At 75.1% G+C, this 55,842-nt stretch carries 51 protein-coding genes (1 of these 51 only partly in view); 24 read left to right on the top strand and 27 right to left on the bottom strand.

Annotation, left to right across the window (positions count from 1 at the left end):
* Nucleotides 1-918, top strand: partial view of a sigma-70 family RNA polymerase sigma factor gene (locus tag ACZ3IL_RS25445; protein ID WP_467393779.1) — the 3' portion only. 663 nt of this gene lie to the left of the window's left edge; only the last 918 of its 1,581 coding nucleotides appear in the window; its start codon lies beyond the left edge, outside the window; it ends in the stop codon at nucleotides 916-918.
* 3 nt (nucleotides 919-921) lie between these two features.
* On the opposite strand, the gene ACZ3IL_RS25440 is transcribed toward ACZ3IL_RS25445, so the two are convergent.
* The 4 genes from ACZ3IL_RS25440 to ACZ3IL_RS25425 all read right to left on the bottom strand — a co-directional run bounded on the left by ACZ3IL_RS25440 (nucleotide 922) and on the right by ACZ3IL_RS25425 (nucleotide 4,861).
* Nucleotides 922-1,506, bottom strand: coding sequence for a CAP domain-containing protein (locus ACZ3IL_RS25440; protein ID WP_467393777.1), 585 nt, complete (start codon nucleotides 1,504-1,506; stop codon nucleotides 922-924).
* Between the two features lie 352 nt (nucleotides 1,507-1,858).
* The gene (locus tag ACZ3IL_RS25435) at nucleotides 1,859-2,731 is read right to left on the bottom strand and encodes a universal stress protein (protein ID WP_467393775.1); all 873 of its coding nucleotides are present in this window, start codon (nucleotides 2,729-2,731) and stop codon (nucleotides 1,859-1,861) included.
* Nucleotides 2,732-2,881: 150 nt separating this feature from the next.
* A complete protein-coding gene (locus tag ACZ3IL_RS25430) occupies nucleotides 2,882-4,240 on the bottom strand; it encodes an acyl-CoA dehydrogenase family protein (protein WP_467393773.1) in 1,359 nt (452 codons plus the stop codon).
* Nucleotides 4,241-4,405: 165 nt separating this feature from the next.
* Complete coding sequence (locus tag ACZ3IL_RS25425) at nucleotides 4,406-4,861, bottom strand: RrF2 family transcriptional regulator (protein ID WP_467393771.1); 456 nt, start codon at nucleotides 4,859-4,861, stop codon at nucleotides 4,406-4,408.
* Nucleotides 4,862-5,086: 225 nt separating this feature from the next.
* Between ACZ3IL_RS25425 and ACZ3IL_RS25420 the strand changes: the two genes are divergently transcribed.
* Together ACZ3IL_RS25420 and ACZ3IL_RS25415 are read left to right on the top strand one after the other, a co-directional pair.
* On the top strand, nucleotides 5,087-5,332 hold the full coding sequence (locus ACZ3IL_RS25420) for a DUF5133 domain-containing protein (RefSeq protein WP_467393769.1): 246 nt from the start codon (nucleotides 5,087-5,089) through the stop codon (nucleotides 5,330-5,332).
* 179 nt (nucleotides 5,333-5,511) lie between these two features.
* Complete coding sequence (locus ACZ3IL_RS25415) at nucleotides 5,512-7,899, top strand: ATP-binding cassette domain-containing protein (protein ID WP_467393767.1); 2,388 nt, start codon at nucleotides 5,512-5,514, stop codon at nucleotides 7,897-7,899.
* A gap of 222 nt (nucleotides 7,900-8,121) precedes the next feature.
* Here ACZ3IL_RS25415 and ACZ3IL_RS25410 read toward each other — a convergent pair whose 3' ends face one another.
* The gene (locus tag ACZ3IL_RS25410) at nucleotides 8,122-9,492 is read right to left on the bottom strand and encodes a D-alanyl-D-alanine carboxypeptidase family protein (protein ID WP_467393765.1); all 1,371 of its coding nucleotides are present in this window, start codon (nucleotides 9,490-9,492) and stop codon (nucleotides 8,122-8,124) included.
* A gap of 535 nt (nucleotides 9,493-10,027) precedes the next feature.
* On the opposite strand from ACZ3IL_RS25410, the gene ACZ3IL_RS25405 reads away from it, so the two are divergent.
* Complete coding sequence (locus tag ACZ3IL_RS25405) at nucleotides 10,028-11,242, top strand: cytochrome P450 family protein (RefSeq protein ID WP_467393966.1); 1,215 nt, start codon at nucleotides 10,028-10,030, stop codon at nucleotides 11,240-11,242.
* 153 nt (nucleotides 11,243-11,395) lie between these two features.
* On the opposite strand, the gene ACZ3IL_RS25400 is transcribed toward ACZ3IL_RS25405, so the two are convergent.
* The 5 genes from ACZ3IL_RS25400 to ACZ3IL_RS25380 all read right to left on the bottom strand — a co-directional run bounded on the left by ACZ3IL_RS25400 (nucleotide 11,396) and on the right by ACZ3IL_RS25380 (nucleotide 16,637).
* Nucleotides 11,396-11,641 carry a hypothetical protein gene (locus ACZ3IL_RS25400; RefSeq protein ID WP_467393763.1) on the bottom strand — a complete coding sequence of 82 codons (246 nt, stop codon included), beginning with the start codon at nucleotides 11,639-11,641 and terminating at the stop codon, nucleotides 11,396-11,398.
* A 62-nt stretch (nucleotides 11,642-11,703) separates the two neighbouring features.
* Nucleotides 11,704-12,180 (bottom strand): NUDIX domain-containing protein, encoded by a 477-nt coding sequence (locus ACZ3IL_RS25395; RefSeq protein WP_467393761.1) that lies wholly within the window; start codon nucleotides 12,178-12,180, stop codon nucleotides 11,704-11,706.
* A 247-nt stretch (nucleotides 12,181-12,427) separates the two neighbouring features.
* Nucleotides 12,428-13,669 (bottom strand): FAD-dependent oxidoreductase, encoded by a 1,242-nt coding sequence (locus ACZ3IL_RS25390; protein ID WP_467393759.1) that lies wholly within the window; start codon nucleotides 13,667-13,669, stop codon nucleotides 12,428-12,430.
* Nucleotides 13,666-15,180, bottom strand: a complete 1,515-nt coding sequence (locus tag ACZ3IL_RS25385) for an FAD-dependent oxidoreductase (RefSeq protein WP_467393757.1) — start codon at nucleotides 15,178-15,180, stop codon at nucleotides 13,666-13,668. Before ACZ3IL_RS25385 ends, ACZ3IL_RS25390 begins: the two co-directional genes overlap by 4 nt.
* On the bottom strand, nucleotides 15,177-16,637 hold the full coding sequence (locus ACZ3IL_RS25380) for an FGGY family carbohydrate kinase (protein ID WP_467393755.1): 1,461 nt from the start codon (nucleotides 16,635-16,637) through the stop codon (nucleotides 15,177-15,179). Before ACZ3IL_RS25380 ends, ACZ3IL_RS25385 begins: the two co-directional genes overlap by 4 nt.
* Before the next feature lie 304 nt (nucleotides 16,638-16,941).
* Between ACZ3IL_RS25380 and ACZ3IL_RS25375 the strand changes: the two genes are divergently transcribed.
* From ACZ3IL_RS25375 to ACZ3IL_RS25365, 3 genes are all read left to right on the top strand, one after another.
* Nucleotides 16,942-17,916, top strand: coding sequence for a hypothetical protein (locus tag ACZ3IL_RS25375; RefSeq protein ID WP_467393753.1), 975 nt, complete (start codon nucleotides 16,942-16,944; stop codon nucleotides 17,914-17,916).
* Between the two features lie 69 nt (nucleotides 17,917-17,985).
* Entirely contained in the window at nucleotides 17,986-19,518 is a 1,533-nt protein-coding gene (locus tag ACZ3IL_RS25370; RefSeq protein WP_467393751.1) for an amino acid permease, read from the top strand.
* 198 nt (nucleotides 19,519-19,716) lie between these two features.
* Nucleotides 19,717-20,262 (top strand): EF-hand domain-containing protein, encoded by a 546-nt coding sequence (locus ACZ3IL_RS25365; RefSeq protein ID WP_467393749.1) that lies wholly within the window; start codon nucleotides 19,717-19,719, stop codon nucleotides 20,260-20,262.
* 145 nt (nucleotides 20,263-20,407) lie between these two features.
* On the opposite strand, the gene ACZ3IL_RS25360 is transcribed toward ACZ3IL_RS25365, so the two are convergent.
* Nucleotides 20,408-21,244, bottom strand: coding sequence for an inositol monophosphatase family protein (locus ACZ3IL_RS25360; protein WP_467393747.1), 837 nt, complete (start codon nucleotides 21,242-21,244; stop codon nucleotides 20,408-20,410).
* Between the two features lie 226 nt (nucleotides 21,245-21,470).
* On the opposite strand from ACZ3IL_RS25360, the gene ACZ3IL_RS25355 reads away from it, so the two are divergent.
* Nucleotides 21,471-22,799: a DUF2252 domain-containing protein gene (locus ACZ3IL_RS25355; RefSeq protein ID WP_467393745.1), complete on the top strand. Its 1,329-nt coding sequence runs from the start codon at nucleotides 21,471-21,473 to the stop codon at nucleotides 22,797-22,799.
* Nucleotides 22,800-22,859: 60 nt separating this feature from the next.
* On the opposite strand, the gene ACZ3IL_RS25350 is transcribed toward ACZ3IL_RS25355, so the two are convergent.
* The 4 genes from ACZ3IL_RS25350 to ACZ3IL_RS25335 all read right to left on the bottom strand — a co-directional run bounded on the left by ACZ3IL_RS25350 (nucleotide 22,860) and on the right by ACZ3IL_RS25335 (nucleotide 27,955).
* A complete protein-coding gene (locus tag ACZ3IL_RS25350) occupies nucleotides 22,860-24,251 on the bottom strand; it encodes an FAD-dependent oxidoreductase (protein ID WP_467393743.1) in 1,392 nt (463 codons plus the stop codon).
* 120 nt (nucleotides 24,252-24,371) lie between these two features.
* Complete coding sequence (locus ACZ3IL_RS25345) at nucleotides 24,372-24,911, bottom strand: PadR family transcriptional regulator (RefSeq protein ID WP_467393741.1); 540 nt, start codon at nucleotides 24,909-24,911, stop codon at nucleotides 24,372-24,374.
* Nucleotides 24,912-24,952: 41 nt separating this feature from the next.
* A complete protein-coding gene (locus ACZ3IL_RS25340) occupies nucleotides 24,953-26,968 on the bottom strand; it encodes an NADPH-dependent 2,4-dienoyl-CoA reductase (protein ID WP_467393739.1) in 2,016 nt (671 codons plus the stop codon).
* A 261-nt stretch (nucleotides 26,969-27,229) separates the two neighbouring features.
* Nucleotides 27,230-27,955, bottom strand: a complete 726-nt coding sequence (locus ACZ3IL_RS25335; protein WP_467393737.1) for a DUF2625 family protein — start codon at nucleotides 27,953-27,955, stop codon at nucleotides 27,230-27,232.
* 653 nt (nucleotides 27,956-28,608) lie between these two features.
* Here ACZ3IL_RS25335 and ACZ3IL_RS25330 point away from each other — a divergent pair.
* The 4 genes from ACZ3IL_RS25330 (at nucleotide 28,609) to ACZ3IL_RS25315 (ending at nucleotide 31,855) form a co-directional block, all read left to right on the top strand.
* Nucleotides 28,609-28,947, top strand: a complete 339-nt coding sequence (locus ACZ3IL_RS25330; protein WP_467393735.1) for a hypothetical protein — start codon at nucleotides 28,609-28,611, stop codon at nucleotides 28,945-28,947.
* Between the two features lie 317 nt (nucleotides 28,948-29,264).
* Nucleotides 29,265-29,834 (top strand): EF-hand domain-containing protein, encoded by a 570-nt coding sequence (locus ACZ3IL_RS25325; protein WP_467393733.1) that lies wholly within the window; start codon nucleotides 29,265-29,267, stop codon nucleotides 29,832-29,834.
* Between the two features lie 329 nt (nucleotides 29,835-30,163).
* Nucleotides 30,164-30,391 (top strand): DUF5133 domain-containing protein, encoded by a 228-nt coding sequence (locus ACZ3IL_RS25320; protein ID WP_467393731.1) that lies wholly within the window; start codon nucleotides 30,164-30,166, stop codon nucleotides 30,389-30,391.
* 471 nt (nucleotides 30,392-30,862) lie between these two features.
* Nucleotides 30,863-31,855, top strand: coding sequence for an ABC-2 transporter permease (locus ACZ3IL_RS25315; RefSeq protein ID WP_467393964.1), 993 nt, complete (start codon nucleotides 30,863-30,865; stop codon nucleotides 31,853-31,855).
* Between the two features lie 208 nt (nucleotides 31,856-32,063).
* Here the strand turns inward: ACZ3IL_RS25315 and ACZ3IL_RS25310 are convergent, their stop codons facing one another.
* Nucleotides 32,064-32,624 (bottom strand): hypothetical protein, encoded by a 561-nt coding sequence (locus tag ACZ3IL_RS25310; RefSeq protein ID WP_467393729.1) that lies wholly within the window; start codon nucleotides 32,622-32,624, stop codon nucleotides 32,064-32,066.
* Between the two features lie 315 nt (nucleotides 32,625-32,939).
* Between ACZ3IL_RS25310 and ACZ3IL_RS25305 the strand changes: the two genes are divergently transcribed.
* The gene (locus ACZ3IL_RS25305) at nucleotides 32,940-33,386 is read left to right on the top strand and encodes an ATP-binding protein (protein ID WP_467393727.1); all 447 of its coding nucleotides are present in this window, start codon (nucleotides 32,940-32,942) and stop codon (nucleotides 33,384-33,386) included.
* An 80-nt stretch (nucleotides 33,387-33,466) separates the two neighbouring features.
* On the opposite strand, the gene ACZ3IL_RS25300 is transcribed toward ACZ3IL_RS25305, so the two are convergent.
* A complete protein-coding gene (locus ACZ3IL_RS25300; protein ID WP_467393725.1) occupies nucleotides 33,467-34,237 on the bottom strand; it encodes a response regulator in 771 nt (256 codons plus the stop codon).
* 105 nt (nucleotides 34,238-34,342) lie between these two features.
* Here ACZ3IL_RS25300 and ACZ3IL_RS25295 point away from each other — a divergent pair, with 105 nt between their 5' ends.
* Together ACZ3IL_RS25295 and ACZ3IL_RS25290 are read left to right on the top strand one after the other, a co-directional pair.
* Complete coding sequence (locus ACZ3IL_RS25295) at nucleotides 34,343-35,950, top strand: sensor histidine kinase (protein WP_467393723.1); 1,608 nt, start codon at nucleotides 34,343-34,345, stop codon at nucleotides 35,948-35,950.
* Between the two features lie 8 nt (nucleotides 35,951-35,958).
* On the top strand, nucleotides 35,959-37,152 hold the full coding sequence (locus ACZ3IL_RS25290; RefSeq protein WP_467393721.1) for a PP2C family protein-serine/threonine phosphatase: 1,194 nt from the start codon (nucleotides 35,959-35,961) through the stop codon (nucleotides 37,150-37,152).
* Nucleotides 37,153-37,166: 14 nt separating this feature from the next.
* Here the strand turns inward: ACZ3IL_RS25290 and ACZ3IL_RS25285 are convergent, their stop codons facing one another.
* A complete protein-coding gene (locus ACZ3IL_RS25285) occupies nucleotides 37,167-37,433 on the bottom strand; it encodes a hypothetical protein (protein WP_467393719.1) in 267 nt (88 codons plus the stop codon).
* Between the two features lie 193 nt (nucleotides 37,434-37,626).
* Here ACZ3IL_RS25285 and ACZ3IL_RS25280 point away from each other — a divergent pair, with 193 nt between their 5' ends.
* Nucleotides 37,627-37,974 carry an STAS domain-containing protein gene (locus tag ACZ3IL_RS25280; RefSeq protein WP_467393717.1) on the top strand — a complete coding sequence of 116 codons (348 nt, stop codon included), beginning with the start codon at nucleotides 37,627-37,629 and terminating at the stop codon, nucleotides 37,972-37,974.
* 95 nt (nucleotides 37,975-38,069) lie between these two features.
* Nucleotides 38,070-38,519: an ATP-binding protein gene (locus tag ACZ3IL_RS25275; protein WP_467393715.1), complete on the top strand. Its 450-nt coding sequence runs from the start codon at nucleotides 38,070-38,072 to the stop codon at nucleotides 38,517-38,519.
* A gap of 42 nt (nucleotides 38,520-38,561) precedes the next feature.
* On the opposite strand, the gene ACZ3IL_RS25270 is transcribed toward ACZ3IL_RS25275, so the two are convergent.
* From ACZ3IL_RS25270 to ACZ3IL_RS25230, 9 genes are all read right to left on the bottom strand, one after another.
* Nucleotides 38,562-38,987, bottom strand: coding sequence for an STAS domain-containing protein (locus ACZ3IL_RS25270; RefSeq protein WP_467393713.1), 426 nt, complete (start codon nucleotides 38,985-38,987; stop codon nucleotides 38,562-38,564).
* Nucleotides 38,984-40,066: a cobalamin B12-binding domain-containing protein gene (locus ACZ3IL_RS25265; protein WP_467393711.1), complete on the bottom strand. Its 1,083-nt coding sequence runs from the start codon at nucleotides 40,064-40,066 to the stop codon at nucleotides 38,984-38,986. Before ACZ3IL_RS25265 ends, ACZ3IL_RS25270 begins: the two co-directional genes overlap by 4 nt.
* Entirely contained in the window at nucleotides 40,063-41,727 is a 1,665-nt protein-coding gene (locus tag ACZ3IL_RS25260; protein WP_467393709.1) for a PP2C family protein-serine/threonine phosphatase, read from the bottom strand. The genes ACZ3IL_RS25265 and ACZ3IL_RS25260 overlap by 4 nt, the downstream gene beginning before the upstream one ends.
* 123 nt (nucleotides 41,728-41,850) lie before the next feature.
* The gene (locus ACZ3IL_RS25255) at nucleotides 41,851-43,476 is read right to left on the bottom strand and encodes a SpoIIE family protein phosphatase (RefSeq protein WP_467393962.1); all 1,626 of its coding nucleotides are present in this window, start codon (nucleotides 43,474-43,476) and stop codon (nucleotides 41,851-41,853) included.
* Nucleotides 43,476-45,302, bottom strand: coding sequence for an ATP-binding protein (locus ACZ3IL_RS25250; RefSeq protein WP_467393707.1), 1,827 nt, complete (start codon nucleotides 45,300-45,302; stop codon nucleotides 43,476-43,478). The genes ACZ3IL_RS25255 and ACZ3IL_RS25250 overlap by 1 nt, the downstream gene beginning before the upstream one ends.
* Complete coding sequence (locus ACZ3IL_RS25245; RefSeq protein ID WP_467393705.1) at nucleotides 45,299-46,354, bottom strand: ATP-binding protein; 1,056 nt, start codon at nucleotides 46,352-46,354, stop codon at nucleotides 45,299-45,301. Before ACZ3IL_RS25245 ends, ACZ3IL_RS25250 begins: the two co-directional genes overlap by 4 nt.
* Nucleotides 46,351-46,773 carry an anti-sigma regulatory factor gene (locus ACZ3IL_RS25240; protein ID WP_467393703.1) on the bottom strand — a complete coding sequence of 141 codons (423 nt, stop codon included), beginning with the start codon at nucleotides 46,771-46,773 and terminating at the stop codon, nucleotides 46,351-46,353. Before ACZ3IL_RS25240 ends, ACZ3IL_RS25245 begins: the two co-directional genes overlap by 4 nt.
* Nucleotides 46,770-47,147: an STAS domain-containing protein gene (locus ACZ3IL_RS25235; RefSeq protein ID WP_388689696.1), complete on the bottom strand. Its 378-nt coding sequence runs from the start codon at nucleotides 47,145-47,147 to the stop codon at nucleotides 46,770-46,772. The genes ACZ3IL_RS25240 and ACZ3IL_RS25235 overlap by 4 nt, the downstream gene beginning before the upstream one ends.
* Nucleotides 47,144-47,989, bottom strand: coding sequence for an STAS domain-containing protein (locus ACZ3IL_RS25230; protein ID WP_467393701.1), 846 nt, complete (start codon nucleotides 47,987-47,989; stop codon nucleotides 47,144-47,146). The genes ACZ3IL_RS25235 and ACZ3IL_RS25230 overlap by 4 nt, the downstream gene beginning before the upstream one ends.
* Nucleotides 47,990-48,234: 245 nt before the next feature.
* Here ACZ3IL_RS25230 and ACZ3IL_RS25225 point away from each other — a divergent pair, with 245 nt between their 5' ends.
* From ACZ3IL_RS25225 to ACZ3IL_RS25195, 7 genes are all read left to right on the top strand, one after another.
* Nucleotides 48,235-49,149, top strand: coding sequence for an SDR family oxidoreductase (locus tag ACZ3IL_RS25225; RefSeq protein ID WP_467393699.1), 915 nt, complete (start codon nucleotides 48,235-48,237; stop codon nucleotides 49,147-49,149).
* 126 nt (nucleotides 49,150-49,275) lie between these two features.
* Entirely contained in the window at nucleotides 49,276-49,725 is a 450-nt protein-coding gene (locus tag ACZ3IL_RS25220; RefSeq protein ID WP_467393697.1) for a hypothetical protein, read from the top strand.
* 26 nt (nucleotides 49,726-49,751) lie between these two features.
* Complete coding sequence (locus tag ACZ3IL_RS25215; protein WP_467393695.1) at nucleotides 49,752-50,234, top strand: MSMEG_6728 family protein; 483 nt, start codon at nucleotides 49,752-49,754, stop codon at nucleotides 50,232-50,234.
* 98 nt (nucleotides 50,235-50,332) lie between these two features.
* Nucleotides 50,333-51,514, top strand: coding sequence for a spore photoproduct lyase family protein (locus ACZ3IL_RS25210; RefSeq protein ID WP_467393693.1), 1,182 nt, complete (start codon nucleotides 50,333-50,335; stop codon nucleotides 51,512-51,514).
* A 329-nt stretch (nucleotides 51,515-51,843) separates the two neighbouring features.
* Nucleotides 51,844-52,026 (top strand): SflA family class IV lanthipeptide, encoded by a 183-nt coding sequence (locus ACZ3IL_RS25205; protein WP_467393691.1) that lies wholly within the window; start codon nucleotides 51,844-51,846, stop codon nucleotides 52,024-52,026.
* Between the two features lie 2 nt (nucleotides 52,027-52,028).
* Complete coding sequence (gene lanL, locus ACZ3IL_RS25200) at nucleotides 52,029-54,644, top strand: class IV lanthionine synthetase LanL (RefSeq protein ID WP_467393689.1); 2,616 nt, start codon at nucleotides 52,029-52,031, stop codon at nucleotides 54,642-54,644.
* Nucleotides 54,645-54,869: 225 nt separating this feature from the next.
* A complete protein-coding gene (locus tag ACZ3IL_RS25195) occupies nucleotides 54,870-55,439 on the top strand; it encodes a hypothetical protein (RefSeq protein WP_467393687.1) in 570 nt (189 codons plus the stop codon).
* The last annotated feature ends 403 nt before the right edge of the window (nucleotides 55,440-55,842 follow it).

Genomic DNA, 55,842 nt, shown 5'->3' with positions numbered 1-55,842 from the left:
CGCCACCTGCGTTCCTGCGCCGCCTGTACGGGCCGGGCGAGGGGACGCGGCGGCCTCGCCCCCGTCGAGGGCCTGCTGGTCGGCATCGGTCTCGTACCGCCCCTCGGGATCGCCGCCCGGCTCACGACCGCGCCGGACGCGGAGGCGGCGGGGTACGCGTACGGGGCGGGAGGGGAACCGGCCGGTCACGGGGGCGGAACCGGCGCCGGGCAGGGCGGGCCCGACCCGTCCGGCACGTCCGGGGCCGCGTCCCACGCGTCCGGGCCGGCCGCCGGCCGGTGGAGCCCGGGACGGCGGTCCGCCCTCGCCGGGGCCGCCGCCGTCGCCGTCCTCGGGAGCCTCGTCCTGCTCGTCCCCGGGAAACCGGAGGCGCGCGTGAGGCCCGGCCGGCCCGTCGCCGCGCCCCCGGCGACGCCCGCTCCGGCCACGACGCCCCCGGCCCCGGCGGCCACCACCACCGCCCCCGCGCCGCCGGTCACCACCGCCCCGGCACCGCGCCGCACCCCCGGGCCCCCGGCGGCGCCCGCCCCGGGGGAGCGGGTGACCGCGCTCGTCAACCGGCTCCGGGCGGAGGCGGGCTGCGCGCCGCTGCGGACCGACCCCCGGCTCGTCGCGGCGGCCCGCGCGTACGCCCGTGACATGGCCGGGCGCGGTTACTACGGACACAGCAGCCCGGAGGGCGGGTCCACGGACGCGCGGATCACCGCCGCCGGCTACGACTGGAGCGCCTGGGCGGAGAACCTGGCCCGGGGCGCGTCCGACCCGGCGTCCGTCGTGGAGGAGTGGCGGGACGGGGCGATGCACGAGGAGAACATGCTCGACTGCCGCTACCGGGACACCGGCGTGGCGTCGGCGCCCGGTCCCCGGGGCACGATCTGGGTGCAGGAACTGGCCGCGCCCGCCCCGGGGAGGGGATGAGGGTCAGCGCCTGACGCCGAAGTTCTGCACCCACCAGGGGCCGTTGGCCGCCATGGACACCCCGACGCCGATGTCCTTGAGGGCGCAGTTGCGGATGTTCGCCCGGTGGCCGGGGCTCTTCATCCAGTCCTCCATGGCCTTGGCCGGTGTCTTCGGCCCGCGGTGGATGTTCTCCGCCCAGGTGGACCAGTCGTAGCCGGCGGCTCGCATCCGGTCGCCCGCGTCCCGGCCCTCGGGGCTCTCGTGCTCGTAGTAGCCGCGGGCGGCCATGTCGTCGGCGTGCCCCTGGGCGGCCGCGCGCAGGCGCGCCACGACCCGCAGTGGCCGGCAACCTGCTTTCGCCCGCTCGACGTTGGTGAGCGAGACGATCTTCTTGGCGAACCGTTCGTTCGTCCGGAGGAACGCCGTCCCGCCCCCGGGGACCAGGGCGGGCCACCGCTCCCCCCGCCGTTCCCGTACCCGCTCCGGCGCGGGCTCCGCCCCCACCGGGGCGGACCGGGCCGGGGAGGGCGCGGCCGGTGCGGACGAGGAGGGGACGGCCGCCGGGCCGGCCTGCGCGGCGGCCGCCGGACAGGCCCCGGCCCCCACGGTGAGCGCGGTGGCCGCCGCTCCGGAGACGACGGCCGTACGGAGGACCGGACGGCGCGGGGCGGGACGGGGCGTCCCGCCCCCGTCCTTCCGGTGCCGCCCGCCGGCCGGGACGGACGGACCCCCTCCGGGGACGGGGCCCGGCCGGAAGGGGGCTTCGTGTGCCGGGAGTTCGGGACGTTCGGGACGGCCGGGGCGACGGGAAGGGTCGTGGTACCGCATGGAGCTCCGTTCTCTCGCCGGGATCGCCGGGCGTCCGGCCGGGAGCCGCCGGGGCGGTGGTGGCGGGAACCTCCCGCCACCACCGCCCCGGCGCTGCCCGTCGGCCCGCGCCGGCTCGTGCCGAAGCCTTTCAGCCCTGCGGAACGACCGCCACCGGACAGGGCGCCAGATGGAGGGCCGCGTGCGCCACGGAACCGATCCGGGGCCCGACCGCCCCCTTCCGGGCCCGCCGTCCGACCACCAGGAGCTGGGCGTCGCCCGACCCGGAGAGCAGGACCTGGCCCGCGCTGCCCAGCTCGACGTGCTCGGTGACCGGTACGTCCGGGTACTTCTCCCGCCAGGGCGCCAGCGCCTCGCGCAGCGCCTTCTCCTCGTACGGGACGAGCCCGCCGGCCTCGTCGGCGAGGCGCATCGAGGCGGGGCTGTACGCGTAGAGGGCCGGCAGGCTCCACGCCCGTACGGCCCGCACGGACGCCCCCCGCGCCGCGGCGGTCCCGAAGGCGAAGCCGAGCGCGGCGGCGCTGTCCTCGGGGCCGCCGTGCTGGCCGACGAGCACCGGGCCGGTGGGCGGTTCGGCCGGTTCGCCCTCGCGGGACCGGACGGCCACCACGGGGCGGGTGGCGCCGGCGATGATCCGCTGCCCGTACGAGCCGAGCAGGAATCCGGTCACGGCGCCGTAGCCGCGCGAGCCGATGACGAGCATCTCGGCCCGCTCCTCACTGTCGAGCAGCGCGGCGACCGGGGTGTCGGACAGCACGTCGGCCGAGAGGGCGAGGTCCGGGTACCGGCCGCCGATCGTGGCCTCCGCCTCGCGCAGGACGACGTCCGCCACGTTCTCCTGGGTCGCGCGGTCCTGGGCGAGCGGGAGGTCGAGCAGTTCCCAGCGCCAGGCGTGGGCGAGACGCAGCGGGAGCCCTCGGTGGAGCGCCTCCCGGGCGGCCCAGTCCGCCGCCGCGAGGCTCTCCGGGGAACCGTCCACTCCTGCGACGATCTCACGACTCATCGGGCTGCCTCCATCGGTGGGACGAGGGGCCCGCCGGGCGGCGGACCCCTTCCTTCCAGCTTGTGCCCGGATTCTCCCCGATGACGGCGGTGTGCGTTCCGGCGGACCCCCGCCGTCCGTCCGCCCCGGGCGCGGGGGTCCGGGGCGGGTTCAGACCGGCAGGGTGAGCCGGGCGTGGGTGCCGTTGAGGTAGTGGTCCCCGATGTCCCGCAGCCGGTGGTCCGCCCGCGCCGGGGCGGTGAGGGCGCGGGCGTTCCGCCAGAAGCGGTCGAACCCGTGCCCGCCGCCCCGGGCGCCGGCGCCCGCCGTGCCGTCGACGAGTTCCAGGACGCGGGTGGTGACGCGGACGGCGGCCCGGCCGGTGACGGTCTCGGCCGCCGCGACGAGGACGGAGACGTCGGCCCGTTCCTCCGGGCTCAGGGACCACCCGGCGCGCAGTCCTCGGGCGAGGGCGTCCACGGCCCGTTCCGCCACCGCGGCGGCGGTGTGCGCGGCGGTCGCCAGCTCCCCGTAGGCGAGGAGGAGGTACGGGTCGTTCCCGGCGTCCGGCGGCGCGGTGCCGTCCGTGCCGCCGTCCGGAGGCGGCACGGCCTGCCCGGCGCGGCTGATGTCCCGGGCCTCGGCCAGTGCTCCCTCGGCGATGCCGAGCCCGACCTGGGTGAGGAGCAGCCGCAGGACGAGCGGGGCGAGGGCGGTGAAGGGGGCGACGGCGTGCTCGTCGTACGGCAGCGCGCCGAGCACGTGCGCGGGCGGTACGGGGACGCGGTCGAAGGTGACGGTGCCCGAGCCGGTCAGCCGCTGCCCGACCCGGTCCGTGTCCGCGTCGGTGGACACCCCGGGGAGGGCGGGGTCCACCAGGACGATCAGCGGGTCCCCGGTGCCGGCCGGGCGCGCCGCGACGACGAGCCGGTCGGCCACCGTGACGCCGGACGCGAAGGCGCGGCGCCCGTCGAGGAGCCAGCCGTCGTCCCCGGCGGGGGTGAGGGTGAGGCCGGGGCCGGCCGTGGCGCGCGGCGGTTCGACGCCGCCGGCGAGCAGCCAGCCCTCCTCGGCGGTACACGCGTCGAGCGCGGGGGCGCGGCCCCGCGCGGCGCCCGTGGCGGGGGCGGAGGACGTGCCGGGGGCGGAGGGCGTGCCGGGGGCGGGGCCGAAGAAACGGCTGCTCCAGGACAGCGCGTAGTGGTGGGCGAGGAGTTCGCCCACCGAGCCGTCGGCGGCGGAGATCTCCCGTACGACCGCGCACGCGGTCCGCCAGCCGGTGTCCCGCCGGTCCGGCCCCGGTGCCGTGAGCAGGACGGGCAGTCCCGCCTCCCGGAGCCGGGCGGCCTCGTCGCGGGGGACCTCGCCGGCCCGGTCCCTCGCGAGGGCGTCGGCGGCGAGGTCGTCGGCCAGCTCCCGGGTGACGCGGAGCCAGATCTCGTCGTCCACCGGGCGGTCGGCGGCCCGGTCCGCCGGTGCGGAGGCGGTGCGTGCCGCTGGTCTCCTCGGCGCTTTCCTCGGCGTGCTCACGTCACCTCACATGTTCCCCAGTATCCCCATTGGAATGGTAGGGATAGTGGCAGAGGGGGTCGTCCCGCCCCAAGGGGCGTCCGGGGAGTGGACAGGCGCATCCCGGTCAGCGGGACGGGAGCGATCCGGCGCGGATCGCGGGGCACCGCACCGGAGGCGGCGCCGTCACGGGTTGGTCCAGGCCTCCGGATCGTCCGCGAGCGCGGCGATCCCGGCCGGCAGCTCCGCCGCCGCCACCTCCGCGAGCGAGACCCCGAGCACCTCGCGGACCCCCGCCCGGAGCGCGATCCACAGCGTCAGCAGCGACTCGGCCGGCCCCGTGTACGAGAGCTCCGGGGGCCGCTCGCCGCGCACGGAGACCAGGGGACCGTCCACGCAGCGGACGACCTCCGCGACCGAGATCTCCCCGGCGGGCCTGGCCAGCCAGTACCCGCCGTTGCCGCCCCGCTGGCTCTGCACCAGGCCGCCCTTGCGCATGTCCCCGAGGATGCCCTCCAGGAACTTGTGCGGGATGCCCTGCTCCTCCGCGATGGCCTCGGACTTCAGCGGGCCCGCGTCCTGGGCGGCGGCGAGCTGGAGGGCGGCACGCACCGCGTAGTCGGCCCTGGCTGAAATGCGCATGCGCGCATTATCCCGTACGGACGCGGCCGGTCCCGCGCCCGCGGGACGGCCCGCGCCGCGCCGTTTCCGCCTCCGCGCCGCACCGCCCGGCCCCACCGGCCGGCCCCACCGGCGGGGACCGGTCCCCATCCGCGCCCCGCCCGGCGTCACGCACCGTGCTCGCGCGGGTCGCGGGCGTGGCCGGCGACCGCGAGTATGGAGCGACCCAGGAGACAGGAGGACGCCATGCTGCTGCCCGACAGGAACACGGTCGACCGGTTGCTCCGGCACTACCGGGCCCAGGAGCGGACCGTACGGGCCCGGCCGTGCGACCTGTCGGCCCGCCGGCGCTTCGAGGACACCGCGTACACCCTGTGCGTCCTGATGGGGGAGCGGACCGCCCGCGCGGCGGCCCGCGCCGCCGAACGGTACGTGGCCGGAAACCGTCCCCCGGCGAACCGGCCCGCCCTGGAGGGACTGCCGGGAGCCTGACCGGGCCGCGAGCGGCCGGGAAGGAACGGAGGAGGGCCCGGCGGCAGGCCGGAAAGAGATCAGGAAAGGAGAAGCGGCACCACCGTGCCGCCGTTAGCGTGACGGTCACGGACATCGCGGCCCCCCCCGGGGCCCGACGCGATGGACCGCTTTCAGCCCCGCGCGACAACGGAGACACGATGAGCAAGGCCCCCCTGACGGACGGGCGGACACCCGCACCGCACGCCGCCGACCGGCACGACCTGATCCGCGTGCACGGCGCGCGCGAGAACAACCTCAAGGACGTCGGCGTCGAGATCCCCAAGCGCCGCCTCACGGTCTTCACCGGCGTCTCGGGGTCGGGCAAGAGCTCCCTCGTCTTCGACACCGTCGCCGCCGAGTCGAAGCGGCTGATCAACGAGACCTACAGCGCCTTCGTCCAGGGCTTCATGCCGACCCTCGACCGGCCCGAGGTCGACGTCCTCGAAGGCCTGACCACCGCGATCATCGTGGACCAGCAGCGCCTCGGCGCCGACCCCCGCTCCACGGTCGGCACCGCCACCGACGCCAACGCGATGCTGCGCATCCTCTTCAGCCGGCTCGGCGACCCCCACATCGGTCCGCCCGGCGCCTACTCCTTCAACGTCCCCTCCGTCCGGGCGAGCGGCGCGATCACCGTCGAGAAGGGCGCCCGGAAGGCGGTGAGGGCCGACTTCAACCGCACCGGCGGCATGTGCGTCCGCTGCGAGGGCCGGGGCACGGTCTCCGACATCGACCTCACCCGGCTCTACGACGACTCCAAGTCCCTCGACGAGGGCGCGCTCACCATCCCCGGCTACACCTCCGGAGGGTGGAACCACCGCCTCTACGCCGAGTCCGGCCTCGTGGACCCGGCCAAGCCGATCCGGGAGTACACCGAGAAGGAGCTGAACGACTTCCTCCACCACGAGCCGACCCGGATGAAGATCGCGGGCATCAACATGACCTACGAGGGACTGATACCGCGCATCCAGAAGTCCTTCCTGGCCAAGGACAAGGAGGGGATGCAGCCCCACGTCCGGGCGTTCGTGGAACGCGCCGTCACCTTCACCACCTGCCCCGGGTGCGACGGCACCCGGCTGAGCGAAGGGGCCCGTTCCTCCAGGATCGCCGGCGTCAGCATCGCCGACGCCTGCGCGATGCAGATCAGCGACCTGGCCGCATGGGTCCGGGACCTCGACGACCCCTCCGTGGCCCCGCTGCTCGCCGCGCTCCGGTCGACCCTCGACTCCTTCGTGGAGATCGGCCTCGGCTACCTCTCCCTCGACCGGCCGGCGGGCACCCTGTCGGGCGGCGAGGCGCAGCGCGTCAAGATGATCCGCCACCTCGGCTCCGCCCTCACCGACGTCACCTACGTCTTCGACGAGCCCACCGCCGGGCTGCACCCCCACGACATCCGGCGGATGAACGACCTCCTCCTGCGGCTGCGCGACAAGGGCAACACCGTCCTCGTCGTCGAGCACAAGCCGGAGGTCATCGCGATCGCCGACCACGTCGTGGACCTCGGCCCCGGCGCCGGTACGGACGGCGGCACCGTCTGCTTCGAGGGCACCGTCGAGGGCCTGCGGGCCTCCGGCACCGTCACGGGACGCCACCTCGACGACCGGGCCGCACTCAAGACCTCGGTGCGCACGCCCACCGGCGTCCTGGAGATCCGGGGCGCCTCCGCGCACAACCTCCGTGACGTCGACGTCGACATCCCCCTCGGAGTCCTCACCGTCGTCACCGGCGTCGCGGGCTCCGGCAAGAGCTCCCTCGTGCACGGCTCGCTCCCCGCCGGCGCGGACGTGATCTCCGTCGACCAGAGCCCGATCCGCGGGTCGCGGCGCAGCAACCCCGCCACGTACACCGGACTGCTCGACCCGGTCCGCAAGGCCTTCGCGAAGGCCAACGGCGTCAAGCCGGCCCTCTTCAGCGCCAACTCCGAGGGCGCCTGCCCCGCCTGCAACGGCGCGGGCGTGATCTACACCGACCTCGGGGTGATGGCCGGAACCTCCTCCACCTGCGAGGACTGTGAGGGAAGGCGGTTCCAGAACTCGGTGCTCACGTACCTCCTCGGCGGCCGGAACATCAGCGAGGTCCTCGCGATGCCGGTCACCGAGGCCGCGGAGTTCTTCGGTTCCGGCGAGGCCCGGACCCCGGCCGCGCAGCGCGTCCTCGCCCGGCTCGCCGACGTCGGCCTCGGTTACCTCACCCTCGGCCAGCCGCTCACCACCCTCTCCGGCGGCGAGCGGCAGCGGCTCAAGCTGGCCACCCACATGGGCGAGAAGGGCGGGATCTACGTCCTGGACGAACCGACCACCGGGCTGCACCTCGCCGACGTGGAACAGCTCCTCGGCCTGCTCGACCGGCTCGTGGACTCCGGCAGGTCCGTCATCGTCGTGGAGCACCACCAGGCGGTCATGGCCCACGCCGACTGGATCGTCGACCTGGGCCCCGGCGCCGGTCACGACGGCGGCCGGATCGTCTTCGAGGGCACCCCCGCCGACCTGATCGCCGCCCGTTCCACCCTCACCGGCGAACACCTCGCGGAGTACGTCGGCGCCTGACCGCGCCCCGCCCGCCGGCGCCCCACGGCACCGGGCCGGGCCCGTGGGGCGAGGGCGCGCCGTACGCTCCACGGGCCCGGCCGGACCAGGGGCCCGTACGCCCCGCAGGCCCGGCTGGTTCACGGGCCCGGCCGGACCACGTGGGCGGCCCCGGACCGCCGCGTACCCGCGTCGCCTCGCCGCCGCGGGTACGGCGCACCCGCGGCTCTCCGCGAGGGCGGGTCACTCGCGGCGGTCCGCCCCGCGTCGCCGCCGTCCCCACAGCACGACCGCCGCCGCGCAGGCCGAACCGATCAGGGCCAGCGGAAAACCGGCGGACGTGCCCGAGACCGCCGCCTCGTGCGGCGCGTCCTCGCCGGGGGCGGCACTCCCGGGGGCCCTCGGTCCGGATGCGGTCTCCTGCCCGGGCACCGCCTTCTGCCCGGGAGCGGCCTTCCGTCCGGGCACGGCCTCCGGGGAGGCGTCCTTCGAGGGGGTGGCCCCCGTCGCCGCGCCGGGAGCGGGGGCCGCCGCGCCCGTGCCGGCGTCCGCGCTCCGTCCGTCGCGCGCCGCGCTCACGGCGCGGGCGTCCGCCCCGGCCCGCGCGCTCTCCGGCGGCAGCGAGCCCACGGGCCGTACGCGTCCCGATGCCGAGAAGCCCCAGTCCAGCAGGTCCCGCGCCTCCTCGTACACGGTGAAACCGCCGCCGGCCTGCGGGTTCATCACCGAGACGACCAGCGTCCGGTCGCCCCGCCGGGCCGCGGAGACCAGCGTGTTGCCCGCGCCGCTCGTGTAGCCGTTCTTGATGCCGATGAGTCCGGGGTACCTCTCGACCCCGTCCTTCCCCGTCAGGAGCCGGTTGGTGTTGGCGATGCCGTACGACCACGAGCCCGCCGGGAAGTCCGCGTACCGCGTCGAGCAGTACCGGGTGAACGCGGGGTCCTGGAGCCCGGCCCGTCCGAAGAGCGCCAGGTCGTACGCGGAGGACACCTGCCCGGGGGCGTCGTAGCCGTCGGGGGAGACCACGTGGGTGTCCACGGCCCCGAGGGAACGGGCCTTCTCCTGCATCTTCCGGGCCATCGAGTCCCAGCCGCCGTTCATCGCGGCGAGCACGTGCACCGCGTCGTTCCCGGAGCTGAGGAAGACGCCGTTCCACAGGTCCGAGACCTTGTACGTGTACCCCTCCTTGATCCCGACCAGGCTGCTGCCCGCCCCGATCCCGGCCAGCTCGGAGTCGGCCACGGTGTGCCGTTCGGAGGGATCGTGGTGGGGGAGCGCGGTGAGGGCGAACAGGGTCTTGAGCGTGCTGGCCGGAGGCAGCCTCCGGTGCGCGTTCCGCGCGGCGAGCACCTCGCCCGTGGAGGCGTCCGCGACCACCCACGACAGGGCGGAGACCGGGGGCACGCCGGGTGCGCCCGGCAGCGGCTGCACCTGGACGCCCGGCCGGTCGAGGCGGGCCGGATCGACGTACTGCCGTACGGGCGGGGCGGGCTCCCGGACCGTGGCGGGCGAGGCCGCGACGGCGGGAAGGGCGAGCGCCGCCGGGACGGACAGCACGAGCAGCAGGGCCGCGGAACCGGCGGCGGCGTGACGGACGGCTGACGTGACGATCATTCAGCCACCGTAGGAAGCGGGGACGGCACGCGCAGATCGGAATGCGCCGACCGGGGGAGCGGGTGCGGCGTACGGCGGCGCGTCGCGGGGCCGCCCGGTCCCCGCCGGGCGTGCGGGGCGCGGGCTGACGCGGCTTCACCCCGTGCCGCGGCGGCGCCCCTCCGGGCGGACGCCGTCCCGGTCCGGAGCGGGGCGGCGGGGACGCCCCGCCCCCGGGTCCGGGACGGGGTGCCGGGGGACGCCCCGCCCCCCGGGTCCGGGGCGAGGTGGCGGGGGCGATCTGCCCCGGGTCCGGGACGGGGTGCCGGGAGATGCCCCGCCCCCCGGGTCCGGAGCGGGATGCCGGGGACGACCCGCCCCCGGGCCGGAACAAGGTGCCGGGGACGCCCCGTCGCCCCGGTCAACTCCCTTCGGAGCGAGCGGTGTTGTCCGTAGGATTCGACCGTCCGCGTGCCGCCCCGGCCCGCCCCGCCGTCAGGAGCCCCCCGTGCGCACACCCCACCCCGCCGACGCCTCCGGCCGGCCGCCGTACCGCATGGACCCGGCGGGCGGTTGTCCGCACGCGGACAACGCCCGGCTGCTCGCCGAGGGCGCCGTGGCGCCGGTGATCCTGCCCGGCGGGATCGAGGGCATGGTGGTGCTGGGCCACGAAGCGCTCCGCGCGTTCCTCTCCCACCCCGACGTCGCCAAGGACGCCCGCCACTTCACGGCCCTCGCGGAGGGGCGCGTACCGGACGACTGGCCGCTGCGGACCTTCGCCACCGTGCCCGGCATGACCACCGCGGACGGGGCCGACCACCGCCGGCTGCGCTCCCTGGTCAGCGGCGCCTTCACCGTCCGCCGGGTCGAGGAGCTCCGTCCGCGCGTCGAGGCGGTCGCCGCCGGACTCCTCGACCGGCTCGCCGGGGCCGCCGCGGCCGACGGCGGCGTCGCCGACCTGCGCCGGCACTACGCGCTGCCGCTGCCGCTCGGCGTCATCTGCGAACTCCTCGGCGTCGACCCGGACCACCAGGACCGGCTGCACCGGCTCTCCAGCCTGATCGTCGCCACCGACACCGAGCCCGCACGGGCCGTCGCCGCCCACCGGGAACTCGTCGGCCTCCTGACCTCCGTCGTCGCCGCCAGGACCGCCGCCCCCGGCGACGACCTCACCAGCGCCCTCATCGCCGCCCAGGGGGAGGACGGCGACCGGCTGAGCGGACCCGAACTGATCGGCACCCTGCTCCTGGTGATCGTCGCGGGCCACGAGACCACCCTCAATCTGGTCACCAACGCGGTCCGGGCGCTCTGCGCCCACCGCGACCAGCTCGCCCTGGTCACCGGGGGCCGCGCCGACTGGGCGGACGTGGTGGAGGAGACCCTGCGCTGGGACAGCCCGGTCAGCTACTTCCCGTTCCGCTACCCCACCCGCGACCTCGTCGTCGGGGGCACCCTCATTCCCCGGGGCACCCCCGTCCTGGCCGGGTACTCGGCGGCGGGCCGCGATCCGGAGGCCCACGGCCCGGACGCCGACCGCTTCGACGTCACCCGGACGCCCGCGGCGAAGCACCTCTCCCTCGGCCACGGCCCCCACTACTGCCTGGGCGCCCCGCTCGCCCGCATGGAGGCCGCGATCGCCCTGGAAGCCCTCTTCACCCGCTTCCCCGACCTGGACCTGGCCGTCCCGGAGGACGGGCCGGCCCGCCACGCGGGCTTCGTCGGCAACAGCGTCCGCGCGCTCCCCGTCCGTCCGGGCCGCCCGTCCGCCTGACGGCGGGGCCCGGTCCGGACCCCGGCGCCCGGTCCGGACCTCGGCGCCCGGTCCGGGCCCCGCGCGCCGGCCCGGGTGTCCGCCCGCCCTCCCCGCCGCTGGGTCCGTACCGGACCGGGCGGGCGGCACCGGCCGCGCGGGAGGCGTCCCGTCTCAGCCGGTCCGACCCCACGCGGTCGGAGGGGAGGAGCGGAGGAAGGAGACGAGACGCAGCAGCCGGGCCTCGTTCCCGGCGAGGCCGGCCGCGCGCAGCGCTTCGTCGGCCTCCGCCATCGGGTGGGTGAGCATCACCCCCGCGTAGGGGGCGAGCCGTGGATCGGAGAGCACGGCCTGCGTGGATTCGAGCAGCCGCAGGTACGCCTGGGCCGCCGCGCGCTCGTCGGCGGTGATCGTGGTCATGACGGGCTCCCTCTCGACAGTTCGGCTCCCCCCACCTTCTCCCACGGGTCTGACAACCGGGCTCATCCCCGTCCCGCGAGGTGCGCCTCCAGCCGTTCCGGGAAGACCCGCTGCCCCGCCACGAGCAGGGGAGCCGCCGCCGCGGGGGCGAACCAGCCGGCCCGGTCGATCTCCGGGAAGTCCGTCAGCCGGCCGGACCGGGGCGGCCACTCCATGGTGAAGGTGCCCGGCACGATCCGGTCCGGGTCCAGGTCGCCCTCGACGGCCCAGACGGTGACGAGCTTCCCGTTGCGCTGCCGGTTCTCCCCGAGGGGGAACCACTCGCCCGAGGGAACGGGCAGGCCCAGCTCCTCCCGGAACTCGCGCGCGGCAGCCGCCGCGGGCTCCTCACCGGGCCCGTACTCCCCCTTGGGGATCGACCAGGCGCCCTCCTCGCGGGCCCTCCACAGGGGCCCGCCCATGTGTCCGATCAGGACCTCGACGCCACCGTCCGCCGTGCGGCGGAAGACCAGGAGACCCGCGCTGCGTTTGTCCGGCATGGCGCTCAGTGTGGCCGAAGGGCTCCGCGCGCGCAGCCCCGCACGGACGGCCCGGCGCGTTCCCGGGCGTCCCGCGCGGACGGCCCGGCGAGGCCCCGCGCGCACGGCCCCGGGGGTGTGCGCCGGCGCGCGTCTCCGGCGTCCGGCTCCCGCCGCGTCCCCGGCCCCGGAGCCCGGGGACCCCCTGCCCGCTGCCGCACCCCGTCCCGCCGCACCCCGCCCTTCCGCCGTTCCGTGCCCCGGCGCCTCACTCCTCCGTCTCCTCCCCGTCCTCCCCGTCCTCCGTCTCCTCCGCCTCGACCGTCACCGGGCCGCCCGAGGGGTCCGTCCCGCGCGTCCAGTCGGGGCCGAGCCGTACGGAACGCCACGGCACGAGCGTCCCGCGCAGCCGCTCCCGCCGCAGCCGCGCGCCGTCCTGGGCGACGGACAGGAGCGGGCGGACGAGGCGGCGTTCCGGCCGGACGAGCAGGGGGACGGCCTCCGGGCCGAGGAGACCGGGCGTCACCCACCGCAGCGGCCCCGCCGTCAGGACGGGCACCGCGCCGGCGGGCCGGGGGAGGCCGGCGAGGTGGTCCAGCACGGCGCCGGCCACCGCCCGCCCCTCGGCGGCCGCCACCCGCGCCGGTTCCCCGCCGTGCAGGAGGCCGCCGACCGCGAAGACCCCGGGCGCGGGGGTGCGGAAGGCGCCGTCCGTCAGGGGACCCCGCGTGCCCGGCAGGAGCGGCAGCCCGCGGGCGCGGGCCAGTTCGTGGTCGGGAATCCAGTCGCCGGTGAAGACCACCGTGTCGCACCGCAGCACGGCCGTCCGGCCGTCCGGCCCCCGGACCGCGACCCCCGTCGTCCGGCCGCGCCCCAGGATCTCCGTCACGACCGTGCCGGTGAGCAGCGGGACCGTCCCGGGCGCGACGGCGGGCCGGGGGTGCCCGGTGACGACGGCCACCACCTCCGTCCCGGCCGAACGCAGCGTCCGCACCGCGCTCCGGGCCACCGGGTCGCCGCCGACGACCACGGCCCGCCGCCCGACGTGCTCCCGCCGCGCCCCGGACAGGGCCACCAGCCGCTGGAGTCCGCCGGTCGTCAGCACCCCGGCGGGCCGTGTCCCCGGCACCAGCCGGGCGCTGCGGGGCCGTTCGCGGGCCCCGGTCGCGAGGACCACCGCGCGGGCCCCGATCCGTTCGGGCCCGGCCGGGGAGACGGCCTCCAGGGCCAGCGGTCCGGCCCAGCCCGTGACCGAGACGCCGGTACGGACGTCCGCGCCGGCCCGTGACGCCGCCCGCACGGCACGGCGCGCGTACCCCGGCCCGTCCAGGGGGCGTCCCCGCGCGTCCGCGCCGAACCCCGGCCGGACGCAGTGGCGGGGCGCCCCGCCCGCCACCGGTTCCCGCTCCAGGACCTCGACGCGGCCCGCGCCGGCCGCGGCGAGCCGGGCCGCCGCGGCGAGCCCGGCGGGACCCGCGCCCACCACGAGCACGTCGACCGTACGGTTCACCGCGCGTTCCTCCCGCGCTTCCCCGGAAGCCGTCCGCCGGGCAGGGCCCTGCCGGGAGGGAGCCTTCCGGGCAGGGACCGCGACTCCTCGAACAGCGCCCGCACCTCCGCGCCGCAGAAGTCGCCCTGGCAGCGGCCGCCCCGGGCCCGGGTCCTGCGCCGCAGCCCGTCGAGGCCGCCCGGCGGGACGGTGGAGGCGAGCGCGGCCCGGATCTCGCCCCGGGTGACCCGCTCGCAGTGGCAGACGACCGCCCCGAAGTCGGGGTCCCGGGCGATGAGCGCGGCGTCGCGGTACGGCCTGGGAAAGGCCTCGCCGAGGTTCGGCATGCGGACCGGCGGGAGCGGCCGTTCCGGTCCCGGGTCGAGGCCGCAGTCCGCGAGGAGACCGAGCACGTGCTCCGCGACGGCCAGGGAGGCGGTGAGTCCCGTGGAGCGGATTCCGCCCACCGTCACGTACCGCAGGCCGGGATGGGCGGCGATCCGGTAGTCCTCCCGCCCGGTGGCGGCCCGCAGTCCCGCGTAGACGGCCGTGACCTCCTCGTCGAGCAGGCCGGGCAGGACGCGGCCGCCCTGCTCGCGGAGGCCGGCGAGCCCCTCGGCCGTCGTGCCGGTGGCGGTCTTGTCGTCGAGGTCCTCGGCGGTGGGCCCCAGCACGACGTTCCCGTACACCGTGGGGGAGACGAGCACGCCCTTGCCGAGGGGACCGGGGACGGGCAGCAGGATGTGCCGGACCAGACGGCGGGCGAACTTGTCGAAGACGATCAGCTGGCCCCGGCGCGGGGTGACGGTGAAGTCCTCGCGTCCGACCAGGGCGTCGAAGGCGTCGGCGTGGAGCCCGCAGGCGTTGACGAGGTGGCGGGCGCGGAGCACTCCGCGCCGGGTGACGAGCCGGTGGTACGGGTCGCCCGGGAACACCTCCTCCACCCGGCAGTTCAGGTGCAGGTCCACTCCGGAGCGGACGGCCTGGGTGGCGTACGCGAGGGTGGTCGTCCACGGGCAGACGATCGACTCGCCCGGCACGTCGAGCGCGGCGAGGGCGCCCGGGCCCAGGTGGGGCTCCCGTGCGGCGAGTTCGGCCGCGGTGAGCAGCCGGGTGGTGCGGTGCCCGTTGCGCTCCGCCTTCTCCCGGAGGCGGGGGAGCACGGCGCGCTGCTGTTCGTCCCGGGCCACGAGCAGGGCGCCGAGGGGCTCCACGGGGATGCCGGCCTCCCGCGCGTACGCGGTGAGCAGCCGGTGCCCCTCGCGGACCAGCCGTGCCTCCAGGGTGCCGGGCACGGCGTCGAAGCCGGTGTGCAGGATGGCGGTGTTGGCCTTGGAGGTGCCGTCGCCCACGTCGTCGGCGGCCTCCACGAGGGCGACCCGCAGCGGGTGGCGGGCGAGCGCGCGGGCGACGGCGGCGCCGACGACCCCGGCGCCGACGACCACGACGTCGTACTCCGCGTCCCCGCCGGCGGGCAGGGGCCCCGTCCGGGTGACCCCCGAGGGGGCGCGGTGCTCCGCCGCCCCGCTCACGCGTCCCCGCCGCTCGCCGGCCCCGGGCGTTCCAGCAGCGCCGCGACCTCCGCGCGGAACCGCGCGAGGCGCGCCGCCGCCTCGTCGGCGGAGATCCGGGGCTCGTACACGGCCGAGGGCTTCCACTCCGGTACGGCCTCCCGGAGCGCGAGCCCCGGCGTACGGCCGAGGCGGGCGACCGCGCCGGCCCCGAGGGCCGTGGCGTCGGCCAGGGCGGAGACCTCGACGGGCCGTTGCAGCAGATCGGCCTGGGTCTGCATGAGCAGCGCGCTCCGGGTCAGCCCGCCGTCGGCGCGCAGCGCGGTCGGCGGCGTTCCCCGGTCCGCCGCGACGGCCGCGACCAGCTCCGCGACCTGGGCGGCGATGCCCTCGCACAGGGCGCGGACCAGATGGCCCGGCCCGGTGTCCAGACCGAGGCCGGTGAGCGAGCCGCGCACGTCCCCCCGCCACCAGGGCGCGGCGAGTCCCGCGAAGGCGGGGACGAAGGTGACGCCGCCGGTGTCCGGGACGGTGCCGCCGACCGCGTCGAGTTCCCCGGCGCCGGCGATCACGCCGAGGTCGGTGAGCCAGCGCACGGCCGAGGCCACCGTGTACACCTGGCCGTCCAGGCAGTGCGTGACGCGTCCGCCGAGCCGCCAGGCGACACAGCTCACCAGGCCCGAAGCGGTCCGCCGCGGCTCCGGGCCCGTCCGCGCGAGCAGGAAGGCCCCCGTGCCGTACGTGCACTTGACGGCGGCCGGGTCGTCGGCGCTCTGCGCGAGCAGCGCCGCCTGCTGGTCCACGACGAGCCCGGTGAGGGGGAGCGGCGGGCCGAAGGCGGTGGTGGTGCCGACCGGGGCGTCGCAGTCGACGATCCGGGGCAGCGGTTCGCCGCCGAGCCCGTACAGGCCGAGGGCGGTCTCCGACCAGGAGACCGTGTCGAGATCGAGGAGTCCGGTGCGCCCGGCGGTCGCCGCGTCGGTGACGAAGGCGCCGGTGAGCCGGTGGACGAGCCAGGCGTCGCTGGTGGTGACGGCGCCGGCGCCGGTGACGTGGCGGCGTATCCAGGCCATCTTCGGCGCGGCGAAGTAGGGGTCCACCGGGAGGCCCGTCAGCCGGCGCAGCTCCTCGGCGTGGGCGTCGAGCCCGGCGCAGACGGAGGCGGCCCTGCGGTCCTGCCAGACGAGCGCGTCGGTGAGGGGTTCCCCGGTGGCGGGGTCCCAGGCGAGCACGGTCTCGCCCTGGTTGGCGAGGCCCACCGCCACGACCGGGGTGCCCGCCTCGGCGAGCGCCGCCCGTCCGGCGGCGACCACGGAGTCGTACAGTTCGCGCGGGTCGGCCTCGACCAGGCCGCCGGGCAGGTAGCGGGGCCGGACCGGCGCCGTGCCGCTGCCGATCACCCCGCGTTCCGGGCAGAGGACGAGGGCCTTCGTGCCCGACGTGCCCTGGTCGACGGCGAGTACCGGACCGCCCGTCATGCCACCGCTCCCGTCACCGGTTCCGTTCGGTGACCGTCCGCTCACCGAAAAGGGTCAGGGTGCCGTGGCCGCGGAGCCCCGTCAAGCCGTGCCGGCCGATCACGTCAGGTCCGTCCCCCTCGTTGACGGCAAGTCAAATTCGGTCGCTGGCCTAATAGTTGCTGTCGAAAAAGAAGGGCAGCCGGTCACGACCCGAGCCCTCTATAGTGATCGCCGATCAACGGCCGGGACGCGCACCGGGAACCGGACGCCCCGCCACCATCCACCGAGGACCCATGCCACCCACACCACCCCCCACCCCCTGATGACCGGACAAGGCTTCCGGCCCGTCTACCACCCCGCGGGCCACGACCACGCCCTGCGCCACGCCGTCCAGGACTTACGCACCGGCCGCTGGATGGCCATGGCGCGGCTGCTCGGCGAGACCTCCGACTGGGACGCCTGGACCCGGCGCACCCAGGTCCTCGCCGCCGTCGCCGCGGGCACCGACACCGTCCGCGCCTGGCGCGCCGAAGACCCCGGCAGCCCCGCCGCCACCGTGATGCACGGCCGTGTCGCCGTCGAACGGGCCGTCCGCGCCCACCGCGCCGGCCACACCCGCGCCGGTGAACTCCGGGAACAGGCGCGGGCCGCCTGCCGCGAGGCCGCCGACCGGTCGCCCGCCGATCCGGTGCCCTGGGTGGGGCTGCTCGCCCTCGCCGCCCTCGACGGACCCCAGCGCATGGCCGAACACCGGCTCCTCCCCCCGGCCCCCATGCTGCCGACCGGCCCCTGGGGACTGCTCGCCGAGGCGGAGAAGCGCGACCCGCACAACCGCGAGGCGCACCACCGCATGCTCCAGTTCGTCTACGCACGGCGCCCCGGACCGCTCTCCGAGGCCGTCAACTACTCCTACTGGGCCTCCTCCTCCGCACCCGTGGGCTCCGCCCTGCACGCCCTCCCGCTCTACGTGCGCGTCGAGCGCTACCGCCGGGAGCGCGGCCACGAGCGCGCCCTCGACCTCCACTGGGTGGCCGAGGACGCCGTGCGCGACGCCCAGCGGGCCCTGGACGACTGGTTCCTCTTCTGCGCCACCGACGAGGCCTCCCTGCTCGACCTCAACCACCTGGCACACGCCCTCTTCGGGGCCCTCCGCTTCACCGACGCGGCCCGGGTCTTCGAGGCGCTCGGCCCGTACTACACGACGCTGCCCTGGGCCTACCGGACCGCCCGCCCGGACGACCGGGCCCTCGCCGAAGAGGTCTTCCTGAACGCCCGCGCCCGCTGCGTCGGCGGCTGACGCCCCGGCCCGTCCCGCACCCCGCCCCTCCACGCCCGTCCGCCCGCCACCCGTCCCCCGGAGATCCCCATGGCCCGCACCGACGCCCCGACCGGCGCGATACACACGCCACCGCCCGCCCAGGACGAGGAGGCGAGGCTGAGAGAGCTCGGCTACCAGCCCGTCCTCGCCCGCCGCATGGGCGGATTCGGCAACTTCGCGATCAGCTTCTCGGTCATCTCGGTCCTCTCCGGCTGCATGACCCTCTACGGCTTCGGCCTGGGCACCGGCGGCCCCGCCGTCATGCTGTGGGGCTGGGCCGGCGTCGGCCTCTTCGTCCTCTGCGTGGGCCTCGCCCTCGCCGAGGTCACCAGCGCCTACCCGACCTCCGGCGCCCTCTACTACATGGCCGACCGGCTCGGCGGACGCCGCTGGGGCTGGTACACCGGCTGGCTGAACCTCCTCGGCCTGCTCGGCGCCATCGCGGGCATCGACTACGGCGCCGCCCTCTTCACCGGGGCCTTCCTCAACCTCCAGTGGGGCTTCGAACCCACCGTCGGTTCCACCTTCCTCATCTTCCTCGCCATCCTGCTGCTCCACGCCGTCCTGAACCTCTTCGGCGTCCGCCTGGTCAGCGTGCTGAACTCCGTCAGCGTCTGGTGGCACCTGGCCGGCGTCGCGGTCATCGTCGGCGCCCTCGCCCTCGTCCCGGACCGGCATCAGTCCGCCGGGTTCGTCTTCACCGAGTTCGTCAACGACACCGGGTGGGCCAACCCCTTCTACGTCGCCGCGATCGGCCTGCTCCTCGCCCAGTACACCTTCTGCGGCTACGACGCCTCGGCCCACCTCTCGGAGGAGACCTCCAACGCCTCCGTCGCCGCCGCCAAGGGCATCGTGCGGGCCATCTGGGTCTCCTGGCTCGCCGGATTCGCCCTGCTCGCCGGCCTGACCTTCGCGATCCAGGACTACGCCGCCACCCAGAACAGCGCCACCGGCGTCCCGCCCGCCCAGATCTTCCTGGACGCGCTCGGCTCCGGCGGCGCCACCGCCCTGCTGCTCGTCGTGATCGTCGCCCAGCTCTTCTGCGGCAACGCCGAGGTGGCCGCGGCGAGCCGGATGGTCTTCGCCTTCAGCAGGGACAACGCCCTCCCCGGCTCGGCGCTCTGGCGCAAGGTCAGCCCCCGCACCCAGACGCCCGTCCCGGCGGTCTGGCTCTCGGTCGGCGTGGCCGCGCTGATCGCGGTGCCCTCGCTGTACTCGGCCACCGCCTACGGCGCGGTGACCGCCATCAACGTCATCGGCATCACGCCCGCCTACGCGATCCCGATCTACCTGCGGCTCCGCGTCGGCGACCGCTTCGTCCCCGGCCCGTGGAGCCTGGGCCGCTGGAGCAGGCCGATCGGCTGGACCGCCGTCGTCTGGGTGGTGTTCGTGACCGTCCTCTTCTGCCTGCCGCAGAAGTCCCCCGTGACGGTCGACACCATGAACTACGCCGTCATCGCGCTCGCCGTCGTCCTGGTCCTGGCCAGCGTCTGGTGGTACGTCGCCCGCCGTTCGTACGGCACCCCGACCGCGTACGGCACGGCCCGCGAGGAGGCGGACATCGCGGAGGGGATCGTCTAGGGCGCGTGCCGGGCGCCGCCGGTCGGACGTGCCGGGCGCCGCCGGTCGGACGTGCCGGGTGCCGCCGGTCGGACGGGGCGCGCGAGGCACCGGGCGCGTGCGCGGGTGCCGGGCGCGCCCCTTCCCGCTCCCGGGCGCCGTTGGGGGGACGACCGTTCGCGGGCATGATCGACGGGGACCCCGACGGAAGGACGGACCGTGGCCAGTGAGTTCCAGCGCGACAAGCTCGTCGCCGTGTTCCGCGCGTTCGACGCCGACGGCAACGGCCACCTCGACCGGCGCGACTTCCAGGCCCTCGCGGAACGCTGGAGGGGGCTGCCCCGCGTGAGACCGGGATCCGAACTGGCCGCGCGCGTGGAGAGGGTCATGCTGGGCTGGTGGGACCTCCTCGCGGCCCACGTGGACACGGACGGGGACGGCAGGGTCGACCTGGACGAGGTCCTCGCCATGGTGGACCTGCTGCCCACGATGCGCGAGGTCGTCGCCGCGACCGCCGAGACCGTCTTCGACGCCGTCGACGAGGACGGCGACGGACGCATCTCCCCCGCCGAGCACCGGCGGCTGGTCGACACCTGGCACGGCGGGAGCGTCGACGTCGCCGACGTCTTCGACCGCCTCGACCAGGACGGGGACGGTTACCTCGACCGTCCCGGATTCACCGAACTGTGGATCCAGTTCTGGACCAGCGACGATCCGGCCGACCCGGGCAACCAGATGTGCGGCCCCGTGCCGATCCGCACCTGACCGCTCCCCGGACTCCCGTGCGGGAACCGTCCCGCGGGGCGGGGGAGCCGGGGCACCGGCACCCCGTGCGCGTGACGGCCCCCACGGGCGGGGGGAGGGCTCCGGGGCGACGGCCCGGGACCTGCCCGGCGGGCCGGGGCCCGGCTCAGGACCGGCCGGGCCCCGGCCCGCCGGACGCGTCGCGGCGCCGACCGCGCACCATCGACATCAGCAGCCCGTGGGTCTCGTCGTCGGCGGCGGCCACCAGCCCCCGGCCCCCCTCGTCGGCCGGGGCGCCGTCGATCCCGGTGACGACGCAGCCGGCGGCCCGGCACAGAGCGATGCCGGCCGCGAAGTGCACGCTGTGGGCGAGGTCCTCGCCGTCGGTGACGTACGCGGCGCGCCGGCCGGCGGCGACCCAGGCCAGCGCCAGCGTCGTGGACACCACCCGGGGCCGGAAGCGCTCGGCGAACACGGGGTGGGCCAGCAGGTCCACGGCCCGGAACCCGGGCGCGTTCGGGAACGGCGGGTCCAGGTTGGCGTCCACCAGCCGGGTGGCGGCCGAGGGCGACAGCGGCGCGTCCCCGGCCCCGTCGCGCCGCACCAGGGCGGTCTTCCCGTCGGTGAGGAAGATCTCGCCGCCGAACGGGTCGGCCACCGCCGCCGCCCCGCCGCGCAGCGCCACGTTGACGGCCACCAGCATGGCGCCGGAGGCGTGGTTCAGCGTCCCGCACAGGGGGTCCACCAGCCACTGGCGCACGGCGCCCGCGGCGCCCTGCCGTCCGCCTTCCTCGCCGAGCACCGCGTCGTCGGGCCGTGCGGCGCGCAGAACGCGGAGGATCGCCCGCTCGGCCTCCAGGTCGGCGGCGGTGGCGAAGTCCCCCGCGCCCTTGTCGACGCGGTCGAGCCGCCTGCCGTACATGCCGCGGACCACGTCCGCGCCGGCCCGTGCCCCGGCCACCGCGACCGCGGCGTCGTCGGAACCGATGGGGGAAGGGATCATGCCGCGCAGGTTATCGGAGCGGCACCGCCGCCCCGGCACCGCCGGTCCGGGCGGACGGCCCGCTCCCGCCCCGGTGCGGTCCCGCCGTTCCGGTGCGGACCCCGCCCCTCCCCGGCGCGAACCCCGCCGTTCCGGCCGGAAGGAGTGGCCGGAACGGGCGCGGCGCCTTGTAATGAGGGTCAGGCGACGGGGAGACCACCCCGGCGGAAGAGGCGGGTGAGGCCGGATGACGACGCCGTCGGAACGCGCCGCACGGGGCAGAGCGGCCCGCAAGCGCGTCTCCCGCTCCTCCCACGGCCGCTGGATACCCAGCTCCCAGCGCCCCGACCCGCTGGACGTCCTGGAACGCCAGTCCCTGGACCGGCTGCCCGGCCTCGTCCCCCTCCGGTACGGCAGGATGGCGGCCTCTCCCCTCGCCTTCCTGCGCGGCGCCGCCGCCGTCATGGCCGCCGACCTCGGAGCGCAGCCCGGCACCGGGCTCACCGTCCAGCTCTGCGGCGACGCCCACCTCCTCAACTTCGGCGTCCACGCGTCACCCGAACGGACGCTCCTCTTCGACATCGACGACTTCGACGAGACCCTCCCCGGTCCCTTCGAGTGGGACGTGAAACGGCTCGCCGCGAGCGTCGCCGTCGCCGTCCTCCAGAACGGCGGCTCCGAGACCCGGGCCCGCCGTGCCGTCCTCGCCGCCGTCGAGGCGTACCGCACGGCCCTGCGCCGTCTCGCCGGCCTCGGCGAGCTCGCCGTCTGGTACGAACGGATCGCCGCCGACGACCTCCTCCCCCTCGTCCGCCACGCGGACCGCGCCCGCGTGACGGACCGGCTCGCCCGCACCCGCCTCCGGGCGTTCACCGAGCCCGCCGGCGCGGACGGGACCGGACACCGGCGCCTCGTCGACGACCCGCCGCTCCTCGAACGCGCCACGGACGTCGACCGGACCGCCCTCGGCAAGGTCTTCAGCGACTACCGCAGCTCCCTGACGGGGGAGCGCCGGCTGCTCCTCGACCGCTACCGCTTCCTCGACGCGGCCCGCGAGACCGCCGGGGTCGGCGGCGTCGGCACCCGCTCCTTCGTCCTCCTCCTCGAAGGCAGGGACGAGGACGACCCGCTCGTCCTCCGGGTGAAGGAAGCCGGCCGCTCCGTCCTGGAGGAGCACCTGGCCCCGGCCGTCCACTCCCACCAGGGCCGCCGCGTCGTCTGCGGCCAGCGGATCGTCCAGGCCTCGGGCGACGTCTTCCTCGGCTGGATGACCGGACCGGAGGAGCGCCACTTCTACTGGCGCCGGCTGCGCGACACGAGGGGCCCGGCCGGGGTGGAGACCATGTCCCCGGCGATGCTGCGGGACCACGCCCGGCTCTGCGGCCGGGCCCTGGCCCGCGCCCACGCCCGCTCCGGGGACCGGATCGCCATCGCCGCCTACCTCGGCGGTTCGGACGTCTTCGACCGTGCCCTCGCCGACTTCGCCCTCGCCTACGCCCACCAGAACGCCGACGACCACGCGTCGCTCGGCGCGGCCATCGCCGCCGGCGTGATCACGGCGGCCCCGGAGGCCTGAGGGGCCGGACGGGCGGCCCGGGGCCCCCGTCCGGCCCCGGGGCCCCCGTCCGGCGGGTCCCTACGCCTCCCGCCGCATCGGCGGCCCGGCCGGCGTGCCGGGCACGGGACCGAAGAGCACCGCCCGGGCCACCGCCGGGGCGAACAGGGAGGACAGCGGGGCCGTCAGACTGAATACCGCGCGGAACGCCGCCCCCACGACCGGGTCGCCCGCGGCCCGCTCCTGCACCCGGCCCAGGTACAGGCCGACCGCACCGTCCAGCGGACCGGGGCGCGCCGCGTCCCCGGTGGCGCCGGGCATCTTCCTGTCGGCGCCCGCCGAGATGTCCCACGCCTGCTTCGAGGCGCCCAGGAGCGCCCGCTGCACCACCCGGGTGGTCGGGGTCCGCCTCGGGTCGGCGAGCGCCCGGCGCAGCGCGACCGCGCCGAGCGCGGCGACCGCCATGCCCTGCCCGTAGATCGGGTTGAAGGCGCACAGCGCGTCACCGGTGGCCAGGAAACCGGCCGGGCGGCGGCCCGGACGGTCGTACCGCCGCCGGACGTTGGCCGTCCTGCGGAAGCCGTACACCGGGGAGACCGGCTCCGCCCGGGCCAGCCAGTCGCTGATCACCGGATGCGGAAGCCGCTTCGCGTACTCCTCGAACATCCCTTCCTCGACCGGTGGTTCGTCACCGCGCAGTCCCGAGAGGGTGACCAGGTGGTGCCCGTCACCGAGGGGCAGCACCACACCGCCGTACACCTGCGCCGGGTTCGGCACGATGTAGTAGCCGACCGCGTCGGAACCGGGGTCGTCGACGGGGGAGCGGTAGACCCGCGTGGCGTACGCGAGTCCCGTGTCCAGGGTCTCCTCGTGCGGCGCCTCCGCGCCGATGGCCGCCAGCCAGTCCGCCGCCTTCGTGGACCGCCCGGAGGCGTCCACCACCAGATCGGCCGCCAGGGTGCGGGTCTCCCCGCCCGCCCCGGCGCCGCGCTCGCGCAGCCGTACGCCCCGCACGCGGGAGGAGTCGCCGGTCAGGCCCACGGTCTCGGTGCCCTCGACCAACTCGATCCTGGGGTCGGCGAGCACCCGCCGCCGCACCAGCCACTCCAGCTGCGGACGCGGACCGGTGGAGAAGTGGGCGGTCGCGGCCGTGCGGCGGAACCACCTTCCGTTCTGCCACTGGACCATGTCCCGCGGAATGCCCACCTGTGGCGCGCCGAGCTCCGCCAGCTCGTCCGTGAAGCCCGGGAGCAGTTCGTCGAGGGCCCGCTGTCCGCCCGCGATCAGGACGTGGAGGTGGCGGCCCTGGGGGACGCCCGGTCTCGCCTCCGGTCCTTCGGGAAGACGGTCGCGCTCGACGACCGTCACCTTCTCCGCGTGCTCGGCGAGGACCCGCGCGGCGAGCAGCCCGGCGAGACTTCCCCCGATGACCACCGCGTGACGTGTCGCGCGGCGCCCCAAGTCGTCGGCCATACCAGCCCTTTCGTGTCGTGGAACCGGTGCGGTCCAGTATCCACGCCGACGCGCTCCGTCACGGGCGAACGGCCCCACGCGTCCGGACCGCCCGGGGACGCCGGGTCCGTGCCCCGGGGGCTAGTCCTCCGGACCGAGTTCCGCGAGGGCGCTCGTCAGCCACTCCACCCAGAAGCGCTCCAGGTCGATCCCGCCCCGCAGGACGAGGTGGCGCAGCCGGTCCGGCTCGGCGCTCCGCCGCTCGGCCGGGAAGTCCCGGACCTCGATCGCCAGGTACTCGTCCAACTGCTCGCGGTGCAGGGAGAGATGGCGTTCCAGTTCGGCCCGGAGGCCCGCCGGGCCCACCATCGCGGCGGCCCGCATCCGCAGCAGCAGGGCGGACCGCATCGGCTTCGGGTCCTCGGCCCTGGCGACCCAGCCGGCCAGTTCGGCACGGCCCGCGGGCAGCACCTCGTACTCCTTGCGCTGCCCCCTGACGGGCACCGGAGCGGGCAGGGCCCGGATGTGCCCCGCCTGCTCCAGCCTGCCCAGCTCGCGGTAGATCTGCTGGTGCGTGGCCGACCAGAAGTAACCGATCGACTTGTCGAAGCGGCGCGTCAGTTCGAGACCGGAGGACGGTTTCTCGAGCAGCGCGGTGAGGATCGCGTGCGGGAGGGACATGCTCGCATCCTAGGTTCGGCGGGCCGCGGCGACCGTGCCGGTCAGAGGGTGGCGGCCAGCCGGGTGCCCTGGTCGATGGCCCGCTTGGCGTCCAGCTCGGCGGCGACGTCCGCGCCGCCGATGAGGTGCGCCGTGCGGCCCGCCGCCACCAGCTCCTCGTAGAGGTCCCGCCGGGGCTCCTGCCCCGCGCAGAGCACGACCGTGTCGACCGGGAGCAGCCGTGCCTCGCCGTCGATGGTGACGTGCAGGCCCTCGTCGTCGATCCGGTCGTACGTCACGCCCGCCACCATGGCCACGCCGCGGTGCTTCAGCTCGGTGCGGTGGATCCAGCCGGTGGTCTTGCCGAGACCCGCGCCGACCTTGGTCTCCTTGCGCTGGAGCAGGTGCACCCGGCGCGGCGGAGCGGTTCGTTCGGGCGCCCGCAGCCCGCCCCGGTTCTCGTACGACGTGTCGACGCCCCACTGGCGGAAGTACGTCTCGGGGTCCCGGCTCGCGCCCTCCCCGCCGTCCGTGAGGAACTCCGCGACGTCGAAGCCGATGCCGCCGGCGCCGATGACCGCGACCCGCTCGCCGACCGGCGCGCCGTCCCTCAGCACGTCCAGGTAGCTGACGACGCTCGGATGGTCCACGCCCGGGATGGCGGGGGTGCGGGGGGAGACGCCGGTGGCGACCACGACCTCGTCGTAGCCGTCCAGGTCGGCCGCCGTGACCGGGGTGTTCAGGCGCACGTCCACCCCGCGTTCGGCGAGCTGGACGCGGAAGTAGCGCAGGGTCTCCTCGAACTCGTCCTTGCCCGGCACCCGCTTGGCGACGTTGAGCTGGCCGCCGATTTCGGCGGCGGCGTCGAAGAGGGTGACGGAGTGGCCGCGCTCGGCCGCCGACACCGCGCAGGAGAGGCCGGCCGGGCCCGCGCCGACCACCGCGATCCGCTTGGCGAGGCGGGTGGGGGAGAGGACCAGCTCGGTCTCGTGGCAGGCGCGCGGGTTGACGAGGCAGGAGGTGATCTTCAGGTTGAAGGTGTGGTCGAGGCAGGCCTGGTTGCAGCCGATGCAGGTGTTGATGGTGTCGGCGCGGTCCGCCGCTGCCTTGGCCACGAACTCCGGGTCGGCGAGGAACGGGCGGGCCAGGGAGACCAGGTCGGCGCGGCCGTCCGCGAGGATCTCCTCGGCGACCTCGGGGGTGTTGATGCGGTTGCTGGTGACGAGGGGGACGGACACCTCGCCCATCAGCCGCTTCGTCACCCAGGTGTAGGCGCCGCGCGGCACGGAGGTGGCGATGGTGGGGATGCGCGCCTCGTGCCAGCCGATGCCGGTGTTGATGATCGTGGCGCCCGCCGCCTCGATCTCCTTGGCCAGCCGGACGACCTCCTCCAGGGTGGAGCCGCCGGGGACGAGGTCCAGCATCGAGAGGCGGTACACGAGGATGAAGTCCTCGCCGACCCGCTCGCGGATCCGGCGGACGATCTCCAGCGGGAAGCGGACGCGGTTCTCGTACGAGCCGCCCCAGCGGTCGGTGCGGTGGTTGGTCGCGGCGGCGATGAACTCGTTGATCAGGTAGCCCTCGGAGCCCATCACCTCGACGCCGTCGTACCCGGCCTCCCGGGCGAGTGCGGCGCAGCGGACGTAGTCCTCGACGGTCTGCTCCACCTCCTCGTCGGTCAGCTCGTTCGGCACGAAGGGGCTGATCGGGGCCTTGAGGGCGCTGGGCGCGACCAGGGCGGGATGGTAGGCGTACCGGCCGAAGTGCAGGATCTGCATCGCGATCCGCCCGCCCGCGCCGTGCACGGCGTCGGTGACGATCCGGTGCTCGGCCACCTCCTCGGCCGTGGTGAGCTTGGCCCCGCCGTCCCAGGGCCGGCCGGCCTCGTTGGGCGCGATGCCGCCGGTGACGATCAGGCCCGCGCCGCCCCGGGCGCGCTCCGCGTAGAAGGCGGCCATGCGCTCGAAGCCGTGCTCGGTCTCCTCCAGGCCGACGTGCATCGACCCCATGATCACCCGGTTGGGCAGGGTGGTGAACCCGAGGTCGAGCGGGCTCAGCAGATGCGGGTACGGGGTCATGCGGGCGCCTCCTCGCGCAGGATCGTCACCCACCGTTCTAGGGGACCCCGACGGGTTCTGCAACTAGTTGCAGAAGAATGGGAGGGTGATGTCCGCTACTCGGCAGCGGTGGTGGCAGCGGCAGCGGCAGCGGTGGTGGTGGCGCGTGGACGCCGTGCGGCGGGGCCGCCGGAGTCCCGCCGGTGCCGGGCGACAAGGCGCGGCCCGGCCTCCCCGCTCCGGGAGCCCCCGCCGACACGCCGGGGCCGACGGCGAAGCCCGTCACACGTCGCCCAGGAACCCGGGATCGGACGGCCCCGTCCGCCGGGCGAAGTCCGCCGCGACCCCGAGCACCTCGCGCATCGGTACGGGCCGCCGGCTCGTGGCCGCGAGATCGGCGTGAGCTTCCTCGGACCACAGGAACGGATACACGGAAAGCCCCTGCTCGAAGGGCAGGGCCGCGGCCTCCTCGCGCCGGCCGGGCCAGCGCATTCCGTCGTAGAACGTCTCCGGCCTGCCCGAGAGCAGCAGGGCGACCCACCCGGAGTGGCCCATCTCCATCGCCTCCCACTCCAGGGTGTCGGGAGGGAAGTACGTCATCCGGCCGGGTGCCCCGGGGCGGCCGGCGGCGGCGGGATCGCCACCGTTCAACGCGAAGACCCCTCCGACGACGTCGTGGCCGACGACAAGACCCGTCGCGGGATGCCAGCCGGGCTCGAGGTCCGTGGGGAAGCGGTTGACCTGTGCCAGGCTCGGGAGCCGCCCGCCCGCGACCGAACCCCCGCCGAACACGCGCAGCCACCCGTTGTCCACGAGCAGCCCGCCGGTGTTCAACGCCGGCGCACCCAGCACCGATCGCGCACTGACCCGCATCTGCAGAAGACACCGGCGCCCCTCGTCGACGTCCACGGGCAGCACCTGAACCGGCACGGGGCTTTCCTCGACGATCGCCTGCAACTCCGGCCACGCCGGGTCGTCCACATCGGCCGGCTCATCGATCCCTCGCATCCGACGATGGTCGCACCCTTCGGCAGCGCCTCCTCATGGGGGCCGGAGCGTGTACGCAGAAGCTGTTCCCGCTGGTAGCGGCTCTGTGGGGAAGGCGATCGATTCACTTGCGCGCTGGTGTCCGGCTGTGCCTGGCGGGCCCGCCACCCTGCTTCGGCCTCTCGAAGCCGACGGCCCGCATGTGCCGGTCTCCTCCTGTCCGGCGGCGCCGGAAGCGGACGAGCGGTCACCCCTCTTTCCCGGCGGCGTGCTCCCGGCGATGAGGAGCGGATGATCCCGCCCCTCCAGCGTCGGTTCTGCGCGAGCCGTGGGCAGGACGGCGGAACTCTTCGGGTTCCCGGCCCACGGCGGTCGTCGCGGAGGAATTCCGGGACGGTTCTCACCGCTCGTGCCAGTGTGGGGGCGTGACGAAGACCGAGAAGGCGGATGTGGCCGCAGCCGGGCACCGTGGTGGGCGCGAGAGCCTCTACGCCTACCGGATACGGGGAGCCGGCCGGAGCGCGGTGGTTCTGTGGATCGGCGGCAGGGGCGACGATCCCGACCGGGTGCTGGCGTTGCCGGAAGCCGGTCGCCGGCGGGTACCGGTGTTCGCGACCGTTCGGCGGGCGCGGACGCACGCGAGCCGACGGGGATGGGGGCCGGTCGTTCCGGAGGTGAACACGCTGGAACTCGCCCGTGTCCAGCGCTGGCTGCGGGACCCGGGGCGCCGGCGGGTTCCCTCGGGCGTGGTGCTGGAGGCGTGGAACTTCTTCGAGGACCTGGCCCGAGGTCTCGGCGAGGAGCATCGACTGCCCCGATCGGACACGGCGCACGACAACGCCTACGAGAAACTGTTCGGGGACGAGTGCTCCGCGTGGACCCCCGCGGAGCGGCGCGCGGCCCTGGAGGTGGTCACGGCCGGGGTGGAACTCTGGAACTCCTGTCCGGTGATCGTCCATCCCCGTTCGGGCATCGTCGCCGGTGAGGAGCGGTCCGTCTCCCGAAGCCCGTGACGCGCCCTTCGGCCGGCCCGCCGAGCCCCGCGCGGCCTTGTCCGGATGATCCGTCCACGGCCGGAACGGCGACCGGGGACGAGGCCGGCCCTGGCTTTCGCGCGGGCGCCGTGCCGGCGGACGTGAACGCCGGGGGCGAAGCGGAAGAGCGGCCACCGGGCGTGCCGCCCGGCGTTGGGGGGGAAGGCCGGGCCCGAGAGGGCGCCGGTACCGTCACCGCCCCGAGGGCGTTTCCTCCCGATCACCCGCTCGTTGGGTGTGCGGCGGGCGCCGATCGGCGTGCCGCCCTTGTGCACGCGCAGTTGCGAGGAGTGGTGATGGCCAGCCAGGACTTTCTGACGGCGAAGATCGAGCAGGGATTCGACCGGCTCGACGCGGACGGGAACGGCACGCTCACCCGGGACGACCACGTGGAGATGGGCCGCCGGGTGGCGTCCTCCCTGGGACACGCCGAGGGTTCCCCGGAGGCGGAGCGGATCGTGCTCGCCTACACCGCCATCTGGGAGGAGGTGCACCTGCCGTTCGTCCCGGCCGGGAGCTCCGGCATCTCCAAGGACCAGTTCGTCGCCTCGACCCGTACGCTGGCCGAGAACCCCGAGGCCGCCCGGGCGACCCTCGGCAAGCTCGCCGAGACGTACCTCTCGATCGCCGACATCGACCGGGACGGCCGGATCAGCCCCGCCGAGTTCCTCGCGTTCCAGCGCGGGCACTTCCCGCAGTTCACCGAGGAGGAGGCGGCCGAGGCGTTCGGTCACCTCGACACCGACGGCAACGGCATGCTGTCGCCCGCCGAGTTCACCGACGCGGTCATCGAGTTCTGGTCCAGCTCGGACCCGCAGGCCACCGGCAACTGGTGGATGGGACGCCCGGTCCGCGCGCAGGACTGACCCGCCCCTCGCCGGAAGCGTGTTCCGGCCGCCCGCGCCCGAGGGCGGGCGGCCGGGACCCCCGCCCGCGTCCCGCGCGGCCCCGGACGCGGGCCGGCCGGGACGACCGCTCCGGGAGGCCCGGCGCGACGTCCCCGTCGACGCCTCCGCCGACGGCGGTGAACCTCGCCGCGCGGGACGTCCGCCCGCCGCCCGCGCTCCCCGTCCGCCCCGAGTCCTCCTCGCCTCCTTTTCGAGTTCTCCCCCGGATCGCGCGATTGCCGCCGGAGATCGGGGGCATGCGGGCGGAGCGGGACGCGTGTCCCCCGTTCGGAGTAAGGAGACGGCTGATGCTGATGGCACACCCCATGGTGCTGGAGAACCTCGTCGAGCAGTACGAGACGCTGCGGGCCCTTCGGAACGAGAACGGCTCGGCCGAGGTGCGCCGTCAGATGGAGGACGTCACCTACACCCTGTGCGTGTCCACCGGAACCCGCGACATCGACGCCGCACTGGCCGCCGCCCGCCGCCAGCTGTCCCGCGCCCGCTCCGAGAGCGACTTCGCGCTGACCGGCTGACGGGACCCCGCGACCGCCCCGGCCCCTCACGCGTCCGTTCCTTCCGCGACGCGGGGGGCCTGCGGCGTGCTGCCCCTCCTGTGACGTGCTGCCCGTCCGGCCCTCGGCCGAGAGCGCGTTCGCGGAGGATACGTCGCATTTGATCGGATTAGTGTGGAGGTCATGTCCGACCCACACCACGACACACCCCCTTCTCACGACGTTCCGGCGGGGAACGGCCCGGCGGACGCACCCCCGGAGTCCGCGCGCGGAAGAACGCGCGACACGGCCGGACACGCGGGCGCCGGCACCGGAAGCGCGACCGGGGACGCGGTGCGCGCGGACGACAGCGCCGGGCCCGCGGACGGGGGCGACGGCGGAGCCGGTGAGGGCGGCGGTGGCCCCGGCGAGGACTCCGCGCCGGAGAAGGAACGCACCGCCCCGCCGCACGGCGCCCACGGCAGACCGCCGAGCCGGTCCGAGCGGTGGGAGATGTTCACCCGCTCGCCCTTCCTCCCGGCGACCGTGCTGGTCCTCATCCTGGCCGCGGCGGCCGCGCTGTTCGCCGGCTCGTACACGTACACCATGGCGAACCCGACGCCCCGTCACATCCCCACGGCCGTCATCGGGGCGGACTCGCCGGCCGGAACGGCGTTCGTCGAAGGGATGGAGCGGGCGCTCGACTCCTCGCTCGCGCTGCGTCCCCACCGCACGCGTGCCGAGGCGCTGGAGGCGGTGAACGAGCAGCGGGTCTTCGCCGTCATGACCCTGCGGGACGGCCGCGTGTCCTTCGACGTCGCCGGCGCCTCGGGCGCCTCGGTGGCCCAGCTCCTCGCGGAGGCGGCGGTCGCGGTGGGCCGGTCGACGGGCGTGCCGGTCACCGTGACGGACGTCAAGCCGCTCCAGAAGGGCGACCCGCGCGGGCTCGCGCTGTTCTACATCTCGCTCGCCGCCGTGATCATCGGCTTCGTCGGGGCCATCCAGCTCAGCGTGCACGCGAAGCCGCTGAACCCCGCCGAACGGATCACCTTCACCGCCCTCTACTCGCTCCTCGGCGGGTTCGCCATCGCCGCGACCGTGGACTGGCTGCTGGGCGCCCTCGACCTGCCGTTCGTCGAGTCGTGGCTGATCCTCGCGCTGACCATGTTCGCCTCCGGCATGGTCTTCTCCATGTTCAACACCCTGATCGGCCGCTGGGCCATGCTGCCGACCTGGGGGCTGATGGTGCTCCTGGGCAATCCCTCGTCGGGCGGCGCGGTGTCCTGGCCGCTGCTGCCGTCGGCCCTCGGGCACATCGGCCAGTGGCTGCCGCCGGGCGCCTCGGTGAACGCGCAGCACACGGCGGTGTACTTCGGCGGCCACCAGCACCTCTTCCCCTTCGTGGTGCTGGCGGGCTGGGCGCTGCTCTCCTCAGCGGTGTTCTGGACCTGGCGGCACCGCCACCCGGGCGGCCGGGAACGGGGCGGGGCGCACGCGGCCCTGTGACGGCCCGGCGGCGGCCCCCGCCCGGTCCGCTCCTCGCCCGCGCGCCGGCTCCGGGCCCGGACACGCCGAGGGGCCGCCCCCGCCCGCACAGGAGGCGACCGGCCCCGGAATGTTGGTGGGACCCCACCGGCCGGTGGGGTCCCACCAACATTCCGGGGCCGTCTCAGGAACCGCCGTCTCAGGAACGGCCGTGTCGGAAAAGGTCGTGTCAGGAAGGGCCGGGGCCGGCCGGCTCGTCGTCGGCGAGCAGCTCGCCGAAGAGGGTGCGGTAGTGCACCATCGCCTCCCGGAGCTGTTCGGTGGTGGCCGACTGGGAGGAGCTGAGCGCGTGCACCTCCTGCGCCGCCCGGTAGTGCCCGAGCGTACGGCCGTGCCGCACGGACAGGTCGCGCGCCTGCTGCTCGTACCCCTCGGTGGGGTAGCCCCGCTCCTTCATCAGGTCCGTCACCAGACGGTCGGCGTCGTGCACCGCGCCCTCCGGCCGGTCGACGAACTCCTGCTGGATGTCCCTCCACCGCCGGGCGTACTGCTCCCGCACACCGCTCGGCAGCGGCCTGACGTCCAGTTCCCGGAAGCGCCGCTCCCGGGCGTCGAGGTCCCGCTCCGCGGCCCGCCTGCCGCCGGCCTCCTCGACGGCCCGCTCGTACTCGGGACCGAACCGCTCGCGCAGACGCGTCCGCCGCCGGCGGCGGTTCGCCGCGGCGACGGCGGCGAGCGCGGCCAGCGCGACGGCGGCGATCACGAGGACCAGGAGGATTCCTGTCGACATCGGCTCGCACCTCTCGCTGTGTCTTGTCCGTGGCGGACCGGCTGCCCCGCGACCCGCGCCCCAAACGGGCGCCGCGACGGGCGAGGAGGCCGGAGCGCGGGGGAGCCGGCCGCCGGGGCGCGCCGGGAGCCGGACGACGAGGCGCATCGGGTGCCGGACGACGGGGCGCGCCGGGTGCCGGACGACGGACACCGCCGACCCGTTCGTTCCGGCCACGCCTCCGTCACGCGTCCCCCCTCCGCTGTGGCGCGGAACACATAGGGTGTAGGTGACTCCATGGCGGGTAGGTGCGCGGGAACGCGGGGGTAGAGGACGATGACAGTGGGGTCCGATGCTGAGGGTGATGCCTGTGCGGCGTCCGAAGACGGTCTCGCGCGGGCCGAGTACGCGCTCGACGGTGACGGCGAGCACATCGCCGAGGCGCGGGATCTGGCCACTGCCTTCCTCACGGAGGCCTGTGCCGCATGTGGCGTGACCGTGTCCGAGCGGGCGGCGGACGTGACGCGGCTGGTCGTCAGCGAACTGGTCACGAACGCCCGCAGGTACGCCCCGGGGCCGCTGCTGCTCCGACTGCGGCTCACCGCGGAGACCGTGGACGTCTCGGTGTGGGACAGCGACCCCACCGTCCCGGCGGCCAGGACCGCCGACCCGGGGAGGATCGGTCAGCACGGCCTGGAGATCGTCAAGGCCGTCACCCGGGACCTCCGCATCCGGCGGGAGGCGGTCGGCAAGCGCGTCACGGCCCGCATCGACCTGTCCTGACCCCGGGCGCTCCCCGCCCCCGCGGGGGGCTTCCCGGTCGACCCGGGGCCGGCGACGGCACCCGGGTCGTGGCCCGGAGGTCAGGGACGCGGCCGGGCGGCGGTGTCCAGGTAGAAGGCGTCGATGCTCTGGACGGCCCGCTCGAACTCGTCGAGGTTGACCGGCTTGGTCACATAGGCGTTGGCGTGGCTGCTGTAGGCGCCGGTCACGTCGTCGGGAGCCGTCGACGTGGTGAGGACGACCACGGGGATGGTCTGCAGCTCCTCGTCGGTCTTGAGGACCTTCAGCAGCTCCCTGCCGTTCATCCGGGGCATGTTCAGGTCGAGGACGATGAGGTCGGGGCGCGGGGTGTCCGGGGCGCGCAGGTGCTCGAGCGCGGCGACTCCGTCGGTGACCTGGACCAGGTTGCGGGCCCCGCGCTCGGAAAGCGCCTCCTCGATGAGCATGGCGTCGGCGACGTCGTCCTCGACGAGCAGGACGTCGAACGGGCGGGCGGGGGTGGTCATGATCGGTTGCTCCGTGGGTTTGTCGTGTGAGTGGTCGAAGAGCCCCGGCCAGCGGCGGCGGGCGCCCTGCCGGGTCATACCGCAGGCGGCACCGAGCTGGGGATAGCCGGCACCCGCGCGGGCACCGGCCTCGACCGCTCCGCGCTGGAGCCGTTCGGCGGCCTTCTGGATGTGGTCGAGGACGTGGAGCAGGGCCAAGGCCTGTGCGCGGTCGTCCGGTGCCGGGTGCGAAGCATCTTCCAGAAGCCTTCGGACGAGGCGCTGCGCGAGATCGCCGACCGCCGCGTCCGCGACGGCGGCCGTCTCCTGCGGAGTGGTCCGCAGTACGAAGTTCTTGCCTGGCACACCTGGCACTCTAGGTCCCCGGGCGGCCTGGCGACAACAACCGTTGTCGCCCATTAAAGTGATCGCGCCGCATCCTGGCGGCCGGCACAGCGAGGAGTCCACAGAATGACCGGCGACGAGAGGCAACCGCGCACGCGTGGGCTTTCCGCGTGGACGACACGGCGGTGGCTCCGTGTGGGGACGTCCATCTCCCTGGTCGTCCTGACGCTGCTGGGAGCGACGGGGGCGTGGATCCTGGTGCGGACCGAGTCGCTCAGCGAGGAACTGGTGGAGGTGCGCTCTCCCGCGCTGACCGCGGCGATCCGTCTGGAGTCGGCCGTCCTCAACCAGGAGACCGGCATCCGCGGATACGGACTGACCGGCACGCCGGACTTCCTCACCCCCTACCGGGAGGGGGTCGCCGAGCAGGAGAGGCGGACCGCCCAGCTCGCCGGACTCCTCCGCGGGGAACGGGCCGCCCTGGCCGACCTCGGAGCCGTGCGGGACGCCGTGGCCACCTGGCAGGAGAGGATCGCGCGGCCGGTCGCCGCCGCGCCGCCCGGCTCGTCCTCGCCGGTGGCCGTCGCGCGGGCGGAGGAGGGCAAGAAGGCCTTCGACGCGGTACGGGTCGCCCTGAGCGGACAGCAGGAACGGCTGGGCGCGGAACGTTCCGCGACGAGGGACGAACTGATGGACATGATGGCCGTCAGGAACTGGGTGTTCACCGCCATCGGGGTGTTCATCGCCCTGCTGACGGTCCTGATCTTCGAAGGGCTGCGCCGGGGCATCAACGAGCCGCTGGACCGGCTCGGCGCGGACGCCCGCGTCATCACCGGCGGTGACTTCGAGCACCCCATCACGCCGTCCGGCCCCGCCGACCTGCGGCGCCTCGGCGAGGAGGTCGACTCCATGCGCCGGCGCCTGGTGCGGGAGCTGGCCTTCACCGAGGACGCGCGCCTGCGCCTCGACGCGCAGGCCGCGGACCTCCAGCGCTCCAACGCCGAGCTGGAGCAGTTCGCGTACGTGGCCTCGCACGACCTGCAGGAGCCGCTGCGCAAGGTCTCCAGCTTCACCCAGCTCCTCCAGCGGCGTTACGGGGGCCAGCTCGACAGCCGGGCCGACCAGTACATCGACTTCGCCGTCGACGGGGCGAACCGCATGCAGACCCTCATCAACGACCTGCTCGACTTCTCCCGGGTCGGACGGCTGCACAACGCCCACCAGGAGGTGGACCTCGAGGAGGTGTTCGAGCGGACCCTGTCCGCCCTGAGCGTCGGCATCGAGGAGGCCGGAGCGGTGATCACCCACGACCCGCTGCCGTCCCTGGTCGCCGACCCCACCCAGATGGGCATGCTCTGGCAGAACCTGATCGGCAACGCGGTCAAGTTCCGCCGCCCGGACGAGGCGCCGCGCATCCACGTGACGGCGGTCCGCGAAGGCGAGATGTGGCGGTTCACCGTCACCGACAACGGGATCGGCATCGCCCCGGAGTACGCCGACAAGGTCTTCGTGATCTTCCAGCGGCTGCACACCAAGGACGTGTACTCCGGCAGCGGCATCGGCCTCGCGATGTGCAAGAAGATCGTCGAGTTCCACGGCGGCGCCATCGCCGTCGACCCGGACTACCGCGACGGCGCGCGCATCGACTTCACCCTGGCGCCCGAGCCCCCGGAGAACTCCGTCCCGGCCGTCGCCCCGCAAGCCGTCGGGTCCGGTGCGGAACGGGACGGGTGACCGCCGGAATGACCACGAACCCCGTCGGGGCACCCTACGAACCGACGTACCGCATCCTCCTGATCGAGGACGACCTGGGCGACGCCCTGCTCGTCGAGGAGCTGCTCCACGACACGGGGCTGCGGTTCGAGCTGACCACCCGGACCACCCTGGCCGAGGCCCGCGCGGAGCTGGCCGGCACCCCGATCGACTGCATCCTCCTCGACCTCCACCTGCCCGACGTGTCGGGCACCGACGCGGTCACCGCGGTCCGGGGCATGGCCCCGCACACCGCGGTCATCGTCCTGACCGGCCTCTCCGAGGCGCAGGCGGGCCCCGACGCCATGGCCGCCGGCGCCCAGGACTACCTCGTGAAGGGAAAGGTCGAGGCGGACCTCCTGCACCGGACGGTGCGGTACGCCGTCTACCGCAGCAGGACCGAACGCGCCAGCGCCGAGGCCCAGGCCGCCCGGCTGCGGGCGGAGGAGAACGCCCGCCTGGAGCGCGGCCTGCTGCCCCAGCCGATCCTCGACACCTCCACGGTACGGGTGACCTCCCGCTACCTGCCGGGTGCCGCCATGGCCCTGCTCGGCGGGGACTTCCTCGACGTCGTGGAGGGGGACGACGGGCTGCTGCACGCCGTCGTCGGCGACGTCAGCGGCCACGGGCCGGACGCCGCCGCGCTCGGCGTCTGCCTGCGGATCGCCTGGCGCTCCCTCGTCCTCGGCGGACACCGCGGCGACGACCTGCTGCACCTGATGGAGCGCATCCTGATCGCCGAACGCGGCAACCAGCACATGTTCGCGACCTGCACCCTCCTCACGCTCGACCAGAACGCCGGCACCGCCGTCCTCCACCTCGCCGGCCACCACGAACCCCTCCTCACCACCGACGAGGGCACCCGTGAACTGGCCGCCGAGCACGGCATCGCCCTGGGAATCGTGCCCGGACCGCACCGCTGGCCCTCCACGGTCGTCCGGCTGCCCGCCACCGGCGCCCTCACCCTCTACACCGACGGACTCACCGAAGGCCACAGCGGAACAGCGAACGAACGGCTGGGCGTCGAGGGACTGCTCGGCCTGATCGCGCGCCTGCCGGCGACGGACCCGGCCGTCCACGTCGACCTCCTCATCAAGGAGACCCACGAACTGAACGCCGGACGGCACTCCGACGACCTCGCCGTGCTGCGCCTCGACTGGGGGAACCTGGCGGCCCGCCACTGAGGGGGAACGAACCCCTAGGCGGCGGTCCTGCGGGCGATCAGGCCCGCGACCACCACGTAGACGACCGCGGGGACGCCGTAGTCGAGCAGCACCTGAAAGGTGTGCGAGGAGACGTTGAAGAGCCCGATGGACCAGGCGGCGAGCCAGTCGGCGGCGGTGTGGAACCAGCCGACGACGGTGTTCGCCCGGTTGGCGTCGAGCAGGTCCAGGACGATCCGGACGACCAGGACGCCCGCGAGGACGTTGGCCACGGTTCTGATGACGGAGTCTGTGCCTCTCATGGACTGCGCCTTGCCCGCGCCCGCCGGGGCAAACCGGCCGCGCCGCGACCGGCCCGCCGCGGACCGCGGCGGGGCGCCTCCGCGGACGGCGGGGGCCGGGCCGCCGGGCGCCCGCGGCACCGTACGCGCCGTCAGGAGACGCGGCCCCCGGGGCAGGTGGCGTGGGAACGTCCACCGATGTGAAGATGACGCCATGTATGCGGTCCCTGAGAGAAAAGTGCACTTCACCCGGCACGGGCAGGTCTTCGTGATCACGGTCACCGGCGAGATGGACCACGACGACACGGAGGCGGTCGAGGCCGCCTGGGCGGCGGCCGACGAGGCGGCGCTGCCCATGACGGCGGTGGATCTCTCTCAGGTCACGTTCGCCGACAGCATGCTCCTCAACGCACTGCTCGACGCCCGGCGCCGCCACGAGGCGGACGGCCGCGAACTGGTGCTGATCGGCCCCCTGCGGTCGGGAGTGCGACTGCTCCTGGACATCAGCGGCACCCTCGAACACTTCCGGATCGTCAGCACGGGACCTTCCCCCGCCAGTTGAGGCCGTGACCCCACGGGGGCACGGTGTCACGCGAAGGAGGCGGAGCGGTCGTCGCACCGCACGGCACGCTCCAGAGAGCGGCACAGGAGAACACCATGGCCATCCCGTTCGGGGAGTTGGCTCCCGGGACCCGGAGACAGGCGGCACCCATGCAGTTCATCGCCGTCTGGGAGACGACGGACGCGCCGATCGCGGACTTCCGGCACGCCACGCGCGCGCTGCTGTCCCTGGCGGGGCACCTCCCCGGCCACCGGGCGAGCCAGGACGCCCAGCTCGTCGTGACCGAACTGGTCACCAACGCCTACCGGCACGCACCCGGCCCGGGCGCGCTGCTCCTGGAACTGACGCCCGCGGCGTCCCTCCTGGACATCACCGTCCGCGACGGCTCCCCCCGCCCGCCGGTTCTCCGGCCTCCCGACGCCACCCGCCCCGGCGGCCACGGCCTCCGCCTGGTCGCCCGGCTGTGCGACCGTCTGCACCACAACGCGCTGGGGACGGGCAAGGAGGTCGTCGCCCGGCTCCACCTGCGCCGCCACGCCGGCTGAACGGCGGCTCCCGTCGCGGAGCGGCCCGTGCGGCGGGCCGCGTCACACCCGTTCCGGCGGTGCCGCCTCCTCGCCCTCCCGCGTCTCCTCATCCTCCCGCGTCCCCTCGTCCTCCCGCGCCTCCCGCCCGCCGGCCGGGCCGGTGAGGTGGTCCAGGACGTTGGTGATGCGGAGCATGCGCTCGAAGAAGTCCGGGCGGTCGTCCAGGTGCAGGGCGGCGCCGCAGGCGCTGACCCGGCGGTGGATCAGCAGCAGGGCGGCCAGGCCCGAGGAGTCGATGTGCGTCAGCCCGTCGAAGCCGAGGCGTACGTCCCGGGGCGGCGCTCCGCCGCCCGCGAGGTGCTCGGTGACCGCGTCGACCAGTTCGTCACAGGTGTCGTAGTCGAGTTCCCCGCCCACGCTCACGTACAGCGAGGTGGACTTGCGGATGACGCCGAGGGTGAAGTCGATGGGGGAGAAATGGTTCATGTGCGCGTGTCGGGGCCGGGGGAGGGGTGGATGGTTCGCTCGCCCAGGGCCGCGAGGCCCTGTTCGATCGCGTGCGTCGCGCGGGGGAAGTCGCGGAGCTGCCCGGCCAGCAGGTCCAGGCCGACCGCGATGGACCCCGCGGGCACGTGGCGGGCCCGCAGGACGTCGGCGGTCCAGGTGAGGAACGTGGTGAACAGCTCGGGATCGTCGACGTAGAGGGCCGTGGACAGGAAATTGACGATGTGCGCCAGGTCCTCCGCGGTCCGCTCGCGCTGGAGGTCGCTGTAGGCGCGCAGGGCGGGGAACCGGTTCTCCATGTCGACCAGGGTCTGTTTGACGAGCTGGTGCCGGGACCGGACGACCATCGTGTACTCCTGGTCGGCCAGGTGCGGCAGGTCGTCCACCGCCTGGCGGCCGGCCGACAGGCCCGGCCGTGCCATCCCCTCGTCCAGGACCGCGAGCGCGCCGCGCGCGTCGGGCGCCCACCGGTCGGCGCGCAGCGTGCGCGCGTACCGGCCGTCGGGCCCGAAGGCCCGCCCGCCCGCCAGTACGGGGACGCCCACGGCCTGGCAGGCCGTGATGGCCGCGTGGGCGGCCGGCAGGTGGGTGGGGATCGAACTGGACAGCAGGACGGCCCCGGGGTTGCTCTGGTGCAGGTGCGCGACCAGGTGCGGCGTGGGCGTCTGGGCTCCCAGGTAGTCGACGCGCCAGCCGTGCAGGGACAGGACCTCCGCGACGAGCCGGGCGGGGAAGGCGTGCCACTCGCCGTCGACGCAGGCGACCGTGACCCGGCCCCGGGAGGGCGCGGCGCCGCCGGCGCGGCGGTGCGCCAGGGAGGCGACGATCCGCTCGTTGATGGCGGTGGCGGCGTGCTCCTGGGCCACGGTGATGCGGTCGGCGGCCCATTCGACGCCGACCTTCGCCTGGACCGGCGCGAGCACCCCGAGGAGCAGCGTCTCCTCCGGTACGCCCGAGGCGAGCGCCCCGTGGACGACCGCCGCGGCGGCGGCCTCGTCGCCCCCGGCCACCGCCTCCCACAGCCGCTCCGCCACCGCGGCCGTCGCGATCGGGTGACTCATGTGTTCCTCCCGCCGTTTCCGGCCCGTCCGCCGGAAGGGGCGGGCCGGGCGGCCCTGGGAGCCGTGATGGCCACGACGGCCATGTCGTCGTGACGGCCGTCGTCCAGCCACTGGGCGGCCAGCATCTGCATCCGCTCCACCACCGCCTCCGCCTGCATCCCCGCGCACTCGGCCAGGGCCCTCTTGAGACGTTCCGTACCCAGGAACTCGCCGCCCAGCGGTCCGCCGCGGGCCTCCACGATGCCGTCGGTGTAGAGCAGGCAGGTCTCCCCGGGGGCGAGCTCCGTCCGTACCGTACGCGCTTTGACGGCCGGCAGCGCGCCGACCAGGGTGCCGCGGGTGGCGACCTCCTCCACCGTGCCGTCGGCGCGGACGACGAGCGGCGGCAGGTGACCGGCGCTGGTCAGCCGCAGTTCCGTCCGGTCGGCCCGGCGGCGCACGGAGGCGAGCACGAGGGTGGCGAAACGGGTGTGATGGGAGGAGAGCAGCGCGCCGTTGAGCAGTTCCAGGACCCGCTGGTGGTCCTCGGCCAGGGGCAGCAGGGCGTGCAGCGTGTTGCGGATCTTGCCGGTCAGGACCGCCGCCTCCAGCCCCTTGCCCGCCACGTCGCCCAGGACGACGAGGGTCTCCTGAGAGGGGTCGGCGCCGGGGTGGACGTCGTAGAAGTCCCCGCCGATCCGCTCGTGGTCCTTCGAGGCCCGGTAGCCCCCGGCGTACTCGATCCCGTGGACGTGGGGGAGGACCGGCGGCAGCAGCTCGCGCATCAGCGTGGTGGTGATGGCGGTCTGCTCGGTGTAGAGGCGGGCGGCGGACAGCGCGGCGCCGGCGCGCGCCGCGAACAGACGCGCGAAGACCTCCTCGCCCTCGGTGAAGGCCCGCTCGGTGCCGGAGCGCAGCAGGATGAGGGCCCCCGCGGGCACCCCATGGCCGGGCAGCGGAGTGACGATGACGGAGCCGACCGGCGCGGTGAAGCCGTCCGGGACGACCCAGTCGGGGATGTCGGCGGGGTCGATCCAGCGGGCGGGCACGGGCGGGAAGCCCTGCAGGGCCTCGGCGAGGCCCGGTACGCCGGAGACGTCGATCTGCCGGACCGTCTGCGTGACGGGCCCGCCCGGGCGGGCGAAGGTCAGCGGGTGGCGCCGCCCCTGGGACGGCGCGACCAGGACGGCGGCTTCGGCCAGGTGTTCCGCGGCCATCGACGCGGCCACCTCCATGCAGCGCTGCACGTTCAGGGTGGACAGGAGCGAGCTGGAGACCTCCGCGAGGATCTCCGAGCGCGTCCGCACGTCGGTCAGGGCCGTCTCGGCCAGACGGCGGTCGGTCTCGTCGACCAGCCACCACACCACGTCGCCGTCGTCGCCCGGTGTGGGGTGGGCCTCCAGGAGGCGGTCGCGGATGCGCCCGGACACCGGGCCGTCGCCCGTGCCGGGGAACCCGTCGCCGATGCGCCGGTGGGCGTCCGCCAGCCAGGACGGCACCCGCTCGTGCAGCCGGTCACCGCTCTCGGCGTCGGGCAGCAGGAGGCGGGCGGCCTCGTTGATCCGCACGAGACCGCCGTACCGGTCGACGACCAGCACGGGGTAGGGAGCCTCGATCCACGTCGCACCGACCTGGAGGCCGGCATCGGGGGAACGGGCGGAGGAACCGCGGGAAGCAGCCACAAACGGAGGCGCGCACAGTGCGCGCCTCACCACCTTCCTGCTATGGACGACAGTTGTCCTGAGGAAACTGTCTCGCACTCGTTCACGCGATCGCAAGCCGCACCGGAAATGTACATACAAGCCTCACATCGTCGCGGATCGATCACCGGTCACGCGCACCGCCATCAGCGCGATGTCGTCCTCCCCGTCGGGGGGAAACGCCTCCAGGAGCGCGTCGCAGACCCGCTCCACGTCCGGCGGAAGGTCCCCGAGAACGGCTTCCAGACGGGCGAGCGAGATCCCCAGGTGCTCCTGGCGCCGCTCGATCAGGCCGTCGGTCGTCATCAGGAGGACGGACCCGGGCGGCGCCTCCACCTCGGTGCCCTCGGGATGGGGGAGACCCACCCCGAGGAGCGGGCCGTGCTCGTCGAGGGAGCGGACGTTCCCGTCGGGGGTGCGGAGCAGCGGGGGCAGGTGACCGGCGTTGGCGATGCGCAGGACGCCGGTGGCCCCGTCGATGAGGACGAGGCACAGGGTGAGGGTCAGCCGCGCCCCGACGGCCGTCAGGAGGTGGTCCAGGCGGGCGAGGATGCCGTGCGGGGGGTGCCCCTCGATGGCGTAGGCGCGCAGGGCGTGGCGGATCTGGCCCATGAGCATGGCGGCGTCGAGGGAGTGGCCGGCGACGTCGCCGACGGCGAGGAGCAGTCCTTCCCCGGTGGGAAGGGCCTCGTAGAAGTCGCCGCCGATCTCCGCGTGGTCGCTGGCGGGCAGGTAGCGCACCGCGAGATCGGCGAGGCGCGAGTCGGGCAGGGACTCCGGCAGGAAGCTCCGCTGGAGGGTCAGCGCCAGGTCGTGCTCCTCGGTGTAGCTCCGCAGGGCCTCCAGGGCGAGGGCGCACGCCTGGGCCAGCTGGGTGAGGAGCTGCTCGTCGTCGGGCGTCGCGACCGCGCCGGCGGGAACCGCGAGGCACACCGGCTGGCGGCCGGGCTTGGCGCGCGCCACGGCCACGGCGAGCGTGTCGTGGGGGACGAGGTGACGCGGGAAGCCCGGCCAGCGGTGGGCGCCGACCGTGAGCAGCCGCACACCGGTGCGGTCCCCCGGTCCGTGGTGGGCGGACAGGTCGCGGGCGTCGAGCGGCACGTCGGTGGTGTCCGTGGGGGACTGCCCGCCCGTACCGGCCGCGGACGCCGGTTCGCCGTGCGGCGAGATGAGCGCCGCCACGGCGGGCGTCCCCAGGACGGCGGTCGCGCCCCTGGCGGCGGCCCGGGCGACCTCCGTGGCGCTGACCGCGCTGTAGAGGAGCAGGGTCGCCTCGTTCAGGTGCAGCAGGCGGTCGGCCAGCCGCTCGGCCCGGCGGCGCGCCCGCGCGTAGCGCAGGGTGGCGGTGACGGTGGCGAGGAGCTCGTCCGGGGCGATGGGCTCCGTCAGGTAGGCGTCGGCCCCGCGGTTGAGCCCCTGGGTGCGGTCCTTGGCCGTGATGGCGGACGCGGACACGTGGACGACGGGCAGGGCCGCCGTCACGGGGTCGGCCTTGATGCGCTCGCAGACGTCGAAGCCGGTCATGTCGGGCAGGCGTACGTCGACGATCGCCACCTCCGGGAGGGCGTCGGCCTCCCGGAGCAGGGTGAGCGCCCGGGTGCCGTCCTCCGCCTCCACGACGGTGTGCCCGGCGCGGGACAGGGTGGTCTTCAGCACGTAGCGGTTGGTCGGGTTGTCGTCCACGACCAGGACGCGTGCGGGCGAGTTGTCGGACAGGGACGGTCCTGCGATCACGGTACGGGGTCTCCGGGCGTCTGCTGCTCACCGGTCTCCGCCGGAGCGGGGCGGCCGGTGCCGGTCGGGTCGAGGGCCAGGGCCCGGGTGATGCGCTCCGGCGTCAGGTGCGTCTTGCCCAGTACGGCCCGCGCGTGGGTGAGCCGGGAGTGGTCCACGTCGCCGGGGTCGGTCGAGGTCAGCACCACGACCGGGATGTGCGCGGTGTCGGGGTCCCGGGCCAGGACCTGGAGGAGCACGTACCCGTCGGGCGCCGGCATCGCCAGGTCGATCAGCACCGCTTCGGGCCGCTCCCTGCGGATGGTGTCGACCGCGCGCGAGCTGACCGACACCTCGGTCACGTTCCGCGCGACCCGGTCCAGGACCGGCCGGATCAGCTCGATGAACGTCCGGTCGTCGTCCACGACGACCAGCGACTCCGGAAGGGGGCGGTCGGTCCGCTCCGGGGCGTCCGCCGGGACGAGGCCGAGGGAGGCCGGGATCTCGACCCGGACGGTGGTCCCGGCGCCCGGCTCGCTGGTCAGGGCGAGGGTGCCGCCGAGCAGGCCGGCCAGCCTGCGGGCGTAGGGCAGGCCCAGGCCGGTCCCCGGCTGTCCCCGCTGGTGGGTGCCCAGGACCTGGTAGAACTCCTCGAAGACGCGGTCCTGCTGGTCCAGGGGGATTCCGACGCCCGTGTCGGTGGTGGTGAAGACGAACCAGGTGCGTCCGGCCCGGTCCTCGGTCCCGACCGTGAGCCGGACCTCGCCGGCCGTGGTGAACTTCAGACCGTTGGAGAGGATGTTGCGCAGGACGCGCGTGAGCATGACCTCGTCCGTGACGAGTTCCGGCGCGTCCCGCACGTCGGGGATGTCCAGGCGCACCCCGTCGTGGGCCATGCCGTGCAGCGTCCCGCGCAGCTGGTGCAGCAGGGTCCGGAGGTCGGTGCGGACCAGATGCGGTTCCAGCCGGCCCGATTCGGCCTTGGCGACGTCGAGCAGCTCCTCGACCAGGGCGAGGAGCGTGCTGCCGGAACCGGCGATGAGGGACATCTGCCGGCGCTGTTCCTCGGTCAGGGGATCGGCCTCGGGCGCGAGCAGCAGGCGGGCCAGGGCGATGACCGAGTTGACCGGGGCCCGCAGCTCGTGGCTCACGTTGGCCCAGAAACGGGTCTTGGCCTCGCTCGCCAGCCGCAGCTGCCGGGTCTTGTCCTCCAGCTCGGCGTAGAGGGCGACCACGCCCGTGTTCGTCTCCTCCAGCTCCGCGGACAGCTCGCTGTAGAGGGCGACCACCCCCTGGTTGGTCTCCTCCAGTTCGGCGTTCAGCCGCTGCAGCTCCTCCTGCTGGGCCCTGGACTCCTCGAGCGCCCGCAGGAGCTGCCGGTTCTGGGTCCGCAGCTCCTCGCTCATGCTGAGGTCGCCGGAGTCGCGGAGTGCCGAGTGGACCCGTTCCACCCGCTGTTCGTGGAGCTCCTGGGAGGCGGGCAGCCGCTGGCCCACCGTCAACGTGTGCCCCCGGGACGTCGGGACGTGGTCGCACCGGTCCAGGAGGCGCTCGGCGGCACTGAGCGCCTCGCGGCCGGGCTCGCGGGGCCCGCTCCAGGAGAAGCGGGCGCTGAAGAGGCCGGCCTCGCCGGTGCCGTCCTGCAGCTGGAGGTCCACGCGCAGCCCCGGGGTCCCCAGGAGATCACGACCCACCTCGCTCAGTACCGTCACCACTCGGACCAGTTCATGGCCTTCGAGGCCCAGGGCCCGGCACACCACCTGTCCACGCCTGCGGAGTTCAAACCCGTCCCGCTCGACGGCCAGCGGGAGGGTGAAGAAGTCGTGGACGCGCGGCCGGCTCACCGGTGGGCCGCCCTGGCGACGACGATGCCGGCGTCGTCGCGGCGCACCCCGGCCTGGCCGAGGATCTGGGCCGCGACGACGGCCGGCTGCCGGGTGAACAGACCGGGGAAGCCGGCCGGCGACCAGCGGTCGCTCAGGCCGTCGGAGTGGAGGACGAGGACCGCGCCGGGGTCGAGGGGGACCCGGAAGGTCCGGGGCGCGGGCATCTGGTGGCCGACTATCCCCGGGAGGGAGAGGAGGGTGCTCCGCTTCTCGCCGCTGACGACGAAGCCGCTGACGTTCCCGACCCCGCAGTGCTCGACGGTGCCCCGGGAGAAGTCGGCGCGCGTGACCGCCGCCGCCGCCCCCCGGGTGCCCTTCAGCTCCGTGTGCAGGGCCCGGACGATGTCCTCGGGGCTCCTGTGCGAACCGGCGCGGAAGGCGGCCCGGGCGCGTTCGCCGGCGAGCGCCGCCAGCGGACCGTGTCCCAGCCCGTCGCACATCATCACCGTGACCACCCGCGCCCCGTCGGGCCCGTGGCCGGTGCGCGCGGCCCACGTGTCCCCGCAGACGGTCTCCCCGCTGATCGGACGCGTCAGGCCGGCGACCTCCACCCCGTCGGTCCCGGGCGGCGAGCCGGGGTCGTCCCCCGCCCAGAACCGCGCGAGGAGCGCCGTGCCGCGGCCGGGCAGCGAGTGGACGTCGAAGACGTCGGCGAACCGCGCGATCGCCCCCATGCCCAGGCCCAGGGTGCCGCTGCTGGACGCGCCGTCCGCGAGCGCGCCGCCCACGTCCGCCATGCCCGGCCCGCTGTCCACGGAGAAGAGTTCGAGGGCGGCCCGGCCCCGGACGGCCACCACCCGGAGGGCCAGGGCCCCGTCCCGCGCGTGCTTCTGGAGGTTGGTGGCCGCCTCGGTCACGGCGAGCTCGACCTCGGCCACGCGGCTCTGCGCCATGCCGACGCGCCGGGCCAGTTCCGCCGCCTCCCGGCGGGCGGCCGCGGCGACGGCGACGTCGAGGCGCAGCCACACGACCTCCTCGGCCTCGGTCTCGTCACCGGACGCGGGGTTCACCGCGCCCACTTCAGGACCGTCACCGTGGTCCCGGCGCCGGGCTCCGACCACAGCTCGAACTCGTCCACCAGGCGCCGGGCCCCGCTGAGGCCCAGTCCCATTCCGCTGCCGGACGTCCACCCGTCCGTCAGGGCCTGCTCCAGGTCCGGGATGCCGGGCCCGGTGTCCGAGAAGCGCACCCAGACGCCGACGCGTGCCACGTCGCGGACGATGACCGCGTGCGCCGTGCCGCCCCCTCCGTAGATGAGGGTGTTGCGGCCCAGTTCGCTGGCGGCCGTGACCAGCTTGGTCTGGTTGACCAGGGACAGGCCCGCCCGCTGGGCGAGGACGCGTACGGTCTGGCGCGCCTTGACGACGTCGCCGCTGGACCGGATCGGTACTTCCTCGCGGGAGGCCTCGTCGGCCGGGTAGTCCCTCACGGGCGTGCCGGGGGCAGGTCCCTCGACCGGCGCAGGTAGCCCAGGCCGAGTTCGAGGTTGAGCGCGGTGCGGACGCCGCCCAGCGACAGGCCGAGCTCCACCAGCGTCATGGCGACGGCCGGGCGCATGCCGACGACGACCGTCTCCGCGCCGAGGACGCGGGAGATCGCCGCCGTGGTGGCCAGCATGCGTCCGACGAACGAGTCGACGATCTCCAGGGCCGAGATGTCGATGACCACCCCGCGGGCGCCGGTCGCGACGATCTGCTGGGAGAGGTCGTCCTGGAGGTCCAGGACCATCTGGTCCTCCAGGTCCACCTGGATCGAGACCAGCAGGATGTCGCCGATCTTCAGGACCGGTACGCGATCGCTCACAGCAGACCCGCCGGACGGGCCGCGGCGGCCTTGTCGATCTCCGAGAGGGCGTGCCGCAGGGCGTCGGCCAGGGTCGCCTTCGTGGGAATGTCGCCGAACTCGATGCCCAGGGCAACGATGGTCTGTGCGATCTGGGGCCGGATGCCCGAGATGGTGCACTCGGCGCCCATCATCCGCGCCGCGACGACGGTCTTGAGGAGGTGCTGGGCGACCTGGGTGTCGACGGCCGGCACACCGGTGATGTCGATGATCGCGTGCGCGGAGTTGGAGTCCACCAGGGCCTGCAGCAGCTTCTCCATGACGACCTGGGTCCGCGCGGAGTCGAGCGTCCCGACGAGCGGCACGCCCACCACGCCGTCCCACAGCTTCACCACCGGGGTGGACAGCTCCAGGAGCTGCTGGGACTGCGCGGAGATGATCTCCTCACGGGTCCGGGCGTACTCCTCCACCGTGAACAGGCCCAGATCGTCCAGCAGGCGGGCGAACTGGAGGTAGGCGCGCACGTCCTCCACGGCTCCGTCGAGGACGGGCTCCAGGACGCCCTTGAGCGCGAAGATGCTCACGGCGGTCTCGGTCGGGGTGAACCCCTGCCGGGCCCGGGTGCGCGACAGCTCGACGAGGAGGCTGCGCACGACGGCGAAGTCCTCGCCGCGCCCCGCCGGGCCGCCCTTCGAGACGGCGTCGACGATCGCGTCGTAGAGTTCGCGCAGCTCCCGGCCGAGCTCGGCGGCGCTCAGACGGCCGCGCAACGAAGCCCCGACGGCCTGCTCCCACTGCTCCACCAGCTCGGACCGCCGGGTGGTCAACAGCTCCAGCAGCCGATTCGAACCCTCGTTGGCCATTGCCTTTTCCCCTCACGTCGCCCTGCCCGGTCCGTCCCGACGATACGGCACGGGCCGGAACGCCGGTCATGCCCCTCCCGGCGCCCCCGCCGCCCCGGGGCGAAGGCGGGCGCGGCCGGCGGCGGGGCGGCGGCCGGTACGGCAATCGGCGCAGCCGGGACGGCGGCGCCCCCGCACCGGTGGTGCCATGGGGGCATCCCCGCGGCCGGAGGCCCGCGGTGCCCGGCACGACCCCTTGGAGAGCCATGGCGCACGACAACCCCCTGCGGGGACGGACGGCGGTCGTGACGGGCGCGGCACGCGGCCTGGGAGCCGGACTCGCCCGGGAGCTGGCCGGCCGGGGCATGCGGATCGCCCTGATCGGACGGGAGGCCGAGACCCTGGAGCGGGTCGCGCGGGAGCTGCCCGGGGAGAGCCGGTGCTACGAGGCCGACGTGACGGACGACGACCTCATGGAACGGACGGCCCGCCGGGTCGCGCGCGACCTGGGGGAGCCCTCCGTGGTGATCGCCAACGCGGGCGTCGCCGAGGGCGGCCCGTTCGTCACCTCCGACCCGGAGACCTGGCGCCGGGTCATCGAGGTCAACCTCGTGGGCAGCGCGATCACGGCCAGGTCGTTCCTCCCCGCGCTGCTGGCCTCCCGGGGCTACTTCCTCCAGGTCGCCTCGACCGCGGCCTTCGGGTCGGCCCCCATGATGAGCGCCTACTGCGCGTCGAAGGCGGGGGCGGAGGCGTTCGCCCGGTCCCTGCGCGCCGAGTGCGCCCACGAGGGCGTCGGCGTCGGCATCGCCTACCTGCACTGGACGGACACCGACATGGTGCGGGACGTGGACGCCCACGACGTCCTGCGGGAGCTGCGCGCCCACATGCCCCGCCCCGCCCGCACGGTGTACCCCGTCGAGAAGGTCGCGTCGTGGCTGGCCGAAGCGGTCCGCCGCCGCTCCGCCACCGTCTACGCGCCCCCCTGGCTGCGCCTCGTCCAGCCCGTCCGCCCCCTGCTGCCCCTGCTCGTCGCGCGGTCCTCGGCGAAGACCCTGCCGCGCCTCGCGGAGAAGGGCCCCCTGCCCCCCACGGGCCTGCTCGGCCCCGGCGGCCTCGCCGCCCGCGAGGGCCGGAGGAACGGGGCAACGCGCGAGGACGGCGAGGACCGCGACCGCTGACCCGGGACCGCTGACCCGGGACGGCTGACCCGGGACCGCTGACCCGGGACCGCGCCGCCCGGCGCGTTGCTCCGGCCGGACGATCCGAGGGTGTGCACCCGCCCCGCACGGGGCAGGGGACCGGGCATGAACCGCGATGACGATCACCGGGACCGGCGCCGCACGCGCCCCGAGGGAGTCGACGACCTGACGGTGGAGGCCCTGGGCTCGCTCTCCAAGGCACTGGAGACCACCGAACGGGCCCGTGGCCACCTGTACTCCTTCCACCAGCTCACCGGCACCGCCGACCTGGAGCTCGACAGGACGGTGGAACTCCTCGAGAAGGCCGGCCACGGGGAGTGGGCCGACCTCGTCCGGCGGGAGATCCTCGGCCGCAACGTCATCCCGGGCCACTGGACGTACCAGGTGGTCGAGGCGTACGACCGGACGTACTACGAGCCGTTCAAGCGGATCGAGCGGGACGCCGTCGACACCCTCGCCGAGGGACGCGACCACCTCTACGAGGCCGAGATGAAGGAGGAGCGCCGCACCCACGGCCACCGGGACCACACCGCCACCCCGGAGGAGACGGGGTAGGCGCGCGGAACCGGCGGGGCCGCCCCGTGCAGACGTTCCTCCCGTACGCCGGGTTCGCCGAGTCGGCGGCCGTGCTGGACCCGCGACGGCTCGGCAAGCAGCGCGTCGAGGCGCTCCAGGTCCTGCGGGGACTCACCGTGCCCGGATACGGCTGGCGCCGGCACCCCGCCGTGCGGATGTGGGCCGGATACGAGGAGGCCCTGGTGCGGTACGGCCTCGACGTCTGCGGCGCCTGGACGGCCGGGGGCCGCGCCGACACCTGCGCCGCCACGCTGACGCGCGACTACCTCGCCCGGTACCCGGGGGCCGGGGTGCGGGGACAGGACGAACTCGCGGCGGCCGGCGAACTGCCCCCCTGGCTCGGTGACCCCGCGTTCCACCGCAGCCACCGGTCCGCGCTGCTGCGCAAGGCCCCGGAGCTCTATCGCGACCGCTTCCCGGGAGTGCCCGACGACCTCCCGTACGTCTGGCCGTCCTCCGACCGGGACACCGGACCCGGCCCCTCCTGACCCCCGCCCGGCACCCGTTTCCTCCCGGTCCGCCCGCTTCGCTCCGTACACTGGGAACGCCGCGGCACCGGCCCGGCGGCCCCTACGGCGGAGTGGACATGAGACAGCGTTCCGGAGGACCGGAGGACGGCGCCGAGGGCCTGTTCGGCATGGAAGAACTCATGGCCGCGTCCGGACCGGGGAAGGCGGACGCGGGCCGCTCCTTCCGCGACGGGGAACGCGCGCGCACGCTGCTCGACGTGGCGGAGATCCACGCCGAGCCCGCCGCCGCCGCGTCGTGGCGGGGACGGCAGATCATCGCGCGCTTCCCCCGCGCCCGCCTGGTCCCCACGGACTCCCACTGGCGCATCCCGCACCTGCACGGCAACGCGGGCAACGTGGAGCGCTGGGTGAGGACCAAGCGCGAGACCCTGGTCCTGGGCGAGCGCAGGTCCTTCGGCATCCGGCCCAACGGCAGGTCCGCCGACTGGATCGCCCCCGGCCTCTCCAACGGCTGCGCGATGGCCTGCGCGTACTGCTACGTCCCGCGCCGCAAGGGGTTCGCCAACCCCGTCACCGTCTTCACCAACGTGGAACGCGTCCTCGACGCCCTGGCACGGCACGTCGCCGCCGCCGGCCCCAAGCGGGTGCCCAACCAGTGCGACGACCACGCCTGGGTCTACGACGTCGGCGAGAACGGCGACTGCTCGGTCGACGACCTGATCAGCGACAACACCGCCGATCTGGTCCGGGCCTTCCGCCGGTGGCCGACCGCCAAGGCGTCCTTCGCCACCAAGTTCGTCAACCCGGACCTGCTGCGGCTCGACCCGCGGGGCCGTACGCGCATCCGCTTCTCGGTGATGCCGCCGGACGACTCCAGGCTTCTCGACATCCGGACCAGCCCGGTCCCGGAACGCCTCGCGGCGGCGGCCGACTTCCTGGACGCCGGCTACGAGGTGCACTTCAACCTCTCCCCGGTGGTGATCCGCCCGGGCTGGGAGGAGGGCTGGGACGACCTGCTCCGCGCCATGGACGACGTGCTGCCCCGGAGGGTGAAGGACCAGGCGGCGGCGGAGGTCATCATGCTCACCCACAACGAGGACCTGCACGAGGTCAACCTCGGCTGGCACCCCCGCGCCGAGGAGACGCTGTGGCGCCCGGACCTCCAGCAGCCGAAGCGCTCCGAGAACGGCGCCCGGAACGTGCGGTACCGCACCGGGACCAAGGCGTCCGCCGTCGAGTCGCTGCGCCGGCTCATCGACGCCCGCGCCCCGTGGCTGCGGGTGCGGTACGCCTTCTGAGCACCGCCCGCTCCCGCCCGCCGCCGGGACACGGCCGCCGGCCGGCCAACTGTCGCCGCCGGTCGCGGTGCCGCAGGGCCGGTCGCGGTGCCGCGCCGGTCGCGGTGCCGCGCGACCGGTACCGCGCCGGACGCCGGGGGCGACCGGCCGGGGCCCGTGACCGCCGGGACCGTTTCCACATGCGGAGCGTCCGCCACCGGGACCCGACCCCTTGTCAGGGGATTCCCCCCTCCCTACCGTGGTGCAGCGAGTCCTCGGCCCGGCGGGTCCACCGGCCCGTGCAGGCCGTCGTCCGTTCCCCAGCGCGCGACACACCATGGAGGCGTCACATGCCCGTAGCCGTGCCGGATCTTCTGGAAACCGACGGATTCCGCGACGCGGGTCCGCTGGAGATCGACGACGAGGCGATCGCGTTCGAGGACGACGACCGCGCCGACCGCGAGCACACGGCGTGCCTCGCCGACCCCTGGGTGACCGCCACCACCCGCTTCGCCTGTGACCTGAACTCGTAGCGGTGGCCGTTTCCATCGCCGGTCGCGGCGGATGGTCGGACGACACGTGGTCGTACCTGAACGATCCGCGCATGCCGGCGATGGAACACGGCTGGAAACTGCACGTCTCGACGCGTCCCGGCGACCTCGACGCCGTGACCGCGCTCGTCCTGACGGTGCTGGCCCGGCACGTCTGCCACGCGAAGTTCGCCCGCGACCCGGAGACGCTGCGCCGCCTCAACTCCGGGGTGGGGAGCGCCGGAGCCGTCGGCAAGGCGATCACCGTCTACCCCCCGGCCGGCGGCGTGGTCGCGATCGCCCGGGAACTCGCCGCCGTCCTGCGGGGCCGGGAGGGTCCGCGGATCGTCAGCGACCGGCGGGTCGACCCGGAGGCCCCGGTCTACTACCGCTACGGCCCCTTCACGGGCGACTACCGGACCGGCCGGAGCGGACGGCTCGAATCCGTCATGACCGGGCCGGACGGCCGGATCTTCGACGGCCTGGCCGTCGACCGCTACCGGTGCCCGCCCTGGGCCGAGGACCCCTTCACGAACGCATCCGGACCCGGCACCGGGCGGTCCGCACCCGGCTTCGGCGGCGGGCGCTACACGATCACGGCCGGCATCGCGCGTGCTCCCCGGGGCAACGTCTACCGCGCGGTCGACCGCGTGCTCGGACGGCCGGTGGTGGTCAAGCAGGCGAGGGCCTTCGTCGGCGAGGACGAGTCCGGTACGGACGCCCGCCACCGGCTGCGCAACGAACACGCGGTCCTCACCGCCCTCGACGGCGTCACGGGCGTGCCCCGCGCGCTGGACTACTTCGCGCACCACGCGGACGAGTACCTGGTGACGAGCGACTGCGGCGACCGGAACCTGCGCCGGGAGATCCTGCGGAACGGCCCCTACCGCGACGACGCCTCCCGCACGGAGGCCCGCTCCCTGCCCGCCCTCGCCTCCCGGCTCCTGCGCGTCCTGGACGCGGTCCACGGCCGGAACGTGGTCGTCCGCGACCTCAAGCCCGACAACGTCGTGCTCGACGGCTCCGGCCCCGGACACTGCCACGTGATCGACTTCGGGATCAGCGAGCGGGACGGCACCGGCCCGGGAGGGGCGACCCCCGGATACGGCGAACCGGTCCTGCGCGCGACCGGACCCGCCGCCCCCGCCGACGACCACTACGCCCTCGGCGCGACCCTCTTCTTCGCCGCCACCGGCATGGACCCGGTGATCGTGGACACCGACCACGAGGTCAACCGGGACCGGACCCTGGCCTGCCTGGCGTGGGCCCTGCCCGGACGCGCCCACCGGGAGGTCCGGGCGACGGTCGCCGGCCTCCTGAGCTTCGACCCGGCCGTACGGACCGCCGCCGCCGGTCACCTGCGCGCCGGCACGGCCGGAACCCCGCGCCGCCCCGTCCGCCGGCCCGCGCTTCCCCGGATCGACGACGACCTGCTGGCCGAGGTCGTCGAGCACACCGTCGCGTTCTGCGCCGGTGAGGCGCGCGCGATCGTGGACCCGGTACGGGCCGCGCGCCTGAACGTCCCCACCTCGGCCGACGTCTACGGCGGCAGTGCGGGACTCGGGCTGGAACTCCTGCACCACGCGCACCGGCCCGGCGTGCGGTCGGCCGTCACCGCGCTGGCGCGGTGGACGGCGGAACGGTCCGGAGACCTGCCGCCCGGCTTCTACACGGGACGCACCGGCGTCGAACTCTTCCTCGCGGAAGCGGAAGCGGAAGCGGTGTCGGAGGCCGGGACGGTGTCCGAGGCGGGGACGGAGACGGGGACGGGGGCCGGGACGGGGAAGGGGCCGGCGGTCCGGCCCGGCCGCCCCGTCCTGCCGGACCGCGCCCCGGACGGCGGACCGCCGGAGGCGGACCTGATCGCGGGGGTCGCCGGGATCGGCCTCGGCCAACTGCTGCTCGCCCGGAACGCCCTCCGGGCCGGCCGGCGGCACACCGCGGACCGGCACCTGGCCGTCGCCGCCGACTGCGACCGGATGCTGGCGTCGGGCGCCGCCCGGCTCACCCCGGGCCCGGACACGGCCGGCAGCGCCGCACTCCGCGAGGGCCTCGCGCACGGCGAGGCGGGCGTCGTCCACTTCCTGCTCGAACACGGCGGCGCGACCGGGGACCCGGACGTGATCGGCCGCTCCGCGAAGGCCGCCGCGCGCCTGGCCGCCGCGACACCGGACATCATCGCGGCGGCCGCCGCGCCGGGGGCGACACGCCGCTACGGATCGTGGTGCCGGGGCCTGGCCGGCATCGGGACCGTACTCGTGCGGGCCGCCGTGCTCCTCGACGAACCCGGCCACCTCGACCTCGCCCGGCGGGCCGCGCGCGCCTGCGCCGCGCTGGCACCGCGGATGCCGCTGGTCACGCAGTGCTGCGGACTGGCCGGGGTGGGCGACCTGATGGTGGACGTCGCGGAGGCGTCCGGCTCCGAGGAGTTCCGGGACGCGGCCGAGACCGTCGCCCTGCTCATCCTGAGCCGCAGCGGCGGCACCTGGACCCGGCCCGTGTTTCCCGACACCGGTCTCACGCGGCCGAGCGCCGCCTGGGCCGGCGGCTCCGCGGGCGTGCTGGCCTTCTTCCGGCGGCTGCACGACCGGGGCGGCCCCCGGCTCGGTCTCCTCGCCTGACCGCCGGCGGGACGCCCGGACGGTGCCGGGGCGTGTGCCGAGAGTCCCGTCCGCCCGGACGCGGCGCGGGCGGGGGACCGGACGGCGCTCAGGAGCGTCCGGGGCGCGGGGGTCCTCGTTCGGACCCGCAGTGATGGCGGTGGGGCCGGAACCCGGGAAGGGTGGAGGAGGGTCCGACGCCCGCATCGGCCCTGCCCACCCCCCCCGTTCAGAAGGAGCACCGTCATGTCCGAACGTCACACGCTCATCCGCGGTCTGCACGACGTGGGTCTGGCCGCCTGGTTCGGAGGTTCGCTGATGGGAGCGGTCGGCCTCAACGGCGCGGCCAAGGACGAGGGCGGGACGGAGACGGCCACGGACCGGATCGCCTCCTCGGGCTGGGCGAAGTGGACACCCGTCAACGCCGCCGCCATCGGCGTACACCTGTTCGGCAGCGGCGGACTGCTCGCGGCGAACGCCCACCGCGTCGCCACCCAGCAGGGGGTGGCCGGTTCCACCGCGGCCAAGACCGCCGTCACCGCCGCGGCCCTGGTCGCCACCGCCTACGCCCGCGTCCTGGGCAAGAAGGTCGAACTGGCCTCCTCCTCCGACCCGGAGGACGTCGAGAAGGCGCGGAAGCACCCCATCGACCTGGACAAGGCCCGTCGGCAACTGGCCTGCGCGCAGTGGGCGGTGCCGGCGCTCACCGGGTGCCTGGTGCTGCTCAACGCCCTGCACGGCGAGCAGCAGCGCCCCGCCGAGCAGGCTTCGGGCATGTGGGAGCGGGCCCGTTCCGTGAGCCCCTTCATGTCGTGAGACCCGGCTCCCGGCTCCCGGCTCCGGCCCCGGCTCCGGGCGACGCCTCGCCGGTGCCGGGCGCGGGGGCCGGTCGCGGTCCGGTCGCGCGCCCGGGCCCCGGTCCGGCCGGCGGACGCGGGGGCCCGGCCCCGTACCCCGCGCTCCCCGGGCCCCTTCCGGGAAGCGGCACCCGAAAAGATGAGCGGTTCGTCGTATGACTTGCCCCGGGCGGAGCCGGAGCCCAGCATGTAGGGACCCGGGCGGGAGACGGCCGGCGGGGGGGGGGGGGGGGGGGGGGGGGGGGGGGGGGGGGGGGGGGGGGGCCGCGGCCGCTCGGGTGAGGAGGGCGGTGAGGAGGGCCGCGGAGACGCGGTCGCGGCGGTCGAGGCCGCTGCCGTCGGCGAAGCGGGCCCCGGTGACG

Source organism: Streptomyces sp. NPDC014907 (assembly GCF_055562975.1).
This window is presented reverse-complemented; position numbering and strand designations above follow the sequence as displayed.

Bases quoted from the DNA above. Each gene is read 5' to 3' on its own strand.
- ACZ3IL_RS25270 (WP_467393713.1), bottom strand. From the start codon at position 38,987: ATGAACCATTTCTCCCCCATCGACTTCACCCTCGGCGTCATCCGCAAG.
- ACZ3IL_RS25320 (WP_467393731.1), top strand. From the start codon at position 30,164: ATGCTGATGGCACACCCCATGGTGCTGGAGAACCTCGTCGAGCAGTAC.
- ACZ3IL_RS25380 (WP_467393755.1), bottom strand. From the start codon at position 16,637: ATGACGGGCGGTCCGGTACTCGCCGTCGACCAGGGCACGTCGGGCACG.
- ACZ3IL_RS25425 (WP_467393771.1), bottom strand. From the start codon at position 4,861: ATGCGCATTTCAGCCAGGGCCGACTACGCGGTGCGTGCCGCCCTCCAG.
- ACZ3IL_RS25275 (WP_467393715.1), top strand. From the start codon at position 38,070: ATGGCCATCCCGTTCGGGGAGTTGGCTCCCGGGACCCGGAGACAGGCG.
- ACZ3IL_RS25340 (WP_467393739.1), bottom strand. From the start codon at position 26,968: ATGACCCCGTACCCGCATCTGCTGAGCCCGCTCGACCTCGGGTTCACC.
- ACZ3IL_RS25295 (WP_467393723.1), top strand. From the start codon at position 34,343: ATGACCGGCGACGAGAGGCAACCGCGCACGCGTGGGCTTTCCGCGTGG.
- ACZ3IL_RS25220 (WP_467393697.1), top strand. From the start codon at position 49,276: ATGAACCGCGATGACGATCACCGGGACCGGCGCCGCACGCGCCCCGAG.
- ACZ3IL_RS25280 (WP_467393717.1), top strand. From the start codon at position 37,627: ATGTATGCGGTCCCTGAGAGAAAAGTGCACTTCACCCGGCACGGGCAG.
- ACZ3IL_RS25350 (WP_467393743.1), bottom strand. From the start codon at position 24,251: ATGGCCGACGACTTGGGGCGCCGCGCGACACGTCACGCGGTGGTCATC.
- ACZ3IL_RS25410 (WP_467393765.1), bottom strand. From the start codon at position 9,492: ATGATCGTCACGTCAGCCGTCCGTCACGCCGCCGCCGGTTCCGCGGCC.
- ACZ3IL_RS25345 (WP_467393741.1), bottom strand. From the start codon at position 24,911: ATGTCCCTCCCGCACGCGATCCTCACCGCGCTGCTCGAGAAACCGTCC.
- ACZ3IL_RS25305 (WP_467393727.1), top strand. From the start codon at position 32,940: ATGACAGTGGGGTCCGATGCTGAGGGTGATGCCTGTGCGGCGTCCGAA.
- ACZ3IL_RS25290 (WP_467393721.1), top strand. From the start codon at position 35,959: ATGACCACGAACCCCGTCGGGGCACCCTACGAACCGACGTACCGCATC.
- ACZ3IL_RS25315 (WP_467393964.1), top strand. From the start codon at position 30,863: ATGTTCACCCGCTCGCCCTTCCTCCCGGCGACCGTGCTGGTCCTCATC.
- ACZ3IL_RS25435 (WP_467393775.1), bottom strand. From the start codon at position 2,731: ATGAGTCGTGAGATCGTCGCAGGAGTGGACGGTTCCCCGGAGAGCCTC.
- ACZ3IL_RS25210 (WP_467393693.1), top strand. From the start codon at position 50,333: ATGAGACAGCGTTCCGGAGGACCGGAGGACGGCGCCGAGGGCCTGTTC.
- ACZ3IL_RS25285 (WP_467393719.1), bottom strand. From the start codon at position 37,433: ATGAGAGGCACAGACTCCGTCATCAGAACCGTGGCCAACGTCCTCGCG.
- ACZ3IL_RS25375 (WP_467393753.1), top strand. From the start codon at position 16,942: ATGACCGGACAAGGCTTCCGGCCCGTCTACCACCCCGCGGGCCACGAC.
- ACZ3IL_RS25230 (WP_467393701.1), bottom strand. From the start codon at position 47,989: ATGGCCAACGAGGGTTCGAATCGGCTGCTGGAGCTGTTGACCACCCGG.
- ACZ3IL_RS25395 (WP_467393761.1), bottom strand. From the start codon at position 12,180: ATGCCGGACAAACGCAGCGCGGGTCTCCTGGTCTTCCGCCGCACGGCG.
- ACZ3IL_RS25195 (WP_467393687.1), top strand. From the start codon at position 54,870: ATGTCCGAACGTCACACGCTCATCCGCGGTCTGCACGACGTGGGTCTG.
- ACZ3IL_RS25400 (WP_467393763.1), bottom strand. From the start codon at position 11,641: ATGACCACGATCACCGCCGACGAGCGCGCGGCGGCCCAGGCGTACCTG.
- ACZ3IL_RS25335 (WP_467393737.1), bottom strand. From the start codon at position 27,955: ATGCGAGGGATCGATGAGCCGGCCGATGTGGACGACCCGGCGTGGCCG.
- ACZ3IL_RS25265 (WP_467393711.1), bottom strand. From the start codon at position 40,066: ATGAGTCACCCGATCGCGACGGCCGCGGTGGCGGAGCGGCTGTGGGAG.
- ACZ3IL_RS25420 (WP_467393769.1), top strand. From the start codon at position 5,087: ATGCTGCTGCCCGACAGGAACACGGTCGACCGGTTGCTCCGGCACTAC.
- ACZ3IL_RS25370 (WP_467393751.1), top strand. From the start codon at position 17,986: ATGGCCCGCACCGACGCCCCGACCGGCGCGATACACACGCCACCGCCC.
- ACZ3IL_RS25205 (WP_467393691.1), top strand. From the start codon at position 51,844: ATGCCCGTAGCCGTGCCGGATCTTCTGGAAACCGACGGATTCCGCGAC.
- ACZ3IL_RS25325 (WP_467393733.1), top strand. From the start codon at position 29,265: ATGGCCAGCCAGGACTTTCTGACGGCGAAGATCGAGCAGGGATTCGAC.
- ACZ3IL_RS25405 (WP_467393966.1), top strand. From the start codon at position 10,028: ATGGACCCGGCGGGCGGTTGTCCGCACGCGGACAACGCCCGGCTGCTC.
- ACZ3IL_RS25360 (WP_467393747.1), bottom strand. From the start codon at position 21,244: ATGATCCCTTCCCCCATCGGTTCCGACGACGCCGCGGTCGCGGTGGCC.
- ACZ3IL_RS25310 (WP_467393729.1), bottom strand. From the start codon at position 32,624: ATGTCGACAGGAATCCTCCTGGTCCTCGTGATCGCCGCCGTCGCGCTG.
- ACZ3IL_RS25415 (WP_467393767.1), top strand. From the start codon at position 5,512: ATGAGCAAGGCCCCCCTGACGGACGGGCGGACACCCGCACCGCACGCC.
- ACZ3IL_RS25355 (WP_467393745.1), top strand. From the start codon at position 21,471: ATGACGACGCCGTCGGAACGCGCCGCACGGGGCAGAGCGGCCCGCAAG.
- ACZ3IL_RS25225 (WP_467393699.1), top strand. From the start codon at position 48,235: ATGGCGCACGACAACCCCCTGCGGGGACGGACGGCGGTCGTGACGGGC.